The following is a 57671-nucleotide window of genomic DNA, read 5'->3' as shown; positions in this document are numbered from 1 at the left end:
GATTGCTTGCAAATTGAAGGTATCAGCCATTGCGTTGCGCGAAGTCCTGCATGAAATGAATCAAAGCATCCACACCGGCTTCCGGCATGGCATTATAAATACTGGCACGCATCCCACCGACCGAACGGTGGCCTTTCAGGGAAACCAAGCCCGCTTGTTCAGCTTCGGCAGCAAATGCCTTATCTAAGGCTGGTTTTGCCAGCGTAAACGGTATATTCATCCATGAACGGTACGTCAGATCAACAGGGCAATGATAAAAGTCTGAAGCGTCAATTGCCGCATACAACTTGTTGGCCTTGCGCTCATTGATCGCCGCCATTACCGACAAACCACCTTGTGCTTTCAACCACTTAAACACTAAACCTGCCAAATACCATGCATAAGTTGGCGGTGTATTATACATCGAACCGTTGTCTGCCTGCACTTTGTAATCAAACATGACTGGCGTACACGGCACGGTTTGCCCCAGTAAATCCTCACGCACAATCACGATGGTCAAACCCGCAGGCCCGATGTTCTTTTGCGCCCCCGCGTAAATCAGCCCAAAACGACTGACATCAATCGGACGCGACAAAATCGTCGATGAAAAATCTGCCACCAATGGCACATCGCCCGCATCCGGCACAAAACCAAACTCCACGCCACGAATCGTTTCATTCGGGGTATAGTGCAAATACGCCGCGTTCGGGTCACATTGCCAAGTTGCCGGATCAGGAATGCTGGTGTAATTGCCCGCAATGCTCGATGCAACCACGTTCACATCGCCGTAACGCCGTGCTTCATCAATCGCTTTTGATGACCAATCACCCGTGTCGACGTAATCCATGCGGGTTTTGCCACGCAATAAATTCATCGGAATCATCGAAAACTGGCTATACGCCCCACCCTGCAAAAACAACACTTTGTAATTGCTCGGAATACCCAGCAATTCGCGTAAATCTGCCTCGGCTTGCGCGGCAATCGACGCAAAGTGCTGTTCGCGGTGACTCATTTCCAGCACCGACATCCCGCAACCCTGCCAGTCCAGCATTTCCGCTTGCGCTTGTGCCAGCACCGCTTCGGGTAATATGGCGGGGCCTGCGCTGAAATTGAATACTCTACTCATGGATACCTATCCCTAATTAATAGCATTTCTAGTTAGGCTCAAGCTCTGAAACTTCTTGTAAAACAGCAAGTAAATCAGGTTCATCATGAGCAATAACGGCATCTTTAATGTGTTTATGATGCGGAAATGTCGATAACTTCCGAAAATGCGGTGTGTCATCATAACGGATCAGCATGGTATTGGATGCATCCTGACAATGATAACGATAGCCCAGCGTCTTAAGACCCTCGGCTTCCACCACCATAGCGGCACTTACTTCCAGCAAAAAACCGTTACTAAAACGCAACCGAAACGCCAAATTCGCCCGCTCTGCGGTCAAAACTTCTTCTATATAAGTTTCTGCATACGCTGGCAATGCCGCAACTGCCGCTTCCACCTTATTTAGGTATGCTTCGAGTAATTCATGCAGCCGCACGTAGCAACCCCGCTAATTGTTGGTGCAACGCGAGGTAATGTTTATAGTCGTTTGACCATTCAACAAAAACGGCATCATCCGACACGTTGCCTTTACGATAACGGTCAGCGAATGTCTCGGAATCCATGTGCTGCTGAGCTTCATACAAACTCAACCGCTTGCTGATTGCCACTAGTGCATCCAGCGGCGAAGTGTAAACGATACGTTGTTTGCGCATACGAACCTCCGTTTTCCCCAAAACTCTATGACAATTTTAATACAAATATCTATCAAACATAGTATTTTATCGAGTTAACTCTCCGATCTTCAGTGTTCTGTACCACTCTTCATATAGCGTTACAAACCTTCTTATGATTGCCTCTACTAAAGCGACTCTTTGCTTATGGTAATCATCTTTAGCAAGATAGTTAGCAGGAAAATCCGATGATGGCGTAGAATTTCCCCAGAAATACCAAATATCGTCATTGATAACTGATGCTATCCTGTGCTGGTTATCTTGTAACTTAGATGACGGAGATGAATCACTATCAGACCGATTCAGCTCTAAAGGCCACGCCCGAAAATTTCCAATAGAACCATGCCAATCTTTAATCAGTTGTGGAATTTTCTTGTGATTTTTTAGATAACTGTGTGGATGGATGTGATCATAATCCCAAGGACGATTTGTATCTTCCATACTATCCGGCAGAGAAGGATCAAAATCAGGAAACCATTGATTCAATGATACTCGCTGAGAATACAGCAAAACCGACCTATTTCCCCATAAAAAATTAATAAACATTTGCCACGACCCTAAATACAGGCCAACTAAACCCTCGTCTTGAGTGTCTTTTTGTACATTCCAACTTTCATTATATGAGCTTGCATACCATAGCTTCAAAGTATTTGGTATTGTGTTTATGAGCCAAGGCTGCCAACCCCATTCTTTCCAGATTCTACTGTCTTTGTTTTTGATTCCAGGATAATTGCTTGCACCATTCAAAACCCTCTTCTCAAAGACATCCATTAATAGTTCGGGCGGAATTAACGGCACTAATCTATATTTTCCAGAGTCCATAAGTTCAAATGCAAATTTAAAATTTCTTTTCGAGAAGAATGATTTTACTTTATGACTATGCTCCTTCTGCAAACGAGGCCATAAATGACTAATGACTTGTGATTTGTCTTTTGAGAACCATGAAATTGCCGTTAAAAACCCCAACATTTTTTTATGATCATTAATATCCAGCTCCACTCCTAATTTTTCCTGTTGCATACGATCAATCCAGCGAAGCAACAGAAAAAATACATCAGGTGATCGTTGTGCAACTTCAGCAGCCAATACTGCTGGTAACGCAAAATCACCTTTTGTTAAATATCGGCGAGCACATTCAAATATTTCATTCGCATCATTTTTAATAAAATCCTGCATTTTTTTATAAAAATTATTATCACGCATCAGGCGACGAAATTCTGAAACATTGCGAACAACAGGAAAACCAGTTCGATCAGTTTCACGAGCTAATACTAATCTAGCACACAAAATAGCAATACGAGATGGCAATGCCAATTTGTGTTGTAACTTATCAATAAAATCAGGGGCTTCCGGCCAACTTGCCTTAAGAAGTGAGTACATGAGCTCCTCACCTTCTAAGCGAGTACCACTACTATTAATTCTAACAAATAGTGTCTCAACCGCATCGGGTACAGGATTATCCCCCTCATCTTGTGATTCTATATTAATAGTGGCTTTTGATGAGAACTCATCTAATGGCAATATCAGAATAGGGATACGGTAGTTTTTCTCTTGAAAAACATACCAAACTTTACTTAATAAATCATCAAGTCTATTAGATAAGTACTGATTACCCCCATCAAATGCTTCCACTAATTTTTCATACTTATTAGATGATATAAAGAAACTCAATGATTTTAATTTCTGTGCTAAATGTTCTTTAGCTTGTTTTATACTTGAACTTTCACAAACAGCAGCAACAACAAAAGCAAAAGGAATCGGAGCAATAGCATCCCAAGGCCAAACAACAGATAAAGGTATCTGAGCAACTCGAGCATCTTTATGCGCGGGTGTTGCTTGCTGATAAGCTTCTAAAGCTTCTCTTCTATACTGAGCCGTTAGAATTTTCGATGAATCATCACGGCTATACCCCCAAGGATGGGAACGAGTTAAAACACGAAAAATAAACTCAACATCTTGCTTTTTAGGTGCTTCACCAATATCTACCCACAACGCACTTCCGCTATCACTGCTCCCAGACCAAACATCCATAAAGCCAAGCGCAATTGCTGTAGAGCGTTGCTGCCCATCCAGTAAATGATGAGTTGGCGTGAATATTACAGTATCAACTTGTTCATGCCTTTGCTCATACTTAAAACGCTGCTTTCCTTGTTTTTCATCGAAAGGTGACAATAAAAATGCACCGATGGGAAACCGCCGAATGATGGAATCCCATAACTCTTCAACTTGTCGCACCTTCCATACAAATCCTCTCTGCAATGCAGGTAACGCTGCTCTTACTTCACCCATTTCAGGGGCAAGTTGCCAGTTTGCAATTTCGTGGAGAGAAAGAACATCCGACATTTATTCAGATCCACCTACATCAGCATCATCTTCAATGACATCAGCATTTTCATCAGCAACATCGGTCAAAATCGGCGCAATTTGCACTAACTTTTCCCCGTCATTGAGGCGAATCAGGGTAACACCCTGCGTATTGCGCCCAACGATGGAAACGTCAGCAACTGGGGTGCGCACCAAGGTTCCGCCGTCGGTGATGAGCATGATCTGGCAATCTTCGCGCACTTGTACCGCACCCACCGCATTACCGTTGCGGTCAGAGGTTTGAATCGCAATCACACCTTGCCCACCACGCCCTTGCTGCGAGAATTCTTCTGCACGGGTACGTTTGCCGTAACCGTTTTCGGTGGCAATCAGCAGTTCGCCTTCGCCCAAAATGATCAGTGCGTTGACTTCCTGCCCCTCGTCCATGCGAATGCCGCGCACACCTGCCGCAGTACGCCCCATTGCCCGCACATCGGATTCGTGGAAGCGAATCGCTTTCCCGGAGGTGCTGAACAACATGACTTCGCTATCACCGTTGGTCACAGCCACGTCGACCAGCTTATCGCCGTCACGCAAATCGACCGCGATAATCCCCGCAGTACGTGGGCGCGAGAAATCAGTCAGCGGGGTTTTCTTGACCGTACCTTCGGAGGTTGCCATGAAGATGTATTTGTCTTCGGCGTATTCGCGAATCGGCAGCACTGCATTGATGCGTTCGCCTTCTTCCAGTGGCAGCAAATTAACCATTGGCTTGCCGCGAGCACCGCGTCCGCCCATTGGCAACTGATAAACTTTTAGCCAATACATGCGCCCACGGCTGGAGAAGCACAGCAAGGTATCGTGCATACTGGCAACGAAGAGCTTTTCGATGAAATCTTCGTCTTTCATCGCCGTCGCTGCTTTACCACGTCCGCCGCGTTTTTGCGCACGGTAAGTGTCGAGCGTTTGCGCTTTGGCGTAACCGGCGTGCGAGAACGTGACCATGACTTCTTCGTCAGCAATCAGGTCTTCCATGCACAGGTCTTCACCAACCACGTTGATTTCGGTGCGGCGTGCATCACCGTAGGTATCACGTACCAGCAGCAATTCATCACGGATCACTTGCAGCAAGCGATCAGGATTACCGAGGATTTCTAGCAAATCGGCAATCTTTTCCAGCAATTCGCGGTATTCGGCAATGATTTTGTCTTTTTCCAACCCCGTCAAACGGTGCAAGCGCAAATCCAAAATCGCTTGGGCTTGCACTTCAGACAGCCAATAGCCATCAGGGCGCAAACCGTACTGTTCCGGTAAATCGTCAGGGCGGCAGGTATCCGCACCGGAACGGCTCAACATATCGCTGACAATGCCTGCATCCCAAGCGCGTGCTACCAAACCCAATTTGGCATCGGCAGGGCTGGGCGCGGATTTAATCAGGGTAATAATGTCGTCAATGTTAGACAGCGCGACAGCCAAACCTTCGAGGATATGGGCACGTTCACGTGCTTTACGCACTTCAAAAATGGTGCGACGGGTAACGATTTCACGACGGTGACGCAGGAAAGCTTCCAACACATCTTTGAGGTTCAGCAAGCGTGGCTGTCCGTCAAGCAACGCCACCATATTAATGCCGAACACGCTCTGCATCTGGGTTTGCTTGTAGAGGTTGTTTAACACCACATCGCCAGATTCGCCGCGCTTGAGTTCAATCACCATGCGCATCCCGTCTTTGTCGGATTCGTCGCGCAATTCGGAGATGCCTTCGAGCTTTTTCTCTTTGACCAATTCGGCGATTTTTTCCAGCAACCGGGCTTTATTCACCTGATACGGCAATTCATGGACAATAATGGTTTCGCGACTGGTGCGCTCATCCACTTCAACGGTTGCCCGCGCCCGCACGTAAATGCGCCCTTTACCGGTGTGATACGCATCCCGAATCCCGCGTGCGCCGTTGATAATCCCCGCTGTGGGGAAATCAGGCCCCGGCAGGTATTCCATCAAATCACTGATGGTTAACTCTGGATTGCTCAATAACGCGAGGCAGGCATTAACCGTTTCGGTCAAATTATGTGGCGGAATATTCGTCGCCATCCCGACCGCGATACCGGATGAACCGTTGATCAGCAGGTTGGGCAAGCGCGTGGGGAAAACGCTGGGTTCTTTTTCGTTGCCATCGTAGTTGGGGACGAAATCGACAGTTTCTTTGTCGATGTCCATTTGCAACTCGTGCGCGAGTTTAGACATACGCACTTCGGTATAACGCATCGCGGCGGGTGAGTCGCCGTCCACGGAACCAAAGTTACCCTGCCCGTCCACCAGCATGTAACGCAATGAAAACGGTTGTGCCATCCGCACCATCGTGTCATAAACTGCGGTATCGCCGTGAGGGTGGTATTTACCGATTACGTCACCGACGACGCGAGCGGATTTTTTGTAAGGTTTGTTCCATTCATTGCCCAACTCGCTCATGGCGAACAAGACGCGGCGGTGAACTGGCTTTAACCCGTCACGGACATCCGGTAATGCACGTCCGACGATGACGCTCATGGCATAGTCCAAATAGGACTGGCGCATTTCATCTTCGAGGTTTACGGGGATAATTTCCTTGGCAAATGTGGCCATATTCTTGTTCGATCACTTAAACGATGAAACGCGGGATTATATCAGAAAACATGAGGATGTGTGTTGGCAAATACAGTGTTACATGAGCCAGTCAGTCAACTGCGCGGGGTCGGTACGGCTCTTTCAGAGAAGCTGGGCAAACTCGGTATTGTGCGGGTGGCTGATTTATTATTTCACCTGCCACTGCGCTATCAAGACCGTACCCGAATTTACTCGATTGCCAGTTTACGCCCCGAACAAGAGGTATTAGTCGAAGGTGAAATCGAAGCTACCGAAGTGATTAATCGTGGGCGAACCATGCTGTTGTGTCACATTCACGACGGTACGGGGCTGTTAACCTTACGCTTTTTTCATTTCAGCACCGCACAAAAATACAGCCTTGCCAAAGGAGTACGGATACGCTGTTTTGGGGAAGTGCGCCAAGCGGGTTTCAAGCTGGAAATGGCACACCCCGAATATCAATTATTAAACACTAACGATCCACCACCGCTGGAAAACACCCTGACACCCACCTACCCCAGCACGGAAGGGTTGCAGCAACGCACCTTGCGACGTTTAATCACCCTCGCGCTGGAACACGCGGATGAATTACCGGAGTTATTACCCCCCAGTGCGTTGCGGCAACACCAATTTCCGGCATTGCGTGAATGCTTACAGCTATTACACAATCCTCAGGGTGGTAAATTAGATAACGGCAGATTAGGCGGCATCAGTACCCGGCTGATTTTTGAGGAATTGCTGGCGCATCAACTGGGTGTACAGCAAGCACGCCTCGCGATTCAGCAAGTGCAAGCTCCGGCAATGCTGGAAGAAAATCACTTTTGGCAAGCATTACGCCACGCTTTGCCGTTCGCCCCAACCGCAGCACAAACCCGCGTTATCAGTGAAATTACCCACGATTTACAGCAACCAATACCGATGAATCGTTTAGTACAGGGCGATGTTGGTTCAGGTAAAACGTTAGTAGCCGTGGCAGCCGCCCTGCACGCCATTGCCAATGGCTTTCAAGTCGCGCTCATGGCTCCGACCGAATTACTGGCTGAACAACATTACCAAAATTTGCAACGTTGGTTAGAGCCTTTAGGTGTGGAAACCGTCTTCATTAGCGGCGGACAAACCGCGCGTCAACGCCGCCGCAAAGTTGAAAACCTACTGCTTGGCATTGGTCATATTGCGGTCGGTACGCACGCGCTGTTTCAAAATAGCGTGGAATTTCTGCAACTGGGCTTGATTATTATCGACGAACAACACCGTTTCGGGGTGCATCAACGCTTTGCCCTGCGCGAAAAAGGAAAGCAAGGCGAACATTACCCGCATCAACTGGTCATGACTGCCACCCCGATTCCGCGCACGCTGGCAATGACCGCTTACGGCGACATGGATTACTCGGTGATTGATGAATTACCACCTGGGCGCACCCCGATTACTACCGTAGCATTGAGCAACGAACGTCGCGATGAAGTCATTGAACGGATTGCCGCTGCCAGCCGCGAAGGTCGGCAAGTTTACTGGGTATGCACATTAATCGAAGAATCGGAAGTGTTGCAGTGCGAGGCGGCAGAAAAAACCGCTGAATTGTTGCGCGAACGCCTGCCCCACATTCAGGTTGGCTTGGTACACGGGCGTTTACATGGCAGCGAAAAAGAACGCATTATGCGCGAATTCAAGCAAGGCGCATTGCAATTACTGGTGGCAACGACGGTAATTGAAGTCGGGGTAGATGTTCCCAACGCTTCCTTAATGGTCATTGAAAACGCAGAACGCATGGGTTTGGCACAATTACACCAGTTACGCGGACGGGTTGGGCGCGGCAAAGTCGCCAGCAGTTGTGTACTGCTTTACCAAGCACCGTTGGGTAAAACCGCACGGAAACGCCTTGATGCGATGCGTACTACCACCGATGGTTTCGTGATTGCGGATATTGATTTGGAACTGCGTGGCTCTGGCGAAGTGCTTGGCACACGTCAAACTGGGGATGTACGCTTAAAAATTGCGAGTTTAGTACGCGATCAGCATTGGCTGCCTGCGGTGCAGACGGCTGCGCGTGACATTGTGGCGAATTACCCGGAACGCTTGGAGGCATTGACTGAAAGGTGGTTGCAACGGGTGGGAGAAGATACCGCGACGCGGTTTTTCCAGAGTTGAGAAAATTGGTCGGGACGATAGGATTTGAACCTACGACCCCCACACCCCCAGTGTGGTGCGCTACCAGGCTGCGCTACGCCCCGACTTGAAGGGGAGAGAGCTTACCCCAATTAACGCACATCCTCAAGCCAAAATCAGTGCTTAAGGACATAAAGAATGCGCTCCAGCTCCAACACCATGGGTGCGACATCATAGCCATTCACCATAATCGGTTCCAACGGTAATTCCACCGGTGGCGGCGTATGCGCGTCATCTTGCAATTTCTGCCGCGCACCGCTAATGGTATAGCCCTGCTCATACAGCAAGCCGCGAATGTGGCGAATCAATAATACGTCGTCACGTTGGTAGTAACGACGATTGCCCCGCCGCTTCATCGGCTTGAGGGAAGGAAACTCTTGCTCCCAATAACGCAATACATGCGTTTTTACCCCGCACAAATCGCTAACCTCACCAATAGTGAAGTAGCGTTTGCCCGGAATCGGGGGCAATTGGCTATTCGGCGTTACCGCTTCCTGCATATTCCTCTACCCGTTGTTTGAGCTTTTGCCCCGGACGGAAGGTCACTACGCGACGTGCCGTTACCGGAATTTCTTCACCCGTTTTAGGGTTACGTCCCGGACGCTGCGTTTTGTCGCGCAGCATGAAATTGCCAAACCCAGACAGCTTTACATTCCTGCCTGTTTCCAGCGCGTCACGCACTTCTTCAAAAAACATTTCCACCAAATCTTTGGCTTCACGTTTGTTTAAACCCAGTTCTTCAAATAAATGCTCGACCATATCGGCTTTGGTCAAAGTTATTGCCATTTTGCACTTTCTCCCTGTTTTTAACGTAATACCGCACCCGCTTCATCCCGAAGCGACGCGACCACAGCATCCACCATCCGATTGATTTCCATATCTTCGAGCGTGCGCGATAAGTCTTGGAAAATCAAGCTTAAAGCCACACTTTTCTGATCATCAGCGATGCCTTTCCCCACATAAACATCAAATAAATGATAGGACATTAATTGTGGCGTAGCAGCTTTTTTCACTGCATTTTCTAAAACTATTGACAGCACATCGCGATTAACCAGCAAGGCTAAATCACGCCGAATCGCCGGGAATTTCGAGACCGGCTGATACTTCGGCAATTGGCGTTGCTGCAATGCAGCCGCATCCAACTCAAACACATAAACAGGCTGCGACAAACCCAATTGCTCTTCAATACGTGGGTGAACCATGCCCAACCAACCCACAACCGCCTGATCCGTCATTAATTGTGCGGATTGTCCCGGATGCAAGGCCGGATGCGCAACAGGAGCAACATGAAACTGCGTACCTGTCGCCTGCTCTAATAGAGCTTCGACATCGCCCTTTAAGTCGTAAAAATCCACCGGACGGTTCAGTTGCGCCCACTGCTCTGGGTACAAATTACCCGTAATGACCCCTGCCAAGTGGGTTTTTTGTTGGGTTTTACCTGCATCATCTTGGTAAAACGCAGGCCCCATTTCAAACAAACGCACCCGGTTTTGTTGACGGTTGAGATTGTAAGCCACTGCCCGCAGCAATCCCGACCACAAGGTGCTGCGCATCACCGCTAAATCCGCAGAAATCGGATTCGCCAATGCCAATGCTGTTTGCCCAGGCGCGAGGGTTTCTTCCATTTTCGGATCAACGAAACTGAACGTAACCGCTTCCTGATAACCACGCTCCACCAAAGTCTGGCGCAAACTGGACTGACGAACAGATGACTCACTAGGCTGGGTAATGCATGGCGCACGCGGACGCAACTGCGCCGGAATCGCGTCGTAACCACCCACTCGCGCCAATTCTTCGATCAAATCTTCTTCAATCGTCAAATCGAAACGCGCTAACGGAGCTTGTACTTGCCAACCTGTAGCCGTTTTCACCACGTCACAATGCAACCGCGCCAACACACCTTCCACGGTTGTATCGGGCATAGTCACACCCAACACCCGCCGAATACGTTCTGGACGCAAGTTAATACTATTGCGCTCTAAAACGCTGGCATCAGCGCAAGTTTCCACCAGTGCACCCACTTCACCACCGCAAATAGCAATGATCAATTGGGTAGCTCGCTCCATTGCTTGCACTGGCATGGCAGGATCAACACCGCGCTCAAAACGTGCCGATGAATCCGTTTGCAAAGCGTAACTACGCGCCTTACCCATGATTTTCGCCGGGCGGAAATGCGCACTTTCCAAGAATAAATCGCGGGTTGTATCCGTTACCGAAGTCGGTTCACCACCCATAATGCCTGCCATTGCCACGGGCTGGTGCGCGTCAGCAATGACCAAAGTATCACTACGCAAAGTAGCAGTTTGCCCATCCAACAAGGTCAAGGTTTCGCCATCACGCGCATAACGCACACAAATACCGTCTTGCAATGTTGCAAGATCGAAAGCGTGCATCGGCTGCCCTAATTCGAGCAACACGTAATTAGTCACATCCACCAATGCAGAAATGCTACGCACCCCAGCACGACGCAATTTTTCCTGCATCCACAATGGTGTCGCCGCTTGCGGATTCACGCCCCGAATGACGCGCCCCACGTAACGCGGGCAAGCATCGGTTGCTTCAATAACGACCGGAAAGGTATCCGCGTGCTTTACTAATGCTGGCTCGATAACCGGCGGAGTCATGGGCGCATCCAACAATAGCCCCACTTCACGCGCTACCCCGATCATGCTCATGCAATCGCCGCGATTTGCAGTAATCGCCAGCTCAATCACTTCATCATTGAGTTGCAGGTAATCACGAATATCCATGCCGACCGGTGCGTCATCAGGCAACTCCAGCAAACCATCGGACTTATCCGACATCCCCAGTTCGGTGGAAGAACACAACATCCCGAACGACTCAACGCCGCGCAGCTTGCCTTTCTTAATTTTCAGGTCTTTGCCATCGGGTAATGGCAGCACTGCACCGACTAACGCCAACGGCACTTTCAAACCGGCACGCACATTGCTTGCACCGCACACGATTTGCAGCACTTCGCCTTGCCCGTTATCCACTTTGCAAACGCTTAACTTATCGGCATCCGGGTGCTTTTCACGTTCGACAACATGCCCAACGACAATGCCACTAAAAGCAGTCGCCACCGGGTCACGTGCTTCCACTTCGCAACCCGACATAGTGAGCTTATCGGCAATCACGTCCAACGTTAGCGGAGTATCAATCCACTCACGCAGCCATTTTTCACTGACTTTCATAAGGTTACTCCGTTTAACTAAATTGCTTTAAGAAACGCACGTCATTATCAAACATCACGCGCAAATCATTGATTTCGTAGCGTAACATTGCCAAACGCTCAACTCCGAAACCAAACGCAAAGCCGGTGTATTTTTCGCTATCAATGCCCACGTTTTTCAGCACGTTAGGATGCACCATGCCGCAACCCATTACCTCTAACCAGCCTGTGCCTTTACACACGCGGCAACCTTCGCCAGCGCAATGCACACAACGAATATCGGTTTCTGCCGATGGCTCAGTAAACGGGAAAAACGTCGCGCGGAAACGTGTCGGCAATTCATCCACTTCAAAAAATGCTTTAAAGAAAGCTTCTAAAATGCCTTTCAAATCGGCAAACGTAACATCTTCGTCCACCATCAAGCCTTCGACCTGATGAAACATCGGACTGTGAGTCATGTCTGAATCACAACGGTAAACACGCCCCGGTGCAATAATACGCAGCGGTGGTGGGTTATGTTCCATGTGACGAATCTGTACAGACGAGGTATGTGTACGCAACAACAAACCACTGTCCATGTAAAAAGTATCGTGCATCGCACGCGCCGGATGCGACTCCGGGATATTTAACGCGGTAAAATTGTGGAAATCGTCTTCAATTTCCGGGCCTTCTGCGGTACTGAAACCCAACTGTGCAAAAATCTCGCTAATGCGTTGAATTGTCAGTGTTACCGGATGCAAGCTTCCCGTATCCATCCGTCGACCGGGCAGAGTTACATCCACTTTTTCAGCTTGTAACCGCGCATTCAAAGCATCCGCTTGCAAACTTTGCTTACGGTCGTCCAAAGCCAAGGTCAACGCTTGCTTGGCGGTATTAATCTCCGCACCAGCCGCTTTACGCTCTTCGGGTGGTAACTTACCCAACTGTTTGAGTTGCTCGGTCAGCAGGCCATTTTTACCCAGATACTGCACGCGCACTTGATCCAGTGCGGCAAGGCTGGCGGCTTGCGAAATCTGCTCGTGGGCATGACCCATTAGTTCCAGCAAACTTTGCACGGCGATTTCCTTTTGAATGGGGTTTATCAATAAAAAGCAAAAGGCGGAGGAGGTAAACCTTCCCCGCCTTTGTCTGGTTCATCCCTCTCTTACGCCCTTCACCCCCTGCGGGGGAAGGGTTGGGATGGGGGTCTTTAAGCAGCTAAGGCAGCTTTTGCCTTTTCCGCTACTGCACCAAACGCCGCGATGTCGTGAACCGCCAAATCAGCCAAAACTTTGCGGTCAAGCGCAATTTCAGCTTTTTTCAGGCCATTCATCATGCGGCTGTAAGACAGACCGAACTGACGCGCACCAGCGTTAATACGCACAATCCACAAAGCGCGGAATTGGCGTTTTTTCTGACGGCGGTCACGGAATGCATATTGACCTGCTTTGATAACAGACTGATGTGCAACCCGATAGACACGGCTACGGGCACCGTAGTGACCTTTTGCCAGTTTCAGGACTTTTTTGTGACGGGCGCGTGCCGTTACACCACGTTTAACTCTTGCCATGTTTTAGTCCTCCAGTTATGCGTAAGGCAGCAGTTTTTGAATGCTGGCGTGATCCGCAGCAACAACATAGTTGTCGCCTGAGCGCAGATGACGTTTACGCTTAGTGGACTTCTTGGTCAGAATGTGACGCAGGTGTGACTGCTTGCGTTTAAACAAGCCACTACCCGTCTTCTTGAAGCGTTTGGCCGCTCCACGGTTGGTCTTCATCTTAGGCATCTTGGTCTCCTTTTCGTAAGGTAGAATAAAACATCCTGCAAGAGTGCCTTGCCTTAACAGGATGGTGTTTAGGGATTGCTCCCTATTTCTTTTTCGGCCCCATCATCATGACCATTTGGCGACCTTCTAGGCGTGGGAACTGTTCTACAACAGCGTCTTCCACCAAGTCTTTTTCGACGCGCTTGAGTACTTCCATACCCAATTCTTTATGCGCCATCTCACGACCTTTAAAGCGCAAAGTGACTTTAACCTTATCGCCCTCTTCCAAAAACTCTTTGAGCTTACGCAGTTTGATCTGGTAATCCCCTTCATCCGTCGCCGGACGCATTTTGATTTCCTTAACCTGAACCTGTTTCTGGTTTTTACGGGCTAAAGCAGCTTTCTTGCTTTCATCAAAACGGAATTTACCGTAATCCATGATGCGACAAACCGGTGGCTTCGCCGTCGGGACGATTTCCACCAACTCCAGTTCAGCATCGTAAGCCATTTCCAGGGCTTCACGCAGGGAAACAACACCCCGGTTTTCCCCATCCATATCAATCAGACGAACTTTCGGAACGTTAATATCGTCATTGATGCGGTGTTCTTTTTCGAGAGCGATAAGTTTAATCCTCGTTTTAATCCATTCTCAATCTGCATCGCAGATCAAAGAAAAAAGTATTACTGTTCTGCAACAGATACGCTACGTGACGCAATTTCCGTACTAAGACGCTGCTGAACCTCAACCAACGGGAAGGTTCCCAAGTCTTTACCGGAGCGTGTGCGCACGGAAACCGATTGCGTTTCCACTTCGCGATCACCCACTACCAACAGATAGGGGACGCGCTGCATGGTATGCTCGCGGATTTTAAAGCCAATTTTTTCATTTCTCAAGTCCGCAACAGCGCGGATACCCGATTGAAGTAATTGCCGGGTTGCAGTTTGCACGAAATCTGCCTGTTTGTCAGTGATATTCATCACGACAGCCTGCGTTGGTGACAACCACAGCGGGAATTTACCCTCATAATGCTCAATAAGGATACCGGTAAAGCGTTCCAATGAACCAAACAAGGCACGATGCAACATCACCGGACGCTTGCGAGTATTATCCTCAGCAACGTAAGTGAGATCAAAACGCTCAGGTAAACTCATATCAACTTGCAATGTGCCGCACTGCCAATCGCGTCCAATCGCGTCGCGCAACACGAACTCCAGTTTCGGGCCGTAAAACGCACCTTCGCCCGGAAATAACGTATACGGCAAACCCATGTTTTCCAAAGAGCTGCCCAGTGCGTGTTCCAGCACATCCCAGCTTTCATCAGAGCCAATGCGATTTTCAGGCCGGGTTGACAATTTGATGTGAACATTTTCAAAGCCAAATTCTTTGTAAATATCCAGCACCAAGGCCACGACATCTTTACACTCTTGCGCCATTTGGTCTTCGGTACAGAAGATATGCGCATCATCCTGGGTAAAGTGACGCACCCGCATTAAGCCGTGCAATGCACCGGAAGGCTCGTAGCGATGCACTTTACCGAACTCTGCCATCCGCAATGGCAAGTCACGGTAGCTCTTTAAACCCTGTGAAAACATCAACATACCACCGGGGCAGTTCATCGGTTTCAGGGCAAATACACGCTCGTCTTCAGTAGTTGTAGTAAACATATTGTCACGGTAATTAAACCAGTGACCAGAGATTTCCCACAAGCTGCGATCCATCACATCGGGCGTATTCACCTCGACGTAACCCGCACGCTGTTGACGTTCACGCATATAACCGATTAACGCTTGGAATACTGTCCAACCTTTGGGATGCCAAAATACCGCACCGGGTGCTTGCTCATCAAAATGGAACAAATCCAGTTGACGACCGAGTTTACGGTGATCACGTTTTTCAGCTTCTTCCAACAGCGTCAAATAGGCTTGCAAGTCTTTCTTGCTCAACCACGCTGTGCCATAAATGCGTTGCAGCATCTCGTTGTTGGAATTACCGCGCCAGTACGCACCCGCCACTTTCATGACTTTAACCGCCGGAATTTTACCGGTGCTAGGCACATGCGGCCCACGGCACAAGTCAATGAAATCGCCTTGGCGATATAGCGAGAGGGTTTGATCAGCAGGAATGCTTTCGATAATTTCCGCTTTGTACTTTTCACCCATGTTCAGGAAGAAGCTGACTGCTTCATCGCGTGACAAGGTGCTGCGTTCAACGGGAATATCTTGTTTGATTAAATCCTGCATCCGCGCTTCAATCGCCTGTAAATCTTCTGGCGTGAACGGGCGTGAGGAGGAGAAATCGTAGTAGAAGCCGTTTTCAATGGTAGGACCAATCGTGACCTGCACATCAGGGAATAACTGCTTGACTGCTTGCGCCATGAGATGCGCCGATGAATGGCGGATAATATCCAGACCTTCGGCATCTTTGGCGGTGATAATACTTAAGGCAGCGTCTTGCTCAATGAGATGACTGGCATCCACAAGCTGACCGTCAACTTTGCCTGCAAGCGTCGCTTTGGCAAGACCTGCGCCAATATCGGCGGCAACGGCAAGTACGGATAAGGGGACTTCGTAAGAACGCTGACTTCCGTCAGGGAGAGTGATAACTGGCATATTATGCTCCAGTGGTGATCAATACGAGAGATCACATGGTTATAGTAAATGGTAGGCGTAATTGGACTCGAACCAACGACCCCCACCATGTCAAGGTGGTGCTCTAACCAACTGAGCTATACGCCTGTCGTTGAAGGAGCAGCATAATACCGATACTACTATCAGATGGCAATACCCTTACTCCATGTTTAAGCAAAATCAGACAAGATATTCGGCTCCACCCATATACCCCCGCAATACCTCAGGCACACGAATCCGCCCATCCACCTCCTGATAGTTCTCCAACACCGCCACCAGCGTCCTACCCACTGCCAACCCCGACCCATTCAAAGTATGCAGTAATTCCGGCTTACCGGTTTCTGGGTTACGGTAACGTGCCATCATGCGCCGCGCCTGAAAATCCTGGAAATTGGAGCATGAAGAAATTTCGCGGTATTTTTGCTGCCCCGGCAACCACACTTCAATATCGTAAGTTTTCGCGGCTGAAAATCCGGTATCACCCGCACACAATACAATCACACGGTAGGGCAAGCCCAGTTTTTGCAAAATAGCTTCGGCATTGCCGGTCAAGCTTTCTAAAGCCGCCCATGAATCTTCGGGGCGTACCATTTGCACCATTTCTACTTTCTCGAATTGGTGCTGGCGGATCAAACCGCGTGTATCTTTGCCGTAAGACCCTGCTTCGGAGCGGAAACACGGCGTATGGCACGCATATTTCATCGGCAACGCAGCGGCATCCACGATCGTATCGCGCACCAAGTTCGTCACCGGCACTTCGGCTGTCGGGATCAGGTAATAGCCTTGTTCATTGTTGAGCTTGAACAAGTCTTCTTCAAATTTCGGTAATTGCCCCGTACCGCGCAAGCTGTCGGCGTTGACCATGTAAGGCGTGTATACTTCGTTGTAGCCGTGTTCGCTGGTGTGGGTATCCAGCATGAATTGAATCAGCGCGCGGTGTAATCGCGCCATTGCGCCACGCAATACCACAAAACGCGAGCCTGTGAGTTTCGCGCCCGCATCGAAATCCATCCAGCCGTTCGGCAAGCCTAAATCCACGTGATCTTTTGGCTCAAAGTCAAAGACACCCGGTTCACCCCAGCGACGCAATTCCACATTGCTGTTTTCGTCTGCACCATCGGGAACGGAAGCATCCAACAGATTGGGAATGCCCATCACAATCGCATCCAGTTCTGCCTGCAAACGCGCTAAATCCTGTTCACCTTGCTTTAAACGGTCGCCCATGTCGGCAACTTCTGCCAACAACGGTTGAATATCTTCGCCACGCGCTTTAGCTTGCCCAATGGTTTTGGAGCGGGTATTGCGTTCGTTTTGCAGGGTTTGGGTTTCAACTTGCAGGGCTTTGCGCTGTTCTTCAAGGTTGCGGATAGTTTCCACATCTAAAGTAAAACCACGACGGGCTAATTGTGCCGCTACCGCGTCGAGTTCCGTGCGCAGACGTTTCGGATCCAACATAATGCTTATTCCATGCCGACAATCATAAAGCCGCTAATATTAACCTCATTTGCAAAAATCGGATACACTAACGTCCCCTGTACTGTGTACGAAGAAGACCAATGGAATTTGACCCCAATCTGAAAGCCCGATTGTTGTTTCAGTTGAATGAAATTTTGCCCGCAGAATGCATTCTGACGGCAGAAGAAGACTTGCGCCCCTACGAATGCGATGGTTTAACCGCTTATCGACGCGTGCCATTAGCGGTGGTATTGCCCACCACCATTGAGCAGATTCAGGCGATTACTCGTGCGTGTAACAGTTTGAATATCCCGGTGGTTGCACGCGGTGCAGGGACGGGGTTGTCAGGCGGGGCATTGCCCGATGCCAATGGTATTGTGCTGGGCTTGTCACGCTTTAATCAAATTCTTGATATTGATACCGACAATCTGACGGCACGGGTCCAACCCGGTGTGCGCAACCTCGCGATTAGTCAGGCGGCGGATCAATACGGCTTGTTTTACGCACCCGACCCTTCCTCACAAATTGCCTGTTCGATTGGGGGCAATGTGGCGGAAAATTCCGGCGGGGTGCATTGCCTGAAATACGGCCTGACCGTGCATAACGTATTGCAGATTAAAGTCGTCACCATTGAAGGTGAATTTCTCACCATTGGCTCGGAAACCTTCGATGTTCCCGGTTACGATTTGCTGGCGTTAATGACCGGCTCGGAAGGCATGTTGGGCATTGTGGTCGAAGTGCTGGTAAAACTCACTGTCAAACCAGAAACCGTCCAAGTGTTAATGGCGGCGTTCCCCGACGTAACCGATGCCGGTGATGCAGTTGCGGCGATCATTAGTGCTGGCATTATTCCCGCTGGGTTGGAGATGATGGATAACCCGGCGATTCGGGCGGCAGAAGCCTTTGCAAAAGCGGATTATCCGGTAGATGCCGCCGCGATTTTATTGTGCGAATTGGACGGTATTGAAGCGGAAGTGGAAGAACAAGCTTCACGGGTACGGGCGATTTTGAACTTACACCGTGCCAGCACCATTCACCTTGCCAAAACCAGTGGCGAACGCGCACGTTTATGGGCGGGGCGCAAATCCGCTTTCCCGGCAGTGGGGCGTTTATCGCCGGATTACTACTGCATGGATGGTACGATTCCGCGCAAACATCTGGCGCACGTTTTACAAAAAATTGCTGATTTTTCCACGCAATACGGTTTAGCGGTTGCCAATGTGTTCCACGCGGGGGACGGTAACTTGCACCCGTTGATTTTGTACGATGCCAATCGTCACGGTGAGTTGGAAAAGGCCGAACAGTTTGGTGCAGACATTCTCGCGTTGTGTGTGCAAGTCGGTGGTTCAATCACGGGCGAACACGGCGTTGGTCATGAGAAATTGGATTCCATGTGTGTGCAATTTGATAGTGCGTCGCTGGAAACTTTTCATGCCGTCAAACGCGCCTTTGACCCGCACGAATTGCTCAACCCCGGCAAAGCTATTCCAACCTTGCACCGTTGTGCGGAATTAGGCAGGATGCACGTCCATCATGGGCAATTGTCGCATCCAGAACTTCCACGATTTTAAGCAGTTACCACCATTCTTAAACTATGATTGTAAACAACGACAACACTCAAGAATTGCATGATAACGTGCTTATTGCCATCGACCGCAAGCAACCTTTATACGTGATTGGCGGTAACAGCAAAGCATTTTACGGCAATGAAACCCAAGGCGACGCGCTCCACCTCAGCTCACACAGCGGCGTGGTAGCTTACGAGCCATCGGAATTGTTTGTAACGGCACGCGCTGGTACTAATTTGCACGCGCTAGACGCTTTACTGGCACAACACGGGCAAATGCTGGCGTTTGAACCACCTTGCTTAACCAGCGCAGCTACCGTGGGCGGAGCTGTTGCCGCTGGTTTATCCGGGCCTGCACGCCCTTGGTTAGGCGCGGTGCGTGATCATGTGCTGGGGGTCAAACTGATTACCGGGCATGGCAAAATCGCCACATTTGGCGGGCAGGTCATGAAAAACGTGGCAGGTTACGACGTGTCGCGCCTGATGGCTGGTTCATTAGGCACACTCGCAGTCATACTGGAAGTGTCGCTAAAAGTCATTCCACGTCCGCTGGCAGAAACTACGCTGGCTTTGGAAATGCCCGAAAGTGATGCGTTAACATTAGGCTTAAAATTACGCCGCAATGCAACACCGTTGACCGGCAGTTGTTACTACGACGGTTGTTTGTACCTGCGCGTAGCGGGTGCTGCCTCTGCGGTTAAACAAGCGGTGCAACAAATCGGTGGTGAAGCATTGCCCGAAGCTGAGCAATTCTGGCTGGCTTTACGTCACCAAACCCACGAGTTCTTTCAGCCGCTGGATCGCCCGTTGTGGCGGCTTTCGTTCCCGCCCGCGACTACCGCCATTGGTAGCTTGGAAGGGCATTCCTTGGTGGAATGGTCAGGGGCGCAACGCTGGATTTACAGCAATATTCCGGTCAATTTGATACGCAGCATCGCGGAAAAATACAAAGGGCAAGCCACCTTGTACCGGGGTCGTTTACCCGGTGTCAGCACCTTTCACCCGCAAGCCCAACCGCTATTGCACACTCAAAAACGCCTCAAGCAAGCAATGGATCCGCAAGGTATTTTCAACCCCGGCAGAATGAACAAGGACTGGTGATATGCAAACCCGCTTAACGGATTCCATTCGTCACACCTCCGAAGGCAGAGTCGCAGAAAGCATTTTGCGTAAATGCGTGCATTGCGGTTTTTGCAATGCCACCTGCCCCACTTATCAATTGTTAGGCGATGAAAATGAAGGCCCGCGCGGGCGCATTTACCTCATCAAACAACTGATGGAAGGGCAGGAAGTCGGCAAAAAAACCCTGCAACATCTGGATCATTGTTTGTTGTGCCGCAGTTGTGAAACCACTTGCCCATCCGGGGTGGAATACGGCAAGTTGCTCGATATTGGGCGGCATTTGGCTGAAGAACAAATCGGACGTGATAGTAAAGACAAAGCGTTACGCAAACGTTTGCGTAAATACCTGCCAAACCCCAATTTGTTTGGGTTGGGTCTGCGTTTAGGACGCACCTTTAAACCTTTGTTGCCGGAAAAACTCGCCGGTAAAATCACCGCGCCGCGTACCGCCGGACACTGGCCTGAAGCACGTCATGATCGCCAAATGCTGATCTTGGATGGTTGTGTGCAACCCAGTTTATCGCCGGACATTAACGCCGCTACGGCGCGGGTGTTGGATCGTTTGGGTATCAGCTTGTTAAAAGCGCAAGGCGGCGGATGCTGCGGCGCAATCAACCAGCACTTGGGCGACCCGGATACGGCAGTAACCCAAATCAAGCGCAATATTGATGCTTGGTGGCCGTATTTAACCACGTTTGGAGTGGAAGCGATTGTTACCACCGCCAGCGGCTGCGGCGTAATGGTGAAGGATTACAAACACTTCCTGCGCGATGACCCGGAATATTTCATTAAAGCCGAGCGCATTTCCTATTTGTGTAAAGACATTGCGGAAATCATCAGCAAGGAAAAGTACCAAAAACTCATTCCCAACAAAGGCGCACGTATTGCTTGGCATCCGCCTTGCACCTTGCAACACGGGCAAAAAGTCCGGGGCGTGGTGGAAAATATTTTGGTGGATTGCGGTTTCGTGCTGGTTCCTGTTACCGATGAGCACTTGTGCTGCGGTTCGGCAGGCACGTATTCCATCCTTGAACCGGAATTATCGCAACAATTACGCCACAATAAATTGACGCATTTAATGGCGCATACCCCGGAATACATTGTTACTGCGAATATCGGTTGCCAAACGCATTTGCAGGAAACCAGCCCAGTGCCAGTGAAGCATTGGATTCACGTATTAGATACCGCACCAAGCACCGATAAAGCCTGAGTAACCAAGGAACGTTTATGTCTCATATGCAGTTTAACCTGCTTGCCACCGATGGCGCGGCGCGTCGTGGGCGACTCACTTTCCCACGCGGCACGGTGGAAACGCCCGCCTTTATGCCGGTTGGCACGTATGGCACGGTCAAGGCCATGACCCCGGAAGAATTGCAGGGCTTAGGTGCGGAAATTATTTTAGGCAACACCTTTCACCTGATGTTGCGCCCGGGTACGGACATTGTGCGCTTGCACGGCGATTTACACGGTTTTATGCATTGGGAAAAGCCGATTTTGACCGATTCTGGTGGTTTTCAGGTGTTTTCCTTGGCGGAAATGCGCAAAATTTCCGAAGAAGGCGTGCGTTTTCAATCCCCTGTCAATGGCGCGAAAGTGTTAATGACCCCCGAATCGTCGATGCAAGTGCAACGCGAACTCGGCTCTGACATTGTAATGATTTTCGACGAATGCACACCCTACCCCGCTACCCACAAGGAAGCGCAAGACTCGATGGAACTGTCGTTACGTTGGGCAAAACGCAGCAAAGACGCACACCAAGGCAACCCTTCCGCGCTGTTTGGGATTGTGCAAGGCGGGATGTACGAAGAATTGCGCAAAGTTTCTGCGCACGGTTTACTCGACATTGGGTTTGACGGTTACGCTATTGGGGGATTATCAGTCGGCGAACCCAAAGATGAACGCGATAAAGTGCTGGAATGCACCCTGCCCGAATTGCCTGCTGACCGCCCGCGCTACCTAATGGGCGTGGGTAAACCGGAAGACATCGTGGAAGCGGTACGCCGTGGGGTGGACATGTTCGATTGCGTGATTCCTACCCGCAATGCCCGCAACGGTTTCTTGTTCACCCGTTACGGCACGCTGAAAATCCGTAATAGCCAGTACCAGCATGATACCCGCCCGATTGACGAACGATGCGGCTGTTACACTTGCCAACATTATTCGCGGGCGTATTTGCGCCATTTGGATAAATGCGGGGAAATCCTCGGCGCACGCCTGAATACCATTCACAACTTGTATTACTACCAAGAGTTGATGCGTGATATTAGGGCAGCGATTGCGGAAAATCGGTTTGAAGCGTTTGTCAGTAACTTTTATTCCCTGCGTCAAGCACCTGCACCGCAGTCTCAGCCGTCGCACGATTAACCGCTTGCACTAAATCCCGGCTCAAAATGGGCATTCCATTGATGAGCATGGTGGTGGGGGTATTCGCGTACTCCCCCATCGCATTGCGGTAATCCATGTCTTGGCTGCTCAGCCCATAGTTACACACCGCTTGCGAAACTTCGCCCTGCGCCTGCCCTACCAAAGAAAAATCCAAGGTCACTTGAAGCTGCACGCCGGGTTGTTCGGTTTGTTTTTCAGCGTGCCACACTACCGCACGATCACCCGCCAACACCACGGTAACGGCTTTGCAGGTTTTAATCGGATTATCCAACGCATGACCGCCTGTGCAGCCAGCTATAGCCAGCAGCGATAATACCATTAACTGACGCATGACCTTTCCTCCTGAAAACATGAATAAGCGTTTGCACCCCATCAAACCAGAAAATACGTAAAAAAACACCCCCTATCGGATTGATAGTTTTCGTACAGGCAAAAATAGGCGACTTACCGTAAAATGTCAGCGTTTTTATTTGTCTTACCCCAAGGAGACACCCCCTGATGAAAGCTATCTTAAGCCTTGCTATGGCACTCACGTTGAGTGCGTGCGCTGTCGCACCACCGTCAGCACCTAGTGGTGGTGTAGCACGTACTGCTAACCCTGCTTCCATGAATTGCCTGCAAAATCGTGGCACCTTAGAAACCGTGCAAACCCCGCAAGGTGAACAAACCTATTGTTTGCTCCCCGGTGGTAAACGCTGCGAAGAATGGGATATGTTCCGGGGCAACTGCCCGACCCGCACCGTTAATGTCAAAATGAAAAAATTTGGTTTTTAAGCACGTTTAGGGAGAAAACGGACTTTCTCCCCTAAGTTCTTTGCGGCGCACAAAACCGCGCATTTGTCGGGGCATCTTGAAGTTTCACTACCAAGCTTTACATTTAGGTCATACCCAAGTGTTTCACTCAAGTTTTATTTCCAAGGGACATGACATTAATGAATACCAAACTAGCCTATTTACCCGAACGCCCCGAACTCAGTCCTGAAGCCATTCAAGTACGCGCCGCTCTGTTAGCTGCTGGTTTGGAAACCCCGATGCAGGAAACTGGCTTAAACCCCCAACAAAAATATGAGCGCATCAAGGGGCTAATGACCGAAGTAGTGCGCACCTTGGGCTTGGATTTACACGATGACAGCCTCATTGAAACCCCGCACCGCATTGCGAAAATGTACGTGCATGAAATTTTCTCAGGGCTGGATTACAACCATTTTCCGAAACTGGCACTGATTGACAATAAAATGGGCACGGATGAAATGGTATTAGTGCGTAATATTAGCTTGCTCAGCACCTGCGAACACCATTTTGTTACCATTGATGGCAAAGCCAAAGTTGCCTATATTCCGGGCGATAAAATCTTAGGGCTATCAAAAATTAACCGCGTGGTGCGTTTCTTTGCGCAACGCCCGCAAGTACAAGAACGCCTTACCCGTCAAATTCTGGTCGCTTTACAAACCGTTTTGGAAACTGATGACGTAGCGGTAAGCATTGATGCCGTACATTATTGCGTCAAATCGCGCGGTGTCATGGATAGTGAATCAGAAACCAGCACGCTGGCATTAGGCGGTCGTTTCCGCACCGATGCACAACAACGTGCAGCATTTTTACAAGGGTAAACGGGTGGTAAACACGCTATGATTCGCCCGGTGTAATATTTGCAGGAAGGACATGGCATGATGGGTTTACTGGCGGCGGTGGGAATATTGCTGGTGCTGTTTGGTATCAGTGTGGTGATTATCGCGGGAATTCGTCACTTTTTCCCAGCGACGGAAAGCTTTATTCCCGATGATTTCAAACGCGCATTATCGCTTCAGTTTGCCGCGTATTATTTGTTGGCAGGCTTGTTATTACTGTTGATTCAACCCACTTGAGGGCAACGCCAAGCACCGCTGCCCTCGTCATGATCATGGAATTACCCAACAGTACGGATATTCATGCCTGCGGTTGCCGCCAACTCAACAAAGCCGGGGAACGAGGTATTCACATTCGCGCAATCGTTAATAGTGATGGGTTGAGTGGCTCGCAACGCCGCCATCGCAAACGACATGGCAATACGGTGATCGCCGTGGCTTTCAATCGTGCCACCACTGAAATTACCCGGATTAATCACAATGCCATCCGGTGTAGGCTGCGCATCCACCCCACAGGCAATCAAACCATCCGCCATTACCTGAATCCGGTCACTTTCTTTAACACGTAACTCTTCCGCGCCAGTTAATACCGTTTGCCCCTGCGCAAAAGCGGCTGCAATAAACAACGCGGGGAATTCATCAATCGCCAACGGGACTAAATGTTCAGGAATTTGAATGCCCTGTAACGCAGAGGAACGCACCCGAATATCAGCCACTGGTTCACCACCGACTTCGCGTTCATTCAGCACTTCCAGATTCGCGCCCATCAAACGCAGAATGTCGATCACCCCGGTGCGGGTGGGATTAATGCCGACGTGTTCAATAATTAAATCCGAACCTTCCGCAATGCTCGCACCCACCATGAAAAACGCTGCCGATGAAATATCAGACGGCACATCAATCGTGGTAGCCGTTAACCGACCACCGCCTTGTAAGCGGATACGATTACCTTCCGTCACCACCTCATACCCAAAGCCACGTAACATACGCTCGGTGTGATCGCGCGTGGGTGCTGGTTCTGTGACGGAGGTTTCACCAGCGGCATACAAACCTGCTAACAACAACGAAGATTTGACTTGCGCACTCGCCATTGGCATTGCGTAATCAATACCCTGCAACGCCTTGCCGCCGCGCACCAATAACGGCGGCGTACCCGCAGAAGTTGCTTCAATCACCGCGCCCATACTGGCTAACGGCACGGTGACACGCTTCATCGGACGCTTGGAAAGCGACGCATCACCCGTCATTCGCACGTCGAATGCCTGCCCACTCATTAAACCCGACATTAAACGCATCGACGTACCGGAATTGCCCATGTCCAAATCCGTCGAAGGTGCTTGTAAACCGTGCAAACCTACCCCGTGAATTGTCACTTCGCCGCTGGCACTAGGGCCTTCGATGTCCACACCCATGCTGCGAAACGCTTTTAAGGTGCATAAACAATCTTCACCTTGTAAAAAACCGCTGACGTGTGTTGTGCCGTCAGCTAACGAACCCAACATAATGGAACGATGCGAAATGGATTTATCACCGGGAACGCGCACCCTGCCCTGCAAATGACCACCGGGCTGCACGATAAATTGCAATGCCGCTGACGCATGACCCATAGCTTGTAACGCAACACCCTCAAAGCGGATGCCTGCCCAACCGTGACGCATGAAAGTGCGAATATTGGCGTGGTCTGCCTCATCCGGGGTGGCAAGCACTTTGCGGTAATGTTCACCAAAACATAGCAAGGTTTGCTGCTCAGAAAGCCCTTGTAATTGCCCAAAGGCAAACACTTTGCACGACCCCGCATTGGTTCCCGCAGGGCTAATCACGCAATCATCGCCCACGCCATTGCTAAATGCTTGCGGAGTATAGTTGTAGTGTTGCTCAATAGTGGCGATGACCGTTGCGAAATCGACGCTGGTAGGTTGTGTGGCTAGTTGTTGCAGTAATTCAGGAATGGTGAGTGACATAATGCTAACTTTGTGTTGAATAAAGATGGCGGAATACTACCATTTTCCTACGCCTCGAACACCTAGCGTATCAGCTCAACAACCAATCCAGCATCGCATCACACAACACCCCGCCTGCTGCTTGATCGAAACCCGCAAACATCGGATTGCTGTTGATTTCCAAAAACTGTAATCGCCCGGTTTCCGGGTCGGTTTTAAAATCAGCCGCTGCAAAATTCAATCCCAACTGAGTCGATAGCTGCCCCAGTTTTTCCTGAATTTCTAACGGAACCAAGGTTGGCTCCAAGCGTGTTGCGGAAGAGGTACGATAATCCAACGCATCGGACATGACCCAAAAGCCGAACCACTGCTCGCCCACCCGAAATACGCGCATTTCCGGTTGCTGTAACTTACGCTGCACAATTTGCGGGTGCGACAACGCACCTGTCCAACCCGATACGCCCAAAGCTTCACAATGCGCCCCACCCGTTACAGGTTTACCCACCCATCCTTGGGTAGCCGCCAGCTCATCCATCAGACTCGCATCGTTGGTAATCAAGGTATCCGCTACCGCCAAACCGACCTGTAAGGCGAGATGCAACACGTAGGGCTTATTGACTGCCCCACGGCTCAGAAATTCGCGGTTAAAGACTTTCACATCCGGCGAAGCTTGCAACCAACCCACAATGCTGGTGTACCACTCGCGGGCAATGGCTTGATCTTGCTGATTACGGCTGCGTAAAAAAGTAAACACATCCTGGCGAATGAAACTGGCCTGCGGTGTTAACACGCGCTCACCGTCCAACAGACGATGCGCTTTAATATCCCAACACAAACGCGGTAAACCCGCTTGCCCAGTCAACAACGTATCCACCGCCACACCGCGCCGCACCGCGTGTTTCAACAAACGCAATAAGTGCGGATCGGTGTCACCACCAGCCAGTAATAGCATCTTGCTTACTCAGCGTTGAGGTCGAAGTTCATCGGCATTGGGCGTGGCGTACCGCCAATCCAATCTCCGAAACAATCCCCCTCTTCACCGCAAGCCATCGTGCTCATCATATCGTTGCGCTGGAAATTACTCACTTTAATGTTCGACTCTTCATCGGCAATCATACTGCTGCGATCAATGTAAATCGAAGTCGGGAATCCAAACTGAGGATCGTATTCAACCTGAACTTTTTCCGCGCCGTTGCTAATAGCCTCGTCAATTTGTTTGAACAAGTCATCAACGGTTAAGCGATTGAAATCCATGTCTGCGGGCAAAGGCTGACCATTATCCGCGTAAACTGCGGACACCACTTTACCATTGCTGACTTCAATATTGACCGGGCGCAACGCATCAGGGGTGCGGAAACCACCTTGTTGCAAAGTAAAGGAATAGCTGTCGATATTAGCTTGCTGCCATTTTTGTTGGTTGGCTTGCAAGTCTTGGCGCGGCGAGTCAATTTTGCTGCCGAGTGTTTTCGCATCAAGGCTCATGTCGGCAAATTTGAAATTTTCAGTGCTATAAACAGTTTGGGTTTCACCAGTGCGTTTATCCACCAATTGAAAGCCGGTTTCGACCGGACGGGGCGGATAAATCGCAGGCATAATGCCGTTATTACCCAAGGCAGTAATGGTGTAATCCGAAAACTTGCCGCTTAAACGGATGGTATCCGTGCCTTCACCGCCACGAAAGGTGTTGGAGCCGCTGTTATCGACCATCAGGTCATCACCCGCACCGCCTTGCAACGTATCATTGCCACGACCACCGCGCAGCGTATCGTTACCAACACCGCCGTCTAAATAATCGTTACCGTCACCACCATTGAGTACGTCATTGCCTGCATAGCCGTAAAGCTGGTCATTACCTTTGCCACCTTGCAGGGTATCGTTGCGTTTTGTGCCATGTTGAACATTGCCGTTTTGCGGCTTTAACAATTGGCTGAACTGATCTTGCAGACGCGAGCTTGGCACGCCTGCTGCATTATTTGCGGGGGTTGATACTGTCCGTTGATTGGCGACAATGCCTTGGGGAATAGTGTTAGCCATAACTGAAACCGCTCCTTAGTTTGTTAGTGATACGCCCACTGTAAACCCGGAACAGTTTGCAAAACCAAAGATTCCCGACGAGCAAGAATCTTCGGTAGACTGGTGGCTAATCCGCTGCGCATTCCGCGTCGAAATGCCCCAATGCTTCGCGCACCAAAGCCTGTTGCTGACGTTGGTGCATATACAGCGAACCCACCGCCGGAGCCGCCATCGCAGGGCGACTTACACACACCACCTCAATGTAATCGTAAGCTTCAAAACGGTGTTTAATGCCATTCCACGCCCCCTGATTCACCGGCTCTTCCTGACACCAAATTAAGCGTTTGGCATTCGGGTAATATTCCATAACGTCCACCAATTCCTGCGACGGGAATGGGTAAAGTTGTTCCAGACGCACAATCGCTACATCCCCTAAACCTTGTTTACGCCGCTCATCCAACAGGTCGTAATAGACTTTACCGCTGCACAAAATAACCCGCGTCACCGCCTCTTTCGCCGCCACATCGGTAATATCCTGATCATCCAGCACCACTTCAAATTGACCCCGGGTGAAATCTTCTAGGTCATTAACCGCTAAAGGATGCCGCAATAAGCTCTTAGGGGTAAACACAATCAATGGTTTACGGTATTTACGCAACATTTGCCGCCGCAACATGTGGAAGGTCTGCGCCGGAGTCGATGGCACGCAAATGTGCATATTTTCCTGCGCGGCTAATTGCACAAAACGCTCTAAACGCGCTGATGAGTGTTCCGGCCCCTGCCCCTCCAAACCGTGCGGGAGGAACATCACCAAACCGCACAAGCGTTGCCATTTTTGTTCACCAGAGCTGATAAACTGGTCGATAACCACCTGCGCCCCGTTCACAAAGTCACCGAATTGCGCTTCCCAAATCACCAGCGTATTGGGTTCGGCAGTAGCATAACCGTACTCAAACGCCAGCACCGCTTCTTCGGATAACACCGAGTCAATCACAGTAAATTTCGCCTGATAATCCGCCGTATGCTGCAACGGAACCCACTGTTCGCGCCGCTGCTGATGGTGCAAAACCGCATGACGGTGCGAGAACGTACCACGCCCGCAATCCTGCCCGGATAAACGCACCTCAAAACCTTCTTCCAACAAGGTCGCGTAAGCAAGATTTTCTGCAAAACCCCAGTCAATCGGCTGCTCACCACGTCCCATTGCCGCACGCGCTTCCAACACTTTAAGTACCCGCGAATGCACCATAAAATCCGCAGGAATACCGCTTAACCAACGATCACTGATGCGCTGGATCCGTTCCAAACTACAGTTGGTATGCACCGCCTGCCGCCAAGGTTGCCCCACAAACATTTTCCAGTGGGTTTGCAATTCAGCAGGTAAACCGGAACGGGTTTGGCTATTGCAGCAGGTAATGCCACCGTTGGCTAACTTAGTACGGTACGCTTCGATCAAACCGTTTGCACCCGCCAAACTTACCACGCCAGCCTGCGCCAATTCTGCGGCGTATTTCGCACGAGTGCTCGGTAAGCTACGGATAATGCTGTACATAACCGGCTGAGTCATATTGGGTTCGTCAGCTTCGTTATGCCCCAAACGCCGGTAGCACACCAAGTCAATCACCACATCTTTCTGGAATTGCTGGCGGTATTCCAACGCCAGTTTGGTGGCGTACACCACCGCTTCCGGGTCATCGCCATTGACGTGGAAAATCGGCGCGTTAATCATTTTTGCCACGTCAGTCGGGTAATAAGTGGAGCGACTATCCGACACTGTGCTGGTGGTAAAACCGATTTGGTTGTTAATCACAATATGGATCGTGCCACGGGTGCGATAACCGCGTGTTTGCGCCATATTAAAGGTTTCCATGACCACGCCCTGCCCTGCAAAGGCCGCATCACCGTGGATGGAAACACCCAACACCTGATCACCGTCTTTATCGTGACGACGATCCTGACGCGCCCGCACCGAGCCTTCCATTACCGGGCTGACGATCTCCAGATGTGACGGGTTAAACGCCAACACCAAATGCACTGGGCCGCCTTCGGTACTGACATCGCAGGAAAAACCTTTGTGGTATTTCACATCGCCAGTATAAGTTTCGTCGATTTTGCCTTCAAACTCGCTGAACAATTCACCCGCTGGCTTACACAGCACATTGGTCAATACATTGAGTCGCCCCCGGTGCGCCATACCAATCGCGATTTCCTGTAAACCTTGCTTACCACCTTCGTGAATCAGGGTTTGCAATAGCGGAATCAGACTTTCCCCACCTTCCAAGCCGAAACGCTTTTGCCCGACGTAACGCCGATGCAAATACAGCTCAAACCCTTCCGCAGCGGTTAATTGTTCTAAAATTTTGCGGCGTTCGGGGTGGGTCAACTTATCGCGGGCTAAGTCGGTTTCAATACGGCGTTGTAACCAGCGTTTTTCCTGCACGTCCAAAATATGCATGTATTCAAAGCCGGTGGTGCGCACGTAAGTTTCACGCAAGGCATGAACAATATTTTGTAGGGTCGGCGCGGTTTGAATATTGAAGGAACCGGGGTCGAAGGTGAGCGTGGGGTCGATATTTTCCAGCTCATGATGTTCGAGCATTAATTGCGGCACACTCACTTTATAAGCGTAGTGTCCTAATGGATTCGTATCGGCTTCCAGATGCCCTAAATAACGGTAAGCATTGATTAAACGCGACACCCGCAATTGCAAACTGCGGCGTTCCATCGTCGGATCAATACATGGCGCGGCTACCGCACTGGGTGGTTGTGCGATGGCTTCAAAATAAGTTTGCCACTGCGCATCCACACTACTGGGGTCGTACAAATATTGTTGGTAAATCTGCTCAAGGAAAGCGGCTTGGTTGCCGTCGAGAAACGATTCATTTTGATATTGCTGGGTATTCATGCGTTATGGCTCCTGCCTGTTGGGGGACATGCCCAACTACGGTGCTTGTTATAGCGTGTTCTTGTTGACGACTAAAATGTTGCGGCATTATAGCCGATGAAGCGTAAATTGATAGCGCACGCCGGGTGATTTGCCCAGCTTGTCCGAAACCGAATGCAGCCTGCTGATCACCTCCTATAATCTGAGGATCAATTTATCCGTTTATCAGGGATGTTAACGATAGGAGTTTTTCGATGCACACAATCGACATGGATGCTTTGTGCGCTTATGCCAAGCAATTTTCGGGACTTGATGAAGAAAAAATCGAGATTTTGCACCAAGTTTACCCGGATGTCAGTGACCGGCTTCAGGAAGTGACCGAGTGTTTTTACACACGTTTACAGACCATTCCCAAAACTTTACCGTTTCTGGAAGGGCGTATTGAAGCACTTAAAACAACGCATGTTGCATGGTTACACGAGTTGTTCAGTGGGCAATGTGATACCGCTTATACCCAAAAGCTTTATCACGTCGGGGATGTACACGTGAAGGTCAAATTGCCGGTGGAATTCATGGCTGGTGCAATGACCATTATTCAATCAGAATTGACCCGCATTTTCGGCGAAATTTACGCCAATGATCATGCTAAAATGCTGTCTGCAATTCGTGCCTTGAATGCTGCCACCGGTTTTTCGCTGCTGATTATGCAAGAGTCGTATCAGTCATCCTCAATGGCGGAAGAGCTGGATAAATTTTTGCGGATTACTGGCATGAGTCGGGTGCTGTTCAATAACCTTGCGCGAGCTTATCGTTAACTTGATGAATACTTGTGTTGAAACATGGGAATCACCCGTCGGAACGCTTTATATCGCTGCTTCCGACTACGCAGTGTGTGCCGTAGCTTTCGACAGTAATTGGCAACGTATCCTCGCCAACTTAGGCCATGTGCGAATCCAAAGCAACGCGCTAACCCAAGCAACCATCAGGCAATTGCAAGCCTATTTTGCGGGGACGCGCCGCACCTTCGCTCTACCGCTAGAACTGCATGGTACAGACTTTCAACTGCGTACTTGGCAAGCCTTAAGCGAAATTCCCTACGGTGAAACCCGCAGCTATTCCGAACAAGCCACTGCCATGGGACAACCACAAGCGGTGCGTGCGATTGGGCATACCAACGGCCTAAATCCTGTTAGCATTATCGTGCCCTGCCATCGGGTCATTGCCAAATCCGGCAAACTCGCAGGTTATGCAGGCGGGTTGGCAGCGAAGGAATATTTGCTGACACTAGAGGCTAAATATCAAGCCCCGACAGAGCATTAGCGGGTTACATGGGTCAATACGCCGGGTGTGAGGAAATTTGTTATACTGCCACTATCACAAATAGCATCAGTAAAGGATAAATTGGTATGGCTGCCCGCGACCTATTTCATCAAGCCGTTGTAATTGCACTACAAAAAGAAGGATGGGTTATTACGCATGACCCGCTCGCAGTGCCCATCGGTGGCATTGATCTTTACATTGATTTGGGCGCAGAAAGGCTTTATTAGGACAGTATCTCAATTATCGACTAGCGTTAGAGGAAAATGAGCAACAACGGGAGCTTTATCTTGCTATACCGCATGATGCTTACAAGCAATTCTTTTTATTGCCTTTTACGCAACTCGCACTAGAGCGTCATCAGGTTAATTTATTGGTTTTTCATCCTGAACGGGAGGAAGTCATCCTATGGAAAAATTAGAAACTTATCGCCGTTACGTCCGCCAAGTTCTTGAACATTACGCACAATTCAAGCCTGCTTACGGTAATGTAGACATGGAGTTATTATTTGACACTGAGCGTGACCGCTACCAATTAATGACGGTGGGCTGGAATGGCTATGATCGCTTTCATGGCTCATTGCTGCACGTCGATATAAAAAATGGGCAAATTTGGATTCAACACGATAGTACGGAAGGCGGCATTGCCAATGAATTTGTGGAAATGGGCGTGCCTAAAGCCGATATTGTATTGGCATTTCACGCGCCTTACAAACGTGGATACACAGGATTTGGTACAGGAACTGAATCAGCAATATTGAAACCATGTTTAACACATTGACTTCACGAGCGATTCGCCGTTTTGCCATCGCGGTTATGGTGTTGGCTGCTGGTCTATTGGCGTTTTATTGGTCACTGGGTAACGCCAACAAAAGTTCAGGCATTCCCCCTAAAATCAGTTATTACCACTGGGCGAATACCTACACAGACGACCCCATCAACCTCAAGACCTATGCCCCCGCCCAGCTTTACCTCAAGCTGCTGGATATAGGTTATCGGGATAAAAACCTGTCTATCAACCCGACGGACATCCGCACCCCACCTTCCATAGCAATCACCCCCGTGGTGTTTCTGGACAACAATGCGTTGAAAGATGACGTGTTGGACAGCGTGTACGCGCAAATCCTTACCCACATTCCACCACAAAAATACCAGCGTTTGCAGGTGGATTGCGATTGGACAGAGCAAACCCGCGACACGTATTTTGCATTCCTGACGCGCTTGAAAGCCGATTACCCGCACTTGAGCGTTACCCTGCGCTTGCATCAGGTGAAATATGCCGAGCGTACCGGCGTGCCGCCAGCGGAACGCGCCGCGCTGATGTATTACAATATGAGCGATATTCGTGACCCGGAAACCAAAAATTACATCCTCGATACAGCAGTAGGCCAACGTTACCTGCAAAATTTTGAAGAATACCCGCTCCCGCTTGACCTTGCATTGCCGTTGTACCAGCAAGCGCGGGTAATCCGCCAAGGCAGGCTGGTACATTTAATCAATAGTGCTGAACTGAACACGGATAAAACCGAACATCTGAAAGACAATGTTTATCGGGTAACGCAAGGGCATTATTGGCAGGAATATTACCTCTACCCCGATGATGAGTTGCGGGTGGATACGGTTGATATTGAAGCATTGCAACAGGCCGCGCGACAGTTGACCGCCGTGATGCAGCCGGATGAAGTTATTTTTTACACTCTCAATGATGCCGCCCGTTTTACCCCGAACGCGCTGGCAACCATCGCCGCCGATTTTTCCACAAGGAGCCAGCCACAATGAAATACTTTAAAAAGCTGTTCTGGAGTCTGTCACTTGCCAGCATCCTGTTTTCCGCAACAGCCTTCCCTTGCGGCTGGAGTGAACCGGAGTATTTCTACCACTCGAAGAGCCTCGATATTCTCTACGGTGAGCTGGTCAAACAACATTTTGTGCGCCGCCGCAGTTACTTTCCCGGTTCTTACAATAGCGATGAATACGATGAGTCGCAGGTAACGGAAAACCATAACCTGCAAGCATGGGGTAATTACCTCAAGGTATCAAAGGAAGATGCCAAAGCGATTGTGTATGAGCGCAATGAAGAAAAACTGGCAACCCAGCCGGAAGCGGTCAAAACCTATCTGGGCATTGTGGCGAAACAAGACCCCCTCGCCAATCAAGGCGATCCACGCTGGTTAAGTAAAGAAGAACAACTGGAACAAAAAGAAGCCAATGCAAAACTCGGTAAAGAAGTGCTTAGCGAGATAAACAAGCAGCTTGAAACCGAAAAGGATACCTTTTTACGCCAACGTTACACTTACTTGCTGATACGCGCCTTGCATTACACCGGGCAATACCCGCAAGTGCTGAGCGAATACACGCGCCTTGCACCCGATATTCAGCAACCCGATAAGGAAGTCGCCATTTGGACAGGTTTGCTGTATGCAGGAGCCTTGCAACGCACAGGTAAACGCGCGGAAGCGGCCTATCAGTTTGCGACTCTGCTTGCTAAAACCGACACCAAAAAGCTGCAAGCCCAGCTCAATTTCAGCATCAAGACCGACGAAGAATGGAATGCCTTGATGGCATTGTGCAAAAGCGATGATGAAAAAGCCCTGATGCACTTTGTCCGCGCTTTGCGGGTCGATGCGAATTCACTGGCAGAACTCAAGTCGGTTTACGCGCTTGCCCCGGATTCGGACTGGTTTGATGCAATGCTGTTCCGTGAACTGGAATTTGCCCAATTTGCCGACCGCGTTCCCGGCAATGAGGCAGAACCCTGGCTGCAAGCTTCACGCGGAATCAACAAGGATGTGCTGATTGACGATCTGAAAGCTTACGAAGAAGCTAAAACCGATGAGGCTAAACAAAAACTGCGCGACCGCCGCAGCCAATACCTGACGCAACTCAGCCAACTGCTGGATCAGGTCAAACAGGACAAAAAGCGCAAAGACCTGTTCCTGTCCGACTATGCCAGTCTCTACCTGAAAGTATTGTCTGCGCAACCGATTGCGGCGGCGGATGTCAGTGCGTTCCTCGCGGCTTACCCGAATGATCCGCGTCTGTCTTATGTCAAACCGCTGGATCATTTAGCGTACCTTGAAAATCTGAGTGCGATTGATCCCACCAGTGAAGCCGCGCTGGCTGACAACATCACAGCGGTGGAAGCACTGGAAAAACCGCTCAATCAGGAAGGCGGTGACGACGAATACAACAATCCCTACAAACGCCGCACTCAAGACATCATGACCTACACCTATGCCAAGCTGGAACCGCTGTATTTCAACGCAAAACAACCCGGCAGAGCTTATCTAGCCCAACAACGTGGCAATATTTCGCTGGATGAGATCAAAGTGGACGAAATCCGTGAGCTGATTGCGTTACAGACCAAACCTTCCCAGAACCGTCTGGAACAAAAAATGGCAGCCGATTTTGGCAAGGCATTCGGCGAGATCGACTACGAAACCAACAAGTTTGTGCTGAACAATGACCCCACCGAACTCATTGCCAGAAAGTACGTGTACACGGGGTCACTGGATCAGGCGAAAACCGCCGCGCTGGAAGCCAAGGATAAAATCTTTAAAACTACTTACAGCCCATTCACCACTGGGCGTAGTGGCAATAACCGAGTTAAGTCCAAAACTATGACTCTGCTGGAAGTGATTGATACTCTGCAATCGCTGGAAAGTAAGGCCAAAAGCAACCCCAGCGATGCTTTAACCCAATTCCAGTTAGGCACGGCTTATTACAATATGACTTGGTTCGGCAATTCACCGATGCTGACCAAAACGGAACGCTCAACCGTTTCTTGGAAAAAGGGTGAAACCGATTTCACCAAAGCACGCACTCATTACGAACTCGCCTTACAACACGCGACTAACCGCGAACTAAAGGTAAAAACACTCTACGCCTTGGCAAAAATCGAGAAAAATGAGTTTTATATGCAGCAGGAGAAAAAAGGGACTGACCTCAGCAAATACTGGCCTCACGGCAGCAACGACAAATATGCCTCTGCGGTAAAGTTTGCTAAGAAAAATGGTCTGGGTACGAACTTTAAGCAGATTCGCGCTTATGAAGACACCCAGTATTTCAAGGATGTGATTAAGCAGTGTGCAGACTACCGATACTATTTTGCACGTTAAAAGGATCGTCATGAACCGTTTACAGTTGAAAATTCCACCACCGGTTTACCTGCTCGCATTTGCGGGCATGATGTGGCTGGTGGCGCGTGTCGTGCCTGTTGTGGATTTGATTGCGTCACCTTGGAATAGGTTGGGACTGGGGTTAATTGCTGTGGCGGTGTTGATTGACTTCTGGTCGCTGGGGTTGTTTTTCCGCGCCCATACTACGTTTAACCCCATCCACCCGGAACGCACCCAAACGCTGGTGACAGGCGGGACGTACCGCTATACCCGCAACCCGATGTACGTTGGGATGTTGATCATTTTAACGGGGTGGTGCATTTACTTGGGCAGTTTAGGGGCGTTCGCACTGCTGCCCGTGTTTGTGTGGATATTAACGCACCAACAAATTGTGCCGGAAGAACAAGTTCTGGCACAAAAATTTGGGCAGGCTTACAGCGACTACCAACGCCGTGTGCCGCGCTGGTTGTGGTAAAACCGCACGCTGAAAACACCTCACACGGGCTTTGCTGCCCAAGGCACAACGGCGGCGAGTAACGCTTTGACTGCCACTTGCGGATCGGTTTCGTCGGTGGTTTTTACCTTAACGCCGTATTGTTTCATCTGATTGATAAAGCCTTTACCGCACGGCCCGGTGATCAGGTAATCCAACGCTAGTAGCGGGTGATCGCCACGCTTATTCCATGCGTGAATCGACATTTCCATCGGCAATTCCAGTGATTCGATGGGGTGAAACGCCTGCCCCATTGTTGATTCATACATCAAAAAGCTGCGGGCTTTGCTGGCATGTCCGGTAATGGTACGCAAATTCTGGCTGGTAACGCCGATTTTCATAAAAGTGACTCATTGAAAGTAAGGGGTTTTGATGCGTGGATGGTACAGCACGTTGTCAGCCAGTGTCTGCTAAACTTCCTTCCAGATCATTCAGCAGGTGAAACATGACGAGCATTGACCCAACATCCGCCACTCCCACGCTCTGCCGTTGCGCATGGGTAGACTTGAGCAAACCCGATTACGTTGCTTATCACGATGAAGAATGGGGCGTACCCGTTCACGACGACCGTAAATTGTTCGAGTTATTGGTGCTGGAATCAGCACAAGCAGGCTTGAGTTGGTACACCATTCTGCGCAAACGCGACACTTACCGGCAAGCGTTTGACGATTTCGATCCTGAAAAAATCGTGCGTTATGATGATGCTAAAATACAGGAGCTACTCGCTAATCCCGGCATTATCCGCAACCGCCTGAAAGTGTTGGCGACTATTAATAACGCGCAACGCTTTCTGGCAGTGCAAGCCGAATTCGGGAGTTTTGACGCTTATCTGTGGCGTTTTGTCGGTGGTAACACCATCGTTAACCACCGGAAGACCTTGGCAGAATATACCGCCACTACCCCAGAATCGGATGCAATGAGCAAAGATTTGAAAAAGCGCGGCTTTAAGTTTATGGGTTCAACCGTGTGTTACGCCTATATGCAGGCCACAGGGATAGTGAATGACCATATGCTTGATTGTTTCCGCAGCAGCCCAACCCTTATTGCAACTTAAGCTTGGCCTTCACCCCATCCACCAAGCCTTTAACCGTTGCGTAATTTCCTCCGGCGACGATAATCGTGCCGCCACTGGCATACGGTTCTGCTGGTTCGTCACAGCCGCCTTCGTCACTGACGCAATACAGCACGACTTTGTAATCGCCTTTGAAACCCACGACTTCGTTACGCGGATTCGTGGAAGTTTTTTCGGTAATGCCTAATGCGCTAAACGCTTTCTTGCCTTGTTCACGGCATTCGGCGAGCGGCATACTGCTGCCAAAAAAGCCGGAAGTGTGTTCAATAAAGGGCGCGTCAGCAGATGCGCTGGCACTGAAACAAAACAACGATGCAGCAAGCCAAGGGGTGATTTTCATGGGCAATTCCTCGCAGTGGTTGAAGTGCTCATCATGGCACGTTCTTAACACCTCGTCATTAACCCTAAGATCGCTATGCTTGCGCCAATGTGAAGTGGCAAGCGACTTGCCGATGGTCAGACACTTGGCGTAAGGCTGGTACTTGTTCGCGGCATACCGCTTGCGCTTGCGGGCAACGTGGATGAAACGCACATCCTGCTGGTGGGTTCAACGGTGATGGCAACTCCCCTACCCCGATCTCAATTTGCGCCAGACGCGCTTTTTCCTGTTGCGGATCAGGCAAGGGCATCGCTTGCAGTAATAAGCGGGTGTAAGGGTGCTGCGGCGTTGCGTAAAGGCTGGCAGTATCTGCAATTTCCACCACCCGCCCCAAATACAGCACTAGCACGCGATTACACAACTCACGCACCACGCCTAAATCGTGGGAAATAAACAGTAACGTTAACCCGTGTTCGCGCTGCAAGTCGGCTAACAGACGCACTACCTGCCCACGGATTGACACATCCAGCGCACTAACCGGTTCATCGCAAACAATCAGTTGCGGCTTGACTGCCAAGGCTCTGGCAATACCGATACGCTGGCATTGCCCACCGGAAAACTCGTGCGGATAACGCTCACGCATCGCGCTTTCCAAGCCCACCGCTCTCAACAACTCATCAACACGGGTGCGAATCTCTGCCTTACCCCATTCCGCACGTAACGCCGACATCGGTTCTTGAATGCAATCCCCCACCGTCATACGCGGGTCGAGCGCATCCAGCGGGTCTTGGAAAATGCATTGCACCGCCCGCCGATAATCGCGTAATGCCGCCGTATTGCCAGTAGGCAGCGGCATTCCCTGCCATTCAATCCGTCCGTGTGCGGGGCTGACGAGCTGCAATAAACTCCGCGCCAAAGTTGATTTACCGCAGCCCGATTCACCGACAATGCCAAGCGTTTCGCCACTATTGACCGTGAAACTCACCTCGCTCAACGCCTGCAATGTTTGTCCACTATTCAGGCAGAATTGCACGCTCAGGTTTTGCACGCTCAGTAACGGCGTTGCCACTACGCATCCATCCAAATCAAACACGCCATGCGCCCGGTTTGCCCGTCACGACGGTAAGAAAAAAAACGTTCCGCATCGCTGTAAGTGCAGAAATCACCACCGGAAATCGCGCTGACGCTGACTCCGGCACGTTGCAGGCGTTGCCGCGCCAATTGGTAAATATCCGCCAACCATTTACCCGCAGTATCACTAGGTTGGAAAGCACTTGCAGCGGCAGGATCGTGCTGCATAAAAGCGGCGCGTACCTCGTCGCCCACTTCAAACGCTTGCGCACCAATCGCAGGCCCCAGCCAAGCCATTACCTCAGTCGTTGGGCAATCCATACGCTGTAACGTTTGCTCCAACACTCCGGCTTCTAACCCGCGCCACCCGGCATGAGCCGCCGCAATCCGTGTACCTGCTTTGTCGCAAAACAATACCGGCAAGCAATCAGCGGTCATCACCACGCACACCTGATTTTTGCGAAAAGCCACCGACGCATCGCCTTGCGGATAGCACGTACTAACGTCCATCCCGCACACATCAACCCCGTGTACCTGTTGCAGCCACAGCGGTTCTGTCGGTAATTGCAATACGTCGCCGACAATCATGCGGTTACGCGCCACCGCATACGGGTCATCGCCAACGTGATCACCCAAGTTCAAACTGGCAAACGGCGGCGCACTGACTCCGCCTTGGCGGGTGGTGCAAACTGCCCGAATATTCGCAGGTGCTGCCCAGTTGGGGGTTAACCAGTGCGGATTCACGCTTTCAACCATTGCGCCACTTGCTTGGCGTAGTAGGTCAAAATGCCATCAGCACCAGCGCGTTTCATGCCTAACAAGGCTTCCATCACACACGCTTGCTCGTTAATCCAGCCGTTGATGCCTGCGGCTTTGAGCATCGCGTACTCGCCACTGACGTGATACACGTAAGTCGGAGCTTTAAATTCGTCTTTAATGCGACGCACAATGTCCAGATACGGCATTCCTGGCTTGATCATGACCATATCCGCACCTTCTTGCAGGTCGAGTGCGACTTCCCACAGGGCTTCGTCGGAATTGGCGGGATCCATTTGGTAGCTGTATTTATTGCCACCTTTGAGGTTAGCCGCTGAACCCACCGCGTCACGGAACGGGCCGTAAAAACTGGAGGCATATTTTGCGGAATACGCCAAAATGCGCGTGTTCAAATGCCCGTGTTGCTCCAGCACATCGCGAATTTCGCCGATACGCCCGTCCATCATATCGGAAGGCGCGACTATATCCGCCCCCGCTTCGGCGTGTGATAACGCTTGTTTTACCAAAGCAGCGACGGTTTCATCGTTGAGAATATAACCGTTGCTATCCATCAAACCGTCTTGCCCGTGCGAGGTAAACGGGTCAAGAGCCACGTCAGTAATCACCCCCATCTCAGGCACGGCAGCTTTCAATGCCCGTACCGCACGTTGCGCCAAACCGTCAGGGTTCCAAGCTTCTTCAGCTTTGTCAGACTTAGCTTCTTGAGGGGTAACGGGGAAAATTGCCATCGCCGGAATGCCTAATGCGGCAGCTTCCCGCGCTTCCTGCACCAGCAAATCAATGCTTAAACGCTCAACACCGGGCATCGAACTGATGGTTTCACGCTGATTTTCGCCTTCCAGCACGAAAACCGGCCAAATCAAATCATTAACGGTGAGGACATTTTCGCGCATTAAACGCCGGGAGAAGTCGTCGCGACGCATACGACGCATACGGGTGTAGGGGTACATTCCGGGAAAGTTAGCCATTGCAAGCCCTGCCAGTGGATAAGGAAGGCTTATTTTGCACGGATAAGGGCAGAATGCAACCGTGAAAACGCTATATCGGGTGGGGATTCCCCCGCCGCAGGACGCGGACAGGGGAAATGTTCAAGCGGTAATTATTCGACCACTGAAACTTTATTCATCAGGATAGGCTCAACCGGCACATCACCGTGCGGGCCAAAGTTGCCTGTTTTAACGCCAACGATAGCGTCAACTACATCCATACCTTCGATGACTTTACCGAATACCGCATAACCCCAGCCTTGTGGCGTTTTAGAGCGGAAGTTCAGGAAATCGTTGTTTTTCACATTGATGAAAAACTGTGAAGAACCGGAATGTGGATCCGAAGTACGTGCCATTGCCAACGTGCCACGGTCATTTTTCAGGCCATTGTCAGCTTCGTTTTGAACGGGCGCACGCTTGTCCGCTTTTTCCTGCATGGTAGCAGTCATACCGCCGCCTTGAACCATGAAACCGGGAATGACGCGGTGGAAAATCGTACCGGTGTAAAAACCATCATTCACATAAGCGAGAATGTTTTCAACGGTTTTTGGTGCAGCAGCAGCATCAAGCTCAATCTTAATATTGCCTTTGGTCGTTTCAATCAAAATGATTGGATTTGCGGACATGTTACCTCCAGTAGTGGCTTTCGCATCAGCCTTGTCAGCGGCATTAGAGCCACCGCAACCAACCATGCTCAGCGTGAGTGCAAGAATAAAAGCGAAAAGACGTTTCATCGTGTAGTTACCCCAGATTTGGTGTTGTTCATCGAGATGAGCGGCGCATGATAGCGCAACTCTCGACACTGCACCAGAAACCCACGGCTACACGATGAAACGTTCTCGGCACTAAACTGAAGGTTTATGCTTTAGCAGCTTTTGCTGCCTTCTTAGCAGCTTTCTTGGCTTTTTTATCGGCCTTTTTCGCAGCTTTACGTTCGGCTTTCTTGGCTTCTTTTGCTTGTTTTTTAGCTTTCTTCGCGGCTTTTTTCAGAGCTTTTTTGGCTTTTTTATCGGCCTTTTTCGCTTTTTTGTCAGACACCTCAGCAGGTTCTTCCTCAGTAAATGCGTCATCACTGACATCATCATCGGCTTCTTCCAATACTGTCTCTGCTGCTAAAACCGGCTCATCGGTTGACGTAACAGGTGCAACTTCTTCGGCTTCAGCTTCGATTGCCGTTGTGGGCAGTAACGCCTGTGCGCTGGCTAACATCAGCGGCGCGGTGGTTGCGCCAATCCCCGGAATCGCTGCTAATACTTCAATATCCATTGCCGCGAGTTGCTCAATGGTGGTGATGCCATGTTCGGCTAAACGGGTGGCAGTGGCTTGACCGACGTACTTTACATTAGAAATGTCTTGTTCCATGCTTGGATCTCCTATTGATTGTTATGGTCACTTTCGTGTAACAAAAGCTTAACATTAGCACCGCACCCACATGATGAAAAAATCGTCTATATTTTAATCACTTCATACCTTTCATCACATAACGCCGCAATAAACTCCCACCCGAAACCTCATCACCGGTTAATAAATAATGCAGGACATTTTCATTTTGCGTTGCCCACTGCATTTCATGACTAACAGGCCAGGCCGCACACATTAGCAAACGGTCACTCACGTCCAGCGGCTTGTCCAGCTCTGGCAATACCATGACTTTCCCATCCCGTTTCAATAACAACGGAATCGCAGGCAAACTTTTAACGCGCTCACGTGGGTCACGCAGCAAATCGCGTAACTGCACTTGCCCCATCAAACACGCTTTATACAAGGCCGGAGTGCGCACCTTGTTGATTTTGATTTCCCACAAGTAAGGTACTTCCTCACTGACTACACCTAAAATCCGGCTAACCATTTGGTTTGCCCAGTCATCATCGCGCTCACGGGCAGCATCCAGAAAATCGCTGATCAGTGGAGTCCGTAACAACGCAAAAATTTTGTGGGCAATGACATCACCGCGCTTCATCAACAGGTCAATGTCGGCGCGATCAAATACCAGACTGTTATCACGCTGGTTTTGCCGCGCAACCATGAAAAGATCCGGGCGTAGTTCGCGGGCGGTCATCAAAATTGATAGGTTGCTCACGTCATCGTTTGTTCCGGCTATCACGCCTACTGCCTGCTTCACCCCAGCTTGTTGCAAAGTGACTGCCTCTACGCCGGAGCCGATGATTGCCCCTGTTGGGGCTTGGCTGGCAACGGGGTCGGGGTCAATCACTTGCATGGGGATACCCGCAGCCTCCAAATGCCGATGCAAGGCTTTACCAAACCGCCCAAACCCACAAATTACCCATAAGCCCCGGTCAGGGAATAACGGTTCACGCAACGGCTCGTGCGGAACCCCTGTCATCCAGGTAAACAAGGTATACATGCCGGGTGAATGAATCGCCATTGCCAACCGCCCCGCGAACGTCTCAAACGGGTTAATGACTTCATTTTTGCCGAAAGAACGGATGTTTGCTCCGGCTTCTGCGGATTCGACCCGCGCTAACACCCGGATATTCGGGTTGAGCAAGTGCGCACTCAAAGCCACCATCACATTGGTTTGGTCGGAATCCGTCAGCGCAATCACGCCAATGCAGTAACTGTTAGTAATGCCCGCCATTTCCAAAACCGCTGGCTTGGCAGCATCCGCCAATAAGCCCAGCGGACGGCGGATGTAATCATTCAGTTCCAATTCGTTGAGACGGTTTTCATCACGGTCAATTACCACCGCCTTAATGCCTTCATCAGCCAATGCTTTGACTAAAATCCCGCCGGTATCGCCGTAACCACATACCAGATAAAACGGGGTGCGCAAACGTTTCACACTACGCTGAAACACGTATTCGGTACGCAACCGCCGGAAAGCCGGGTCTTGCAACACAGCCAGTAATGAACCGATGCTATACAACCAACCAATCACCGTGAGATGGATAACAAACATCATCCACAAACGTTGCGTCTCAGTAAAAGCATAGGGAATTTCCCCAAAACCAATGGTGGATGCGGTGTAACTGACGACATAAAGCGCGTGGAAAAACGACATGTGCCAAGGCTGGCCTTCCGCATCTTGCCCCGGAATCAGGGTAAAACCCAACACAGCCACCGAATACATCACAATCAGCACAATTAGCGGGGTACGCATCCGCCGCAACAGCACATAAAAAATGTCAGGCATGGCTTTCTCCTGCCTAGCGGCGCACGGTCATGGTTTCCGCCAGCAGCAAAACAACCGATACAATATTCGCCAGCAACGCCCCACCGGAGAACGACACCACCGCTACCGTTGCTTCCGTGTCCATACCCGCCGCACTGATGTGAGCGGCGTAACCCCAGATCAGAGCAGCCATCAGCAATTGCAAATCTGCTACCAAACTGGTAGCCAAGAAAATCGCCCCCAGATGGGTTCTGTCGCCAAACTTCAATACGGTGGCAATTAGGCTGACGACTAACGCGGCAAACAATTCGTAGACATTGTGATGGGCGATATTGTCAATGTCGCCAATGAAAAAACCGAAGTTCAGCGTCAACGCCAACAGGATAAAAAAACCGAAAACCACTTTTTCTGAATTCATGGGTAATACTCAATACAGGTTGTGAACGGCAAACATAGCACAAATAGTTCAGGGAGCAACGGTGCGTATCCATGCCAGATAGGTGCGTTCGTTGGCGGAATGGTCGGTGTAGCGTTTGATCATGGTGATTGAGCGAAATGTTTATCCAGCTTATCGAGTACTGCCAAACCTTCTGCGACATTGCCACGCGCTGCGCGTAGGCGGAAACGGGTCTCGGCATCCGTTTCGGTGAGAATGCGGATGGCAAATTCTTCCATCAGCTTGTTCAGACTCACGCCGCGACGTGTCGCTAAAGTTTTCAAACGATTGTGTTGTTCGTCAGGTAGACGGATTGTCATGGTTGCCATTAGTTTGCCTCTTGTAGTGTTTGCAGAAATTCCGTCACTGTTGCTATCCGAATACCAGGAAATTGCAGTTCATGTTGACGAAAATCGCGGGTATTGCCTGTAATCAGCCATTGGGCATTGCCTGCTATGGCAAGTTCCATCAGGTGATTGTCTGCTTCATCCCGAAGGTTTGGTCGCCACCGATAATAGATATTGACCCACTGGCATCGAGAAATAAAAGCATCAAACAGGGCTTCGCGCTCATCTGCTGTTACGGCACTGGTGGTGAACACATGCTCCCGCGACATGATGTCTTCGTATTCCGAATACAGGGCATTGCCGATCAATGGCTGTACTTGCCCCAACAGACAGCGGCGCAACAATGCCCGTGGCGCGGTGTCAGCCTTCATCAGGGCGGAAATGAAAACATTGGTGTCGATAACGGCGGTAATCATGCGGTTATGATAGCTGATATGCTGTCAGTTGTCGCCATGGGATTGATGCTGAATTATCTTCCTATTCGTGCCAGAATGCCTGTATCTTTCCCTAACCACAAAGCCTAATGTACATGTCACGACTTTCCACTAAAGAAGAACTTAAGAAGCTCTATAACGAGAAAGGACATGATGCACTAGTGTGGTTTGCATGGCGGAATATATTACGAGCGTTACCTAAACTCGGTGAATATCCACTAGATGCAATCTGGAATGAAAATAGAATTAGGAATATTTATTCAATTTGTCGAGTTCCTTTACTTTTAGCGCAATGGCAAACTGACCCAGGTGCTGTCTCAAACTCTGCATCTTATGCATCTGTCATTGTCGGCTCATCAATCACTTGTACTGCATCCTCCTCCGATTCGGAAATTTCCTTTTTCGCTGGAAACATAGTCATGTGTGCTATGGAGGCTGCCCGTTCTACTGACACTTACTATACTATCAACGCTACATATGATGCTTTATCTTATGCAGGTGCGGTTATTGGTTCTGGAGAAGGAGATGCTGATTTAATTAAACTAGCTCAACAAGATAAGGCTGCTTGGTCAGCACTTCCTCTATGGGAGAGTGACTCTGAAAGAGTGGTAAAATGGAAATATAGATTACTAAGTAACTTGCGGGAAGTTGGACTAGAGTTCTTGGCGGATGATATAGCAAATATGTGGGAGGGCAATCCATTAGGCAGTCACGCTACTAACTATCTAAAAAGTCTATCAGACACAATAACAAATGACGCTGAACAATTACGTCGTGCTATTTTGTTTGGCGAAACGATAGAAAATATTCATGCGGTACGGGTTTTGCTTTTGGGGCCAGGAGGAGCGGGTAAAAGCTCGTTAGCTGACCGCTTACAAAGCAAACCTATAAGCCAAGTGAAGAAATTAACGGTGGGCATAGACTACCTAAACCACCAACCACTGAATTTGCACGAAAATTTCCCCTATTTACAACAAGGCGAAAAGCCATTGGATTTGTACCTGTGGGATTTTGGCGGACAGACGATTTTCCACGGTTTACACAGTGCGTTCCTGCATGAGAACTGTGTTTATGCGTTGGTGGTTGATAGTCGCCACGAGCAAGCTCCCGATGAGTGGCTGCACCAAATCCGTCATTTAGCGGGTTCGCAAGCCAAGGTGTTGCTGGTAACGAACTGGTATGAAGCCTGCGAAACTCGCCAAAATGAAGCACGTTTACTACGCGAGTTTCCCGATCTTTTAGATAATCACAGCTTTTTCTATTTCTCTTGCCATGAACCAGAAGCCGATGAGTTTCGGAAATTTTTAGAAGCACTGGAACAAGCCAGCCTTGCCAGTCAGCGAATGGTGTTGAAAGAAACACTGGATGTAAACGAAGCTTTGCAACAACGCTATCAGGATGATGTGTTTCTGGAATCCATTGATTTGGATAAAATTATCGAGCAAGTGACACAAAGGACAGAAGCTGTTGCAACACTGCCCAACAAGCTGGAACAACTCGGTTTTCTGGTGCGTGTTGATAGTGATGACCAACGCTATTGCCTTAAACCTGCGTGGGCAATTGACCATGCCTATGCTGTTTTGTACTCGCCTACATTACGAGAAGCCAAAGGCGTATTGCAGTTGAAGACGTTGCAACGCGATTTCAAAGACAAGATTAATCCGCAACACATTGCGTACTTAGTCGAATTTCTACAGACACGCTCACTGTGCCGTAAGCTACCGAACGGGAGCGGTTATTTCTTCCCTGATGCTGCCAGCGCGGATGAATTACCGGAAGCCAGCGAATTGCTGGCGAATGCTTCAAGTTTGGTCATCCGTTTTGAACTGCCTTATTTGCCATTGGGCTTCCATGCTGCACTGGTTTATCGCTTATTTACGCCCGACGGCATCACTACCCCAGATGATATTTGGCGACAAGGTTTCATCCTGCGTAAAAACACCAGCCGCGCCGTCGTTCACTACTTGTCCCGCAAAAGTATTATCGAAATGGCATTGACCGGAGAATGGCAAGATTTCTCAGCACTACTAAACGCATTACTGGTAAATATGAAAGCGGTGCTGACAGAAGGCAAAGGCGGTATCCGCGAAGAACAGATTCACCCTTCCGTCGTACTTGATCGGCACGTATTTTCGGTACATTCTGGCGAACGTTTAGTAGACGTGCTGGGACAAATTAACAGTTACGATCAACTTTTTCGAGAGGTAAGAGCATTGGCAAGTAAAAATATTATTATCAATAATGCACCTAATCAAGGAAATCAAGCAGGCGAGCAAATCTTTAATGATCAAAGCTCAGTCTCTATTCCAGATGTAAAAACAGCAGGAAATCCTGAGAAGTGGTATGACAAGCACTGGTGGGCGGTCAGCTTGATACCTGCCAGCATCGTTATGATAATTACAGGTATATTGGCATGGCTGTGGACGAATGATCGCATATTAGGAACGAGCATTGGAGCTGTGCTTGGTGTAATAGTTTATGTGTTAATGTTCCTGAATAATCCCAAACGACGTTTTTTCCGTGCTGCATGGTTTGCATTTTTTGGTTTTCTCGTTAGTGCCTCACCTTGGATAACCGGAAAATTTGGCTACAGCGCGAATACCTCAGAAAGTAAAACAGGATTTGAGCTGGAATGGGGTATACCGATGGATGCTGTTTTAAGTGCATTACTGCTAGTTTTAGCAGGCTTCTTGTTCCATCTCGACAGTAAACAGAAGTGAGCTATAGTCATGACTATGCAAGACCTCCACTGGCAAATCCCCCCCAACCCCGCCAAAGCCCTGATGCTGGCAAAACGCCAACTCAGCGAATTCGTCTGCGATGCCGTCAATCTGGAAGGCATCAACATGACCCTGCCAGAAGTCCAAACCCTGCTGGACGGCATCACTGTGGGCGGACACAAACTTTCCGACCAGCAAATCACCGTCAACCAAGGCAACGCATGGCGGCTATTGTTTAGCTGGCTCGAACGCGGAGAATTCGTGGTTTCTGCCAAAAAAGCCTGCGCACTCCACGCCGCTGCTGGAAAAGAAGAGGCATTAGAATGGGGATGCTTCCGCTCCGGCGGCGTTTTCATCGCGGGAACAAATTACATGCCGCCCCCTGTCGCCGAATTGCCCGCCCGTTTCGAGGCAATGGTTGCCGACCTTGCCCACATCGGTGACATTTACGACCAAGCCATCCACATCTTCCTGACGATGGCGCGTTGTCAGTTTTTCTACGACGTGAACAAGCGCATGGGGCGTTTTATGATGAACGGGCATTTGCTCCAACACGGCTACCCCGCGATCAACCTACCCGCCAAACGCCAACTGGAATTCAACACCTTGATGCTGGCGTTTTATGATTCGGGAGATGAAAGCGCGATGAATGCGTTTATGCGTTCGTGCATGGATGAGCGGGTGTTGCGGATTATGCGCGGGACATGATTAATCAAAACCCGCCAAAACCATTCAGACTCAAGGCAAAGCTGACAGCCTGATCCACTTCCGCCAGTTTGTGTGCTCTTCTTCCCACACTGAAAATTCGTCGGGGGCAACCGGGTGGCGCAAGTAACCAGCGCGATGTTTTTCCACCAATTTGCGTTGATGATAGAGTGCAATTGCCATGCGCAAGGCTTCACGGGTGAAGGCGGAACGGTTGGTGTGGTTTTCTTGGACAACCTGATCGAGTTCAGCCACCAGATCGTCATCGAAGGTCATTTGCAAGGTTCGCATAGTGGTTTCCATGTGGATGATTATAGCTATAGTAGCATGGGTTCACGGAATCGCCCGCCCTTTATGGCAGCGGTATGCCACGCGATAGCATCACGTTTTTCGTAGCGCGTACCGCGATTATGGATTGCGAAGGGATGCTGACGTACTTCAACTTACCGACGGATCAGGTGGTGGAAATTGGGACACAAGTAACCTTGTAAATCGACATATTCCGTCTATCAATTATCTTGATGGGGGGTTGCGTTGCTGCCCCCTATTGATAATAAATTTGCATTTACCTTGCTATTATAGAAAATAAAGAGCTTAATAGAAATAGCCTTTTTAAATACGTTATTTTATTACACGTAGCACCACTTAATATAATCCCTATTAAGCCAAATAAGGTTTTCGCAATGCCATTTCTTTTCATCAGGGAAGTTATGCATTATTGTCTGAAAAATTAAATTCGTAAAGCTTTCAGATTAATTCGATATTTGCCAAATCGTGGCAAAGTGAGAATTCCCATGCTCGAAACACTTGCAATCATCTTAATTGTCCTCTGGCTGCTGGGGTTTGTCACCTCATACACCATGGGTGGGCTTATTCATATTCTGTTGGTAATTGCTATCGTAGTCATTTTGGTGCGTGTCATCCAAGGTCGACGCTTGTAAATCATCAACTACTGAAAAAACGCCCTCATCGCATTAACAGATTTTACGGAATCTGTTAATTCCCCTATTCCTGCCCCTATGTCTTTTTTCTGTTTAGCCTATTCAAAATAAGAGTTCTCCCCTCATGAAAGCACACCGCAAAACCCTGTTAAACCATGTTCGTCAATGGGGGGCACAGTCTTTCCGAGTCAATGAGGTACGGGATCACACCAAAGAAACCCAACCCTTACGCGCCGAACTGTTCAGTGCCGATCAAATGGAACGCCACGGCAGAACGTTAGCCGACTCCCACCAACTCACACGCCAAGCTGTGCAAGACCAACTTCTCGACCGCCTTTCCGACAACGAAGCCGTACTGGTGGAATGCGCCCGCGTATTAACCGCCACGGTCAGTTCCAACCACCGTCTCACCCCGGCAGGCGAATGGTTGTTGGATAATTTCTACCTGATTGATGAGCAAATTCGTACCGCCAAACGCCACTTACCTCAAGGATACAGCCGCGAATTGCCGCGTTTGTCAGATGGCGCATCCGCCGGATTGCCGCGTGTGTATGACATTGCGCTGGAAAACATTGCGCACGGTGATGGGCGCGTTGACCCCGACAGCCTCAGCCGTTTCGTCACCGCTTACCAGACCGTCACGCCACTCAAACTGGGAGAGTTGTGGGCAATCCCCATCATGTTGCGCTTGGCATTGATCGAAAACCTGCGGCGGATTGCGGCACGCATTACCACCGACAAAATTGACCAAGACCTTGCCGATACGTGGGCAAACCGGATGGTCGCGGCGGCTGAACAAGACCCCAAAAGCCTGATTCTGGTCATTGCCGACATGGCACGTTCCAACCCGCCGATGACCACGCCGTTTGTGGCAGAACTGGTGCGCCGCCTGCAATGGCAGAGTGCCGCACTGGGCTTACCATTGAGTTGGATTGAGCAATTGCTGGCGGAATCAAACCTGACCATCGAACAGTTGGTGCAGATCGAAAGCCAGCAACAAGCCGCTGATCAAGTCTCCATTGGTAATAGCATCGGCAGCCTGCGCTTCCTTGGCTCGATGGATTGGGAAGAATTCGTCGAAAACATGAGCGTGGTCGAACAAGCCCTAATCGACGATCCTGCGGGTGCATACGGCGAGATGACTTTCGCTACCCGCGACCGTTACCGCCACGTCGTAGAAAAAATTGCCAAATACACCCGTTATTCCGAAGGCGAAGTCGCGCAATTAGCGGTACAACTGGCACTGGTAGGTGCGGAACAGCATGACAGTGACGACCGCACCGCACACGTTGGCTTTTACCTAATTGATGCAGGCTTGCCGCAACTCGAACAAGCGGCGCAAGTGCGACTGCCCCTGCTCACGCGAGCGCATCGGTTGGTGTGCAGCTTACCCCTGCTCTCCTTTGTGGGCGGTATTACGTTACTAACTTTGCTGTTTACCGGCGGCTTATTGTTGCAAGCCCATGCTGAAGGCTTGCAAGGCTGGGGGCTGGCATTGCTGGGCATTCTGTTCGTAGTGGGCACAAGCTATTTGTCGGTGGCGCTGGTGAATTGGCTGGCAACCTTATTGAATACGCCGTATGCCTTGCCGCGCATGGATTTTTCTGAAGGCATTCCCGCGCCTTCACGCACCTTGGTCATCGTACCGACCATGCTCAGCAACGCCCCCGGCATTGAGAGCATGATGGAGGCACTGGAAGTCCGTTTTCTCGCCAATCGGGATGCACACTTGCATTTCGGCTTATTAACCGACTTCTTGGATGCACCGCTAGAAACGCAGCCGGGGGATGACGCGCTATTGCTGCTGGCACACGCAGGCATCGACCACCTGAACACCAAATATCCGGGCGAATCGGGTGACATTTTCTTCCTGTTTCACCGTCCGCGCCGCTGGAATCCGCAAGCACAAGTGTGGATGGGCTACGAACGCAAGCGCGGCAAGCTGGCGGATTTGAATGCGCTGCTACGCGGTGGTGCAAAGGACGCTTTCGCGCTGATCGTGGGCGACATCACGCCGCTTGCCGAGGTGAAATACGTGATTACGTTGGACACTGATACCCAGCTTCCACGTGACGCTGCCCGCCAGTTCGTCGGCACGTTGGCGCATCCGCTCAACCACGCGGTTTACGACCCTGCCAAGCAGCGGGTTACGCAAGGTTACGGCATCTTGCAACCCCGCGTCAGCGTCAGCCTTTCCGCGCCGAACCTGTCGCGCTATGCACGCTTGTATGGTGGCGAATCAGGCATCGACCCTTACACCCGCGCCGTTTCCGATGTGTATCAGGATGTGTTCAACGAAGGCTCGTTCATCGGCAAAGGCATCTACGACGTGGATGCGTTTGAGCAAGCCTTGGGTGAGCGTTTGCCGGAAAACTGCATCCTCAGCCATGATTTGCTGGAAGGCTGTTATGCACGGGCGGGGCTGCTCAGTGATGTGCAGTTGTATGAAGAATACCCTGTGCGTTACAGCGCGGATGTCAGTCGGCGGCATCGCTGGATTCGCGGCGACTGGCAATTGCTGGGCTGGTTGTTACCCTCCGTGCCGGGAGCTGGGAAAGAACGCCAGAAAAACCCGCTGTCATGGCTGTCGCGCTGGAAAGTATTCGACAACCTGCGGCGCAGCCTCACTGCTGCGGCTTTGACGCTGCTATTGTTGCTGGGTTGGACGGTATTGCCAATGGCTGGTTTCTGGACGCTGGCAGTGTTGGCGATTTTGCTGATTCCGTCGGTCAGTGCGTCCTTGTTGAGTCTGGTGCGCAAGCCTGCCGATTTGCTGCTGCGCCAACATCTGGCGGCGGAAATGCGGGCGGCGGAAGGGCATTTTGCTCAAGCGGCATTGACCCTGATTTGCTTGCCTTACGAAGCCTATTTCAGTCTGGATGCAATTATCCGCACGGTCTGGCGGATGGCGGTATCCAAGCAACGGCTGCTGGAATGGAATCCGTCGAGCGAAGCCAACCGCGACAGCACCACCCTTGCTGCCGCTTACCGGGCGATGTGGATTGCGCCGGTCATTGCCGTGGTCACAGGGTTGTATCTGATGCTGGTGCGCCCTGAAGCCTTGCTGATCGCAGCCCCTATCCTGCTGCTCTGGTGGTTAGCGCCTGCCATTATTTGGTGGATGAGTGAGCCACTGGCGCGGCGTACCAGCAAGCTAACACCAGACCAGACCATGTTTTTGCGCAAGACTGCCCGCAGGACATGGGCATATTTCGAGAATTTGGTAGGGGTGCAAGATAACTGGCTACCACCCGATAATTATCAGGTCTACCGTGATGTCGGCGTGGCGCATCGTACTTCGCCGACCAATATGGGCATGGCATTACTGGCGAATTTGTCAGCTTACGATTTTGGTTACTTGCCGCTGGGCGGGCTGATTGAGCGTACTGCGAATACCTTGCGCACGATGGAACGGCTGGAACGTTACCACGGGCATTTTTATAACTGGTATGACACGCAATCGTTGCAACCCTTGTTGCCGATGTATGTGTCTACGGTGGATAGCGGCAATCTGGGTGGGCATTTACTGACCTTGCAGCCGGGGCTGCTGGCATTGCCGGATCAGCCGATTTTGACGGCACGTTGGCTGGAAGGCTTGGTGGATACCTTTGGAGTATTGCTGGAAAACACACCGGGGATGACACCGCATCAATTGATTCCGTTGCAAACGGCGCTGGATGCTGTGATTAACGATCGTCCTGTGACGCTTGCAGCAGCAAAACATTGCCTTGAACATCTGGCGGCACTGGCTGATGGCGGGGAATCGCTTGCAAGGCAAGCTCCTACAGAAGATTGGGGGAGAACCTTCGCGGGGCAGTGTCGGGCGCATCTGGATGAGTTGCGCTTGCTGGTGCCGGATGGTGTGGGTGATGAACTTGAGGGAATCCCGACCTTGCGGGAATTGTTGTTGATTCCGGCAAGCAGTAAGCGGGCGCAAGAACGGATCACAGCGCTCGAACAACTGGCGTTGCAAGCGAGCGAACTCGCGTGTATGCAATACGATTTCCTCTACGACAAGCCGCGCCGCTTGTTTGCTATCGGCTACAACGTGACCGAACGTCACCTCGATGCCAGTTACTACGATTTGCTGGCTTCCGAAGCGCGGCTGTGCAGTTTCGTGACGATTGCGCAGGAACAAGTGCCGCAAGAAAGCTGGTTTGCCTTAGGCAGGCTGCTGATTACCACCGATGGCGAGCCAACGCTGCTGTCGTGGAGCGGCTCGATGTTTGAATACCTGATGCCGCTTTTGGTGATGCCAACGTATACCAGTACCCTGATAGACCAGACCTACCATGCGGTGGTGCAACGCCAGATTGCTTATGGCAAACAGCGCAATGTGCCGTGGGGTACCTCGGAATCGGGCTATAACACCGTCGATGTGCATCTCAATTATCAATACCGTGCGTTTGGCGTGCCGGGTTTGGGGCTGAAACGCGGGCTGGCGGAAGATTTGGTGATTGCCCCGTATGCTTCAGCGTTGGCACTGATGGTTGACCCCGAAGCCGCCTGCCAAAACCTGCAACGCCTCGCCGCTGATGGTGTGGTGGGCAAGTTTGGCTTTTACGAGGCGGTCGATTACACCCCGTCACGGCAACGGCGCGGGGAAGCGCGGGTCGTCATCCAGTCATTCATGGCACACCATCAGGGCATGAGTTTGCTGTCACTGGCGTATTTGCTGCTGGATCGCCCGATGCAACGGCGTTTTGCTGCCAACCCACAATTTCAGGCGACGCTGTTATTGCTGCAAGAACGCATTCCTAAAGCCACCGCGTTCTACACGCAAGCGGCGGAAGTGGCAGAAGTATTGCTGGCTTCCAGCGAACCGCAAATCCCGATCCGCGTCCTCAAAAATCCGAATACGCTGATTCCCGAAGTGCAATTGTTATCCAACGGGCGTTACCACGTCATGGTAACGAATGCCGGGGGGGGTTACAGCCGTTACAAGGATTTGGCAGTCACACGCTGGCGCGAAGACAGTACCCGCGACCATTGGGGTACGTTCTGTTACATCCGCGACGTGGCGAGTGGCGAATTCTGGTCAACCGCGCATCAACCAACACTTGCTCCGGCAGACCATTACGAAGCCATTTTCTCGGAAGGGCGTGCTGAATTCCGCCGCCGTGACCACGATTTCGATACGCACATCGACATCGTGGTGTCGCCAGAAGATGATATTGGCTTGCGTCGCGTGCGCATCACCAACGACTCACCGCTACGCCGCACCATCGAAGTCACCAGCTACACCGAAGTGGTATTGGCATCGCCTGCCTCCGATACCCTGCACCCGGCGTTCAGCAAGCTGTTTGTGCAAACCGAAATCGTTGAACCATTGCAAGCTATCCTGTGTACCCGTCGCCCCCGCGCACTCGATGAACACAGCCCGTGGTTGTTCCATTTGATGGCGGTGCATGAAGGCGATTCCAGCGGCATTTCGTATGAAACCGACCGGGCGCAATTCATTGGGCGCGGCAATACGCTGGTTGCGCCGCACGCCATGACTGCCGCCGATCACCTGTCCAACAGCGTCGGCGCAGTGCTTGACCCCATCGTTGCCATCCGCCACCGCATTACCCTCGAACCCGAAGCCTCGGTGACGCTCGATATGGTCATCGGCATTGCCGATACCCGTGAAGCCAGCCTGCAATTGGTGGAAAAATACCGTGACCGCCGCCTCGCTGACCGCGTATTCGATCTGGCCTGGACGCACAGCCAGGTGGTGTTACGCCAGCTCAATGCCAGCGAAGCCGAAGCGCAACTCTACGGGCGACTTGCCAATTCGGTGATCTATTCCCACGCTTTGCTGCGGGCGGATGCCAGCACCCTGATCAGCAATCATCGCGGGCAATCCGGCTTGTGGGCGCACGCCATTTCCGGCGATTTACCGATTGTGCTGTTACAAATCAAGGATGTGGACAATATCGAACTGGTGCGCCAAATGGTCAAAGCCCATGCCTACTGGCGTTTGAAAGGCTTGACGGTCGATCTGGTGATCTGGAACGAAGACCGCGAAGGCTACCGCCAATTGCTGCAAGAACAAATCATGGGGCTGATTGCGTGGGGCGTGGAAGCGCACGTCATCGACCGCCCCGGTGGTATTTTTGTACGCCATGCCGACCAGATTTCCAGCGAAGACCGCATCCTGATCCAGTCCGTAGCCCGCGTCATTATCACCGACAGCAAAGGTTCGCTGACCGATCAAGTGAATCGGCGCGGCTTGCTGGATGTACGTGTCCCGCCTTTCAAACCCAGCCGCTATCCCTTCCCTGCCCCAGCAACCGTGGGCAGTTTATTGCCGCGTGACGACCTGATCCTGTTCAACGGCTTGGGCGGGTTTACGGCTGACGGGCGCGAATACGTGATTACCCCGACCACCGACCAGACCACGCCTGCGCCGTGGGTTAATGTGCTGGTCAATCCTCATTTTGGTACGGTCATATCCGAAAGTGGGCAAGCCTATACCTGGGGCGAAAATGCCCACGAATACCGCCTGACCCCGTGGCATAACGATCCGGTCAGCGATTTAAGCGGCGAAGCCCTGTATTTGCGCGACGAAGACAGCGGCGAGTTCTGGTCGCCTACACCATTGCCGTGTCCGGGAACGGGTGCGTACATCAGCCGCCACGGTTTCGGCTACAGCGTGTTTGAACACAATGAAAACGGCATTTACTCGGAACTCACGGTATTTGTGGCACTGGATGCGTCGGTCAAATTCTCGGTGCTGAAAGTGCGCAATGCGTCTGGGCGCACCCGCCAGCTTTCCGCCACAGGTTACGTGGAATGGGTGCTGGGCGATTTAACCCCGAAATCCGCCCCACATGTGATTACCGAATACACTGCCCCACAAGGCGCACTATTCGCCCGCAACCCTTACAGCATGGAGTTTGCGGAACGGGTAGCGTTCTTCGCGGTGGATGATAACAACCGCACTGTCACGGGCGACCGTGCCGAATTCATTGGCCGCAATGGTTCGTTGCGTGATCCGGCGGCACTGCAACGCGCATACCTGTCCGGCAAGGTCGGCGCAGCACTTGACCCTTGTGCGGCTATCCAGGTGTCGTTTGAATTGGCGGCGGGACGCGAGCGCGAAATCGTTTTCAAGCTGGGTACGGGGCGCGATATGCACGATGCGCAAACCTTGGTGCAGCGTTTCCGTGGCATAGCGGCAACACTCGACGCACTCAAACAGGTACAAAATTATTGGGTGCAAACCTTGAGCACGGTGCAGGTGGAAACGCCTGATCCTGCGGTGAACATGCTCGCCAATGGCTGGCTGTTGTACCAAACCCTGGGTTGCCGCTTGTGGGGACGCAGCGGTTATTACCAGTCCGGCGGCGCGTTCGGTTTCCGCGACCAATTGCAGGATGTGATGGCGTTGGTTCATGCCGAACCGCACAAAGTCCGCGAACATTTGCTGCTGTGTGCGG

General features: G+C 50.6%; 53 protein-coding genes, 2 tRNA genes and 2 pseudogenes (2 of these 57 running past the window's edge). 21 read left to right on the top strand and 36 right to left on the bottom strand.

Translation table 11 applies throughout. The features are described 5' to 3' along the window. From pheA to gyrA, 6 genes are all read right to left on the bottom strand, one after another. Positions 1-30 carry the beginning of a prephenate dehydratase gene (gene pheA, locus J9260_RS07295; RefSeq protein WP_210220349.1) on the bottom strand. 1056 nt of this gene lie to the left of the window's left edge, so the window shows 30 of its 1086 coding nt (coding positions 1-30); it begins with the start codon at positions 28-30; the stop codon falls past the left edge of the window. Further along, positions 23-1105, bottom strand: a complete 1083-nt coding sequence (serC, locus tag J9260_RS07290) for a 3-phosphoserine/phosphohydroxythreonine transaminase (protein WP_210220348.1) — start codon at positions 1103-1105, stop codon at positions 23-25. The genes pheA and serC overlap by 8 nt, the downstream gene beginning before the upstream one ends. 28 nt (positions 1106-1133) lie before the next feature. Then, on the bottom strand, positions 1134-1520 hold the full coding sequence (gene tumE / locus J9260_RS07285) for a toxin TumE (RefSeq protein ID WP_210220347.1): 387 nt from the start codon (positions 1518-1520) through the stop codon (positions 1134-1136). After that, on the bottom strand, positions 1507-1737 hold the full coding sequence (tumA, locus tag J9260_RS07280) for an antitoxin TumA (protein ID WP_202716534.1): 231 nt from the start codon (positions 1735-1737) through the stop codon (positions 1507-1509). Before tumA ends, tumE begins: the two co-directional genes overlap by 14 nt. 66 nt (positions 1738-1803) lie before the next feature. After that, a complete protein-coding gene (locus J9260_RS07275; protein ID WP_210220346.1) occupies positions 1804-4098 on the bottom strand; it encodes a DUF262 domain-containing protein in 2295 nt (764 codons plus the stop codon). Next, positions 4099-6681 carry a DNA gyrase subunit A gene (gene gyrA, locus J9260_RS07270; protein WP_210220345.1) on the bottom strand — a complete coding sequence of 861 codons (2583 nt, stop codon included), beginning with the start codon at positions 6679-6681 and terminating at the stop codon, positions 4099-4101. A 60-nt stretch (positions 6682-6741) separates the two neighbouring features. Between gyrA and recG the strand changes: the two genes are divergently transcribed. Further along, entirely contained in the window at positions 6742-8826 is a 2085-nt protein-coding gene (recG, locus tag J9260_RS07265) for an ATP-dependent DNA helicase RecG (protein ID WP_210220344.1), read from the top strand. Positions 8827-8832: 6 nt separating this feature from the next. Here the strand turns inward: recG and J9260_RS07260 are convergent. From J9260_RS07260 to serS, 11 genes are all read right to left on the bottom strand, one after another. Further along, positions 8833-8909, bottom strand: a tRNA-Pro gene (locus J9260_RS07260). 51 nt (positions 8910-8960) lie between these two features. Continuing rightward, positions 8961-9344: a MerR family transcriptional regulator gene (locus tag J9260_RS07255; protein ID WP_210220343.1), complete on the bottom strand. Its 384-nt coding sequence runs from the start codon at positions 9342-9344 to the stop codon at positions 8961-8963. Then, on the bottom strand, positions 9319-9624 hold the full coding sequence (gene ihfA, locus J9260_RS07250; RefSeq protein ID WP_425520116.1) for an integration host factor subunit alpha: 306 nt from the start codon (positions 9622-9624) through the stop codon (positions 9319-9321). Before ihfA ends, J9260_RS07255 begins: the two co-directional genes overlap by 26 nt. Before the next feature lie 26 nt (positions 9625-9650). Continuing rightward, positions 9651-12038, bottom strand: coding sequence for a phenylalanine--tRNA ligase subunit beta (gene pheT / locus J9260_RS07245; RefSeq protein ID WP_210220341.1), 2388 nt, complete (start codon positions 12036-12038; stop codon positions 9651-9653). Positions 12039-12051: 13 nt separating this feature from the next. Then, on the bottom strand, positions 12052-13071 hold the full coding sequence (gene pheS, locus J9260_RS07240) for a phenylalanine--tRNA ligase subunit alpha (RefSeq protein WP_210220340.1): 1020 nt from the start codon (positions 13069-13071) through the stop codon (positions 12052-12054). A gap of 134 nt (positions 13072-13205) precedes the next feature. Further along, entirely contained in the window at positions 13206-13565 is a 360-nt protein-coding gene (gene rplT, locus J9260_RS07235) for a 50S ribosomal protein L20 (protein WP_210220339.1), read from the bottom strand. Positions 13566-13580: 15 nt separating this feature from the next. Beyond that, positions 13581-13781 (bottom strand): 50S ribosomal protein L35, encoded by a 201-nt coding sequence (gene rpmI / locus J9260_RS07230; RefSeq protein ID WP_210220338.1) that lies wholly within the window; start codon positions 13779-13781, stop codon positions 13581-13583. An 82-nt stretch (positions 13782-13863) separates the two neighbouring features. Then, positions 13864-14382, bottom strand: coding sequence for a translation initiation factor IF-3 (gene infC, locus J9260_RS07225; RefSeq protein ID WP_210220743.1), 519 nt, complete (start codon positions 14380-14382; stop codon positions 13864-13866). Positions 14383-14441: 59 nt separating this feature from the next. Then, the gene (gene thrS, locus J9260_RS07220) at positions 14442-16370 is read right to left on the bottom strand and encodes a threonine--tRNA ligase (protein ID WP_210220337.1); all 1929 of its coding nucleotides are present in this window, start codon (positions 16368-16370) and stop codon (positions 14442-14444) included. A 49-nt stretch (positions 16371-16419) separates the two neighbouring features. Beyond that, positions 16420-16496 (bottom strand) — tRNA-Val (locus J9260_RS07215). Between the two features lie 72 nt (positions 16497-16568). Next, positions 16569-17843, bottom strand: coding sequence for a serine--tRNA ligase (gene serS, locus J9260_RS07210; protein WP_210220336.1), 1275 nt, complete (start codon positions 17841-17843; stop codon positions 16569-16571). Between the two features lie 101 nt (positions 17844-17944). On the opposite strand from serS, the gene J9260_RS07205 reads away from it, so the two are divergent. From J9260_RS07205 to tgt, 4 genes are read left to right on the top strand one after another with little or no spacing between them, the layout of a single operon-like run. Beyond that, entirely contained in the window at positions 17945-19414 is a 1470-nt protein-coding gene (locus J9260_RS07205) for an FAD-linked oxidase C-terminal domain-containing protein (RefSeq protein ID WP_210220335.1), read from the top strand. 23 nt (positions 19415-19437) lie between these two features. Continuing rightward, positions 19438-20511 (top strand): glycolate oxidase subunit GlcE, encoded by a 1074-nt coding sequence (gene glcE, locus J9260_RS07200; protein WP_210220334.1) that lies wholly within the window; start codon positions 19438-19440, stop codon positions 20509-20511. A 1-nt stretch (position 20512) separates the two neighbouring features. Then, on the top strand, positions 20513-21742 hold the full coding sequence (gene glcF, locus J9260_RS07195; protein ID WP_210220333.1) for a glycolate oxidase subunit GlcF: 1230 nt from the start codon (positions 20513-20515) through the stop codon (positions 21740-21742). Positions 21743-21768: 26 nt separating this feature from the next. Further along, a complete protein-coding gene (gene tgt, locus J9260_RS07190) occupies positions 21769-22896 on the top strand; it encodes a tRNA guanosine(34) transglycosylase Tgt (protein ID WP_210220742.1) in 1128 nt (375 codons plus the stop codon). Here tgt and J9260_RS07185 read toward each other — a convergent pair. Continuing rightward, complete coding sequence (locus J9260_RS07185; RefSeq protein WP_210220332.1) at positions 22835-23248, bottom strand: hypothetical protein; 414 nt, start codon at positions 23246-23248, stop codon at positions 22835-22837. The genes tgt and J9260_RS07185 overlap by 62 nt on opposite strands. A gap of 167 nt (positions 23249-23415) precedes the next feature. Between J9260_RS07185 and J9260_RS07180 the strand changes: the two genes are divergently transcribed. The 3 genes from J9260_RS07180 (at position 23416) to J9260_RS07170 (ending at position 24782) form a co-directional block, all read left to right on the top strand. After that, complete coding sequence (locus tag J9260_RS07180) at positions 23416-23691, top strand: putative hemolysin (protein WP_210220331.1); 276 nt, start codon at positions 23416-23418, stop codon at positions 23689-23691. Positions 23692-23849: 158 nt separating this feature from the next. Beyond that, positions 23850-24527, top strand: a complete 678-nt coding sequence (folE, locus tag J9260_RS07175; RefSeq protein WP_210220330.1) for a GTP cyclohydrolase I FolE — start codon at positions 23850-23852, stop codon at positions 24525-24527. A 57-nt stretch (positions 24528-24584) separates the two neighbouring features. Continuing rightward, positions 24585-24782 carry a hypothetical protein gene (locus tag J9260_RS07170; RefSeq protein ID WP_246499684.1) on the top strand — a complete coding sequence of 66 codons (198 nt, stop codon included), beginning with the start codon at positions 24585-24587 and terminating at the stop codon, positions 24780-24782. 41 nt (positions 24783-24823) lie between these two features. Here J9260_RS07170 and aroA read toward each other — a convergent pair whose 3' ends face one another. The 5 genes and pseudogenes from aroA to J9260_RS07145 form a co-directional block, all read right to left on the bottom strand. Further along, on the bottom strand, positions 24824-26149 hold the full coding sequence (aroA, locus tag J9260_RS07165) for a 3-phosphoshikimate 1-carboxyvinyltransferase (protein ID WP_210220740.1): 1326 nt from the start codon (positions 26147-26149) through the stop codon (positions 24824-24826). Between the two features lie 18 nt (positions 26150-26167). Next, positions 26168-26503: pseudogene (locus J9260_RS07160) on the bottom strand (HopJ type III effector protein); the annotation flags it as partial. A 70-nt stretch (positions 26504-26573) separates the two neighbouring features. Continuing rightward, entirely contained in the window at positions 26574-27434 is an 861-nt protein-coding gene (locus J9260_RS07155) for an ATP-grasp domain-containing protein (protein ID WP_210220329.1), read from the bottom strand. Positions 27435-27439: 5 nt separating this feature from the next. After that, positions 27440-28516, bottom strand: coding sequence for a DUF6174 domain-containing protein (locus J9260_RS07150; RefSeq protein ID WP_210220328.1), 1077 nt, complete (start codon positions 28514-28516; stop codon positions 27440-27442). Positions 28517-28622: 106 nt separating this feature from the next. Continuing rightward, positions 28623-31400 carry a 2-oxoglutarate dehydrogenase E1 component gene (locus tag J9260_RS07145; RefSeq protein WP_210220327.1) on the bottom strand — a complete coding sequence of 926 codons (2778 nt, stop codon included), beginning with the start codon at positions 31398-31400 and terminating at the stop codon, positions 28623-28625. A 233-nt stretch (positions 31401-31633) separates the two neighbouring features. On the opposite strand from J9260_RS07145, the gene J9260_RS07140 reads away from it, so the two are divergent. The 7 genes and pseudogenes from J9260_RS07140 to J9260_RS07105 all read left to right on the top strand — a co-directional run bounded on the left by J9260_RS07140 (position 31634) and on the right by J9260_RS07105 (position 37288). Beyond that, positions 31634-32194 carry a protoglobin domain-containing protein gene (locus tag J9260_RS07140; protein WP_210220326.1) on the top strand — a complete coding sequence of 187 codons (561 nt, stop codon included), beginning with the start codon at positions 31634-31636 and terminating at the stop codon, positions 32192-32194. Positions 32195-32198: 4 nt separating this feature from the next. Beyond that, positions 32199-32699, top strand: coding sequence for a methylated-DNA--[protein]-cysteine S-methyltransferase (locus J9260_RS07135; protein ID WP_210220325.1), 501 nt, complete (start codon positions 32199-32201; stop codon positions 32697-32699). Positions 32700-32785: 86 nt separating this feature from the next. Further along, a pseudogene (locus tag J9260_RS18890) lies at positions 32786-33117 on the top strand (element excision factor XisH family protein). Next, complete coding sequence (locus tag J9260_RS07120) at positions 33105-33476, top strand: XisI protein (protein WP_210220323.1); 372 nt, start codon at positions 33105-33107, stop codon at positions 33474-33476. The pseudogene J9260_RS18890 and the gene J9260_RS07120 overlap by 13 nt, the downstream one beginning before the upstream one ends. Beyond that, the gene (locus J9260_RS07115) at positions 33461-34474 is read left to right on the top strand and encodes a hypothetical protein (protein ID WP_210220322.1); all 1014 of its coding nucleotides are present in this window, start codon (positions 33461-33463) and stop codon (positions 34472-34474) included. The genes J9260_RS07120 and J9260_RS07115 overlap by 16 nt, the downstream gene beginning before the upstream one ends. Continuing rightward, complete coding sequence (locus J9260_RS07110) at positions 34471-36813, top strand: hypothetical protein (protein WP_210220321.1); 2343 nt, start codon at positions 34471-34473, stop codon at positions 36811-36813. Before J9260_RS07115 ends, J9260_RS07110 begins: the two co-directional genes overlap by 4 nt. A 10-nt stretch (positions 36814-36823) precedes the next feature. Beyond that, positions 36824-37288: a methyltransferase family protein gene (locus J9260_RS07105; RefSeq protein ID WP_210220320.1), complete on the top strand. Its 465-nt coding sequence runs from the start codon at positions 36824-36826 to the stop codon at positions 37286-37288. A gap of 20 nt (positions 37289-37308) precedes the next feature. Here the strand turns inward: J9260_RS07105 and J9260_RS07100 are convergent, their stop codons facing one another. Beyond that, a complete protein-coding gene (locus tag J9260_RS07100) occupies positions 37309-37647 on the bottom strand; it encodes a NifB/NifX family molybdenum-iron cluster-binding protein (protein ID WP_210220319.1) in 339 nt (112 codons plus the stop codon). 104 nt (positions 37648-37751) lie between these two features. Between J9260_RS07100 and J9260_RS07095 the strand changes: the two genes are divergently transcribed. Next, entirely contained in the window at positions 37752-38360 is a 609-nt protein-coding gene (locus J9260_RS07095; protein WP_210220318.1) for a DNA-3-methyladenine glycosylase I, read from the top strand. Here J9260_RS07095 and J9260_RS07090 read toward each other — a convergent pair. From J9260_RS07090 to J9260_RS07040, 11 genes are all read right to left on the bottom strand, one after another. Next, the gene (locus J9260_RS07090; protein WP_210220317.1) at positions 38347-38718 is read right to left on the bottom strand and encodes a hypothetical protein; all 372 of its coding nucleotides are present in this window, start codon (positions 38716-38718) and stop codon (positions 38347-38349) included. The genes J9260_RS07095 and J9260_RS07090 overlap by 14 nt on opposite strands. Before the next feature lie 73 nt (positions 38719-38791). Continuing rightward, a complete protein-coding gene (locus J9260_RS07085; RefSeq protein WP_246499682.1) occupies positions 38792-39790 on the bottom strand; it encodes an ABC transporter ATP-binding protein in 999 nt (332 codons plus the stop codon). Beyond that, on the bottom strand, positions 39766-40524 hold the full coding sequence (gene pgeF / locus J9260_RS07080) for a peptidoglycan editing factor PgeF (protein ID WP_210220316.1): 759 nt from the start codon (positions 40522-40524) through the stop codon (positions 39766-39768). Before pgeF ends, J9260_RS07085 begins: the two co-directional genes overlap by 25 nt. Then, positions 40509-41513 (bottom strand): porphobilinogen synthase, encoded by a 1005-nt coding sequence (gene hemB / locus J9260_RS07075; RefSeq protein ID WP_210220315.1) that lies wholly within the window; start codon positions 41511-41513, stop codon positions 40509-40511. Before hemB ends, pgeF begins: the two co-directional genes overlap by 16 nt. Before the next feature lie 131 nt (positions 41514-41644). Continuing rightward, on the bottom strand, positions 41645-42265 hold the full coding sequence (locus J9260_RS07070; protein WP_210220314.1) for a peptidylprolyl isomerase: 621 nt from the start codon (positions 42263-42265) through the stop codon (positions 41645-41647). Positions 42266-42389: 124 nt separating this feature from the next. Then, a complete protein-coding gene (locus tag J9260_RS07065) occupies positions 42390-42893 on the bottom strand; it encodes a helix-hairpin-helix domain-containing protein (protein ID WP_210220313.1) in 504 nt (167 codons plus the stop codon). A gap of 97 nt (positions 42894-42990) precedes the next feature. Continuing rightward, a complete protein-coding gene (locus J9260_RS07060; RefSeq protein WP_210220312.1) occupies positions 42991-44685 on the bottom strand; it encodes a potassium channel family protein in 1695 nt (564 codons plus the stop codon). Between the two features lie 13 nt (positions 44686-44698). After that, complete coding sequence (locus J9260_RS07055) at positions 44699-45082, bottom strand: DUF6394 family protein (protein WP_210220311.1); 384 nt, start codon at positions 45080-45082, stop codon at positions 44699-44701. Positions 45083-45130: 48 nt separating this feature from the next. Continuing rightward, a complete protein-coding gene (locus tag J9260_RS18885; RefSeq protein ID WP_210220738.1) occupies positions 45131-45205 on the bottom strand; it encodes a DUF202 domain-containing protein in 75 nt (24 codons plus the stop codon). Continuing rightward, complete coding sequence (locus J9260_RS07045) at positions 45202-45429, bottom strand: toxin-antitoxin system HicB family antitoxin (protein WP_210220310.1); 228 nt, start codon at positions 45427-45429, stop codon at positions 45202-45204. Before J9260_RS07045 ends, J9260_RS18885 begins: the two co-directional genes overlap by 4 nt. Next, on the bottom strand, positions 45429-45863 hold the full coding sequence (locus J9260_RS07040) for a putative toxin-antitoxin system toxin component, PIN family (RefSeq protein ID WP_210220309.1): 435 nt from the start codon (positions 45861-45863) through the stop codon (positions 45429-45431). Before J9260_RS07040 ends, J9260_RS07045 begins: the two co-directional genes overlap by 1 nt. Before the next feature lie 113 nt (positions 45864-45976). On the opposite strand from J9260_RS07040, the gene J9260_RS07035 reads away from it, so the two are divergent. Both J9260_RS07035 and J9260_RS07030 read left to right on the top strand, forming a co-directional pair. Further along, on the top strand, positions 45977-48601 hold the full coding sequence (locus tag J9260_RS07035) for a COR domain-containing protein (RefSeq protein ID WP_246499680.1): 2625 nt from the start codon (positions 45977-45979) through the stop codon (positions 48599-48601). Between the two features lie 9 nt (positions 48602-48610). Further along, complete coding sequence (locus J9260_RS07030) at positions 48611-49309, top strand: Fic family protein (RefSeq protein WP_246499678.1); 699 nt, start codon at positions 48611-48613, stop codon at positions 49307-49309. A 30-nt stretch (positions 49310-49339) separates the two neighbouring features. Here the strand turns inward: J9260_RS07030 and J9260_RS07025 are convergent, their stop codons facing one another. Continuing rightward, on the bottom strand, positions 49340-49597 hold the full coding sequence (locus J9260_RS07025; RefSeq protein WP_210220308.1) for a CopG family ribbon-helix-helix protein: 258 nt from the start codon (positions 49595-49597) through the stop codon (positions 49340-49342). A 74-nt stretch (positions 49598-49671) separates the two neighbouring features. Between J9260_RS07025 and J9260_RS18805 the strand changes: the two genes are divergently transcribed. The 3 genes from J9260_RS18805 to J9260_RS07015 form a co-directional block, all read left to right on the top strand. Next, complete coding sequence (locus tag J9260_RS18805) at positions 49672-49797, top strand: hypothetical protein (RefSeq protein WP_281419462.1); 126 nt, start codon at positions 49672-49674, stop codon at positions 49795-49797. Between the two features lie 303 nt (positions 49798-50100). Further along, positions 50101-50247, top strand: a complete 147-nt coding sequence (locus J9260_RS18880; RefSeq protein WP_210220307.1) for a lmo0937 family membrane protein — start codon at positions 50101-50103, stop codon at positions 50245-50247. 124 nt (positions 50248-50371) lie between these two features. Continuing rightward, positions 50372-57671, top strand: the 5' portion of a protein-coding gene (locus J9260_RS07015; RefSeq protein WP_210220306.1) for a glycoside hydrolase family 94 protein. The gene runs 1286 nt beyond the window's last position; 7300 of the gene's 8586 nt are visible here — the first part of the coding sequence; its start codon is at positions 50372-50374; the stop codon falls past the right edge of the window.

Source organism: Thiothrix unzii, assembly GCF_017901175.1.
In the GTDB taxonomy this organism is placed as follows: domain Bacteria; phylum Pseudomonadota; class Gammaproteobacteria; order Thiotrichales; family Thiotrichaceae; genus Thiothrix; species Thiothrix unzii.
This window is presented reverse-complemented; position numbering and strand designations above follow the sequence as displayed.

Bases quoted from the DNA above. Each gene is read 5' to 3' on its own strand.
- serC (WP_210220348.1), bottom strand. From the start codon at position 1,105: ATGAGTAGAGTATTCAATTTCAGCGCAGGCCCCGCCATATTACCCGAA.
- tumA (WP_202716534.1), bottom strand. From the start codon at position 1,737: ATGCGCAAACAACGTATCGTTTACACTTCGCCGCTGGATGCACTAGTG.
- J9260_RS07275 (WP_210220346.1), bottom strand. From the start codon at position 4,098: ATGTCGGATGTTCTTTCTCTCCACGAAATTGCAAACTGGCAACTTGCC.
- gyrA (WP_210220345.1), bottom strand. From the start codon at position 6,681: ATGGCCACATTTGCCAAGGAAATTATCCCCGTAAACCTCGAAGATGAA.
- J9260_RS07255 (WP_210220343.1), bottom strand. From the start codon at position 9,344: ATGCAGGAAGCGGTAACGCCGAATAGCCAATTGCCCCCGATTCCGGGC.
- pheT (WP_210220341.1), bottom strand. From the start codon at position 12,038: ATGAAAGTCAGTGAAAAATGGCTGCGTGAGTGGATTGATACTCCGCTA.
- rplT (WP_210220339.1), bottom strand. From the start codon at position 13,565: ATGGCAAGAGTTAAACGTGGTGTAACGGCACGCGCCCGTCACAAAAAA.
- rpmI (WP_210220338.1), bottom strand. From the start codon at position 13,781: ATGCCTAAGATGAAGACCAACCGTGGAGCGGCCAAACGCTTCAAGAAG.
- thrS (WP_210220337.1), bottom strand. From the start codon at position 16,370: ATGCCAGTTATCACTCTCCCTGACGGAAGTCAGCGTTCTTACGAAGTC.
- serS (WP_210220336.1), bottom strand. From the start codon at position 17,843: ATGTTGGATCCGAAACGTCTGCGCACGGAACTCGACGCGGTAGCGGCA.
- J9260_RS07205 (WP_210220335.1), top strand. From the start codon at position 17,945: ATGGAATTTGACCCCAATCTGAAAGCCCGATTGTTGTTTCAGTTGAAT.
- glcE (WP_210220334.1), top strand. From the start codon at position 19,438: ATGATTGTAAACAACGACAACACTCAAGAATTGCATGATAACGTGCTT.
- glcF (WP_210220333.1), top strand. From the start codon at position 20,513: ATGCAAACCCGCTTAACGGATTCCATTCGTCACACCTCCGAAGGCAGA.
- tgt (WP_210220742.1), top strand. From the start codon at position 21,769: ATGCAGTTTAACCTGCTTGCCACCGATGGCGCGGCGCGTCGTGGGCGA.
- J9260_RS07185 (WP_210220332.1), bottom strand. From the start codon at position 23,248: ATGCGTCAGTTAATGGTATTATCGCTGCTGGCTATAGCTGGCTGCACA.
- J9260_RS07180 (WP_210220331.1), top strand. From the start codon at position 23,416: ATGAAAGCTATCTTAAGCCTTGCTATGGCACTCACGTTGAGTGCGTGC.
- folE (WP_210220330.1), top strand. From the start codon at position 23,850: ATGAATACCAAACTAGCCTATTTACCCGAACGCCCCGAACTCAGTCCT.
- J9260_RS07170 (WP_246499684.1), top strand. From the start codon at position 24,585: ATGATGGGTTTACTGGCGGCGGTGGGAATATTGCTGGTGCTGTTTGGT.
- aroA (WP_210220740.1), bottom strand. From the start codon at position 26,149: ATGGGTCATGCGTCAGCGGCATTGCAATTTATCGTGCAGCCCGGTGGT.
- J9260_RS07155 (WP_210220329.1), bottom strand. From the start codon at position 27,434: ATGCTATTACTGGCTGGTGGTGACACCGATCCGCACTTATTGCGTTTG.
- J9260_RS07150 (WP_210220328.1), bottom strand. From the start codon at position 28,516: ATGGCTAACACTATTCCCCAAGGCATTGTCGCCAATCAACGGACAGTA.
- J9260_RS07145 (WP_210220327.1), bottom strand. From the start codon at position 31,400: ATGAATACCCAGCAATATCAAAATGAATCGTTTCTCGACGGCAACCAA.
- J9260_RS07140 (WP_210220326.1), top strand. From the start codon at position 31,634: ATGCACACAATCGACATGGATGCTTTGTGCGCTTATGCCAAGCAATTT.
- J9260_RS07135 (WP_210220325.1), top strand. From the start codon at position 32,199: ATGAATACTTGTGTTGAAACATGGGAATCACCCGTCGGAACGCTTTAT.
- J9260_RS07120 (WP_210220323.1), top strand. From the start codon at position 33,105: ATGGAAAAATTAGAAACTTATCGCCGTTACGTCCGCCAAGTTCTTGAA.
- J9260_RS07115 (WP_210220322.1), top strand. From the start codon at position 33,461: ATGTTTAACACATTGACTTCACGAGCGATTCGCCGTTTTGCCATCGCG.
- J9260_RS07110 (WP_210220321.1), top strand. From the start codon at position 34,471: ATGAAATACTTTAAAAAGCTGTTCTGGAGTCTGTCACTTGCCAGCATC.
- J9260_RS07105 (WP_210220320.1), top strand. From the start codon at position 36,824: ATGAACCGTTTACAGTTGAAAATTCCACCACCGGTTTACCTGCTCGCA.
- J9260_RS07100 (WP_210220319.1), bottom strand. From the start codon at position 37,647: ATGAAAATCGGCGTTACCAGCCAGAATTTGCGTACCATTACCGGACAT.
- J9260_RS07095 (WP_210220318.1), top strand. From the start codon at position 37,752: ATGACGAGCATTGACCCAACATCCGCCACTCCCACGCTCTGCCGTTGC.
- J9260_RS07090 (WP_210220317.1), bottom strand. From the start codon at position 38,718: ATGAAAATCACCCCTTGGCTTGCTGCATCGTTGTTTTGTTTCAGTGCC.
- pgeF (WP_210220316.1), bottom strand. From the start codon at position 40,524: ATGGTTGAAAGCGTGAATCCGCACTGGTTAACCCCCAACTGGGCAGCA.
- hemB (WP_210220315.1), bottom strand. From the start codon at position 41,513: ATGGCTAACTTTCCCGGAATGTACCCCTACACCCGTATGCGTCGTATG.
- J9260_RS07070 (WP_210220314.1), bottom strand. From the start codon at position 42,265: ATGAAACGTCTTTTCGCTTTTATTCTTGCACTCACGCTGAGCATGGTT.
- J9260_RS07065 (WP_210220313.1), bottom strand. From the start codon at position 42,893: ATGGAACAAGACATTTCTAATGTAAAGTACGTCGGTCAAGCCACTGCC.
- J9260_RS07060 (WP_210220312.1), bottom strand. From the start codon at position 44,685: ATGCCTGACATTTTTTATGTGCTGTTGCGGCGGATGCGTACCCCGCTA.
- J9260_RS07055 (WP_210220311.1), bottom strand. From the start codon at position 45,082: ATGAATTCAGAAAAAGTGGTTTTCGGTTTTTTTATCCTGTTGGCGTTG.
- J9260_RS07045 (WP_210220310.1), bottom strand. From the start codon at position 45,429: ATGGCAACCATGACAATCCGTCTACCTGACGAACAACACAATCGTTTG.
- J9260_RS07040 (WP_210220309.1), bottom strand. From the start codon at position 45,863: ATGATTACCGCCGTTATCGACACCAATGTTTTCATTTCCGCCCTGATG.
- J9260_RS07035 (WP_246499680.1), top strand. From the start codon at position 45,977: ATGTCACGACTTTCCACTAAAGAAGAACTTAAGAAGCTCTATAACGAG.
- J9260_RS07030 (WP_246499678.1), top strand. From the start codon at position 48,611: ATGACTATGCAAGACCTCCACTGGCAAATCCCCCCCAACCCCGCCAAA.
- J9260_RS07025 (WP_210220308.1), bottom strand. From the start codon at position 49,597: ATGCGAACCTTGCAAATGACCTTCGATGACGATCTGGTGGCTGAACTC.
- J9260_RS18805 (WP_281419462.1), top strand. From the start codon at position 49,672: ATGCCACGCGATAGCATCACGTTTTTCGTAGCGCGTACCGCGATTATG.
- J9260_RS18880 (WP_210220307.1), top strand. From the start codon at position 50,101: ATGCTCGAAACACTTGCAATCATCTTAATTGTCCTCTGGCTGCTGGGG.